55 protein-coding genes (1 of these 55 running past the window's edge) are annotated in these 55,403 nt (G+C 70.2%); 19 read left to right on the forward strand and 36 right to left on the reverse strand.

Going from position 1 to position 55,403, the window contains the following annotated elements; all coding sequences use genetic code 11:
* Positions 1-152: 152 nt before the first annotated feature.
* Positions 153-1,553: a replication initiator gene (locus AB0B45_RS45565; RefSeq protein WP_358144324.1), complete on the reverse strand. Its 1,401-nt coding sequence runs from the start codon at positions 1,551-1,553 to the stop codon at positions 153-155.
* 684 nt (positions 1,554-2,237) lie between these two features.
* A complete protein-coding gene (locus AB0B45_RS45570) occupies positions 2,238-3,758 on the reverse strand; it encodes a recombinase family protein (RefSeq protein ID WP_358144326.1) in 1,521 nt (506 codons plus the stop codon).
* 19 nt (positions 3,759-3,777) lie between these two features.
* On the opposite strand from AB0B45_RS45570, the gene AB0B45_RS45575 reads away from it, so the two are divergent.
* Complete coding sequence (locus tag AB0B45_RS45575; protein WP_358144329.1) at positions 3,778-4,200, forward strand: aldo/keto reductase; 423 nt, start codon at positions 3,778-3,780, stop codon at positions 4,198-4,200.
* A gap of 205 nt (positions 4,201-4,405) precedes the next feature.
* On the opposite strand, the gene AB0B45_RS45580 is transcribed toward AB0B45_RS45575, so the two are convergent.
* Positions 4,406-6,916 (reverse strand): M14 family zinc carboxypeptidase, encoded by a 2,511-nt coding sequence (locus tag AB0B45_RS45580; protein WP_358144331.1) that lies wholly within the window; start codon positions 6,914-6,916, stop codon positions 4,406-4,408.
* A gap of 125 nt (positions 6,917-7,041) precedes the next feature.
* Between AB0B45_RS45580 and polX the strand changes: the two genes are divergently transcribed.
* Entirely contained in the window at positions 7,042-8,724 is a 1,683-nt protein-coding gene (polX, locus tag AB0B45_RS45585; RefSeq protein ID WP_358144333.1) for a DNA polymerase/3'-5' exonuclease PolX, read from the forward strand.
* A gap of 166 nt (positions 8,725-8,890) precedes the next feature.
* Here the strand turns inward: polX and AB0B45_RS45590 are convergent, their stop codons facing one another.
* On the reverse strand, positions 8,891-9,661 hold the full coding sequence (locus AB0B45_RS45590; RefSeq protein WP_358144335.1) for an SDR family oxidoreductase: 771 nt from the start codon (positions 9,659-9,661) through the stop codon (positions 8,891-8,893).
* A 112-nt stretch (positions 9,662-9,773) separates the two neighbouring features.
* On the opposite strand from AB0B45_RS45590, the gene AB0B45_RS45595 reads away from it, so the two are divergent.
* Together AB0B45_RS45595 and AB0B45_RS45600 are read left to right on the forward strand one after the other, a co-directional pair.
* A complete protein-coding gene (locus tag AB0B45_RS45595; protein WP_358144337.1) occupies positions 9,774-10,829 on the forward strand; it encodes a sulfite oxidase in 1,056 nt (351 codons plus the stop codon).
* Between the two features lie 154 nt (positions 10,830-10,983).
* On the forward strand, positions 10,984-12,435 hold the full coding sequence (locus tag AB0B45_RS45600; RefSeq protein ID WP_358144339.1) for a wax ester/triacylglycerol synthase family O-acyltransferase: 1,452 nt from the start codon (positions 10,984-10,986) through the stop codon (positions 12,433-12,435).
* A gap of 101 nt (positions 12,436-12,536) precedes the next feature.
* On the opposite strand, the gene AB0B45_RS45605 is transcribed toward AB0B45_RS45600, so the two are convergent.
* Complete coding sequence (locus AB0B45_RS45605) at positions 12,537-13,130, reverse strand: TetR/AcrR family transcriptional regulator (RefSeq protein WP_358144341.1); 594 nt, start codon at positions 13,128-13,130, stop codon at positions 12,537-12,539.
* Between the two features lie 117 nt (positions 13,131-13,247).
* On the opposite strand from AB0B45_RS45605, the gene AB0B45_RS45610 reads away from it, so the two are divergent.
* Positions 13,248-13,811 carry a TetR/AcrR family transcriptional regulator gene (locus AB0B45_RS45610; RefSeq protein WP_358144343.1) on the forward strand — a complete coding sequence of 188 codons (564 nt, stop codon included), beginning with the start codon at positions 13,248-13,250 and terminating at the stop codon, positions 13,809-13,811.
* Positions 13,808-15,301, forward strand: coding sequence for an MFS transporter (locus tag AB0B45_RS45615; protein ID WP_358144345.1), 1,494 nt, complete (start codon positions 13,808-13,810; stop codon positions 15,299-15,301). The genes AB0B45_RS45610 and AB0B45_RS45615 overlap by 4 nt, the downstream gene beginning before the upstream one ends.
* Here the strand turns inward: AB0B45_RS45615 and AB0B45_RS45620 are convergent.
* Positions 15,285-16,256 carry an alpha/beta hydrolase family protein gene (locus AB0B45_RS45620; protein WP_358144347.1) on the reverse strand — a complete coding sequence of 324 codons (972 nt, stop codon included), beginning with the start codon at positions 16,254-16,256 and terminating at the stop codon, positions 15,285-15,287. The two genes, AB0B45_RS45615 and AB0B45_RS45620, sit on opposite strands and share 17 nt — an antisense overlap.
* A gap of 35 nt (positions 16,257-16,291) precedes the next feature.
* Here AB0B45_RS45620 and AB0B45_RS45625 point away from each other — a divergent pair, with 35 nt between their 5' ends.
* Positions 16,292-17,218, forward strand: coding sequence for an aldo/keto reductase (locus AB0B45_RS45625; protein ID WP_358144349.1), 927 nt, complete (start codon positions 16,292-16,294; stop codon positions 17,216-17,218).
* 123 nt (positions 17,219-17,341) lie between these two features.
* Here AB0B45_RS45625 and AB0B45_RS45630 read toward each other — a convergent pair whose 3' ends face one another.
* From AB0B45_RS45630 to AB0B45_RS45655, 6 genes are all read right to left on the reverse strand, one after another.
* On the reverse strand, positions 17,342-18,943 hold the full coding sequence (locus AB0B45_RS45630) for a cation acetate symporter (RefSeq protein ID WP_358144352.1): 1,602 nt from the start codon (positions 18,941-18,943) through the stop codon (positions 17,342-17,344).
* Positions 18,940-19,269, reverse strand: coding sequence for a DUF485 domain-containing protein (locus AB0B45_RS45635; protein ID WP_358144354.1), 330 nt, complete (start codon positions 19,267-19,269; stop codon positions 18,940-18,942). Before AB0B45_RS45635 ends, AB0B45_RS45630 begins: the two co-directional genes overlap by 4 nt.
* A gap of 177 nt (positions 19,270-19,446) precedes the next feature.
* Positions 19,447-20,268, reverse strand: a complete 822-nt coding sequence (locus AB0B45_RS45640; RefSeq protein WP_358144356.1) for a carbohydrate ABC transporter permease — start codon at positions 20,266-20,268, stop codon at positions 19,447-19,449.
* A complete protein-coding gene (locus tag AB0B45_RS45645; RefSeq protein ID WP_358144358.1) occupies positions 20,265-21,155 on the reverse strand; it encodes a sugar ABC transporter permease in 891 nt (296 codons plus the stop codon). The genes AB0B45_RS45640 and AB0B45_RS45645 overlap by 4 nt, the downstream gene beginning before the upstream one ends.
* Positions 21,152-22,408, reverse strand: a complete 1,257-nt coding sequence (locus tag AB0B45_RS45650; protein ID WP_358144360.1) for a sugar ABC transporter substrate-binding protein — start codon at positions 22,406-22,408, stop codon at positions 21,152-21,154. Before AB0B45_RS45650 ends, AB0B45_RS45645 begins: the two co-directional genes overlap by 4 nt.
* A 29-nt stretch (positions 22,409-22,437) precedes the next feature.
* A complete protein-coding gene (locus AB0B45_RS45655; RefSeq protein WP_358144362.1) occupies positions 22,438-23,601 on the reverse strand; it encodes a PLP-dependent aspartate aminotransferase family protein in 1,164 nt (387 codons plus the stop codon).
* 11 nt (positions 23,602-23,612) lie between these two features.
* Between AB0B45_RS45655 and AB0B45_RS45660 the strand changes: the two genes are divergently transcribed.
* Positions 23,613-24,632, forward strand: coding sequence for a LacI family DNA-binding transcriptional regulator (locus AB0B45_RS45660; RefSeq protein WP_358144363.1), 1,020 nt, complete (start codon positions 23,613-23,615; stop codon positions 24,630-24,632).
* On the opposite strand, the gene AB0B45_RS45665 is transcribed toward AB0B45_RS45660, so the two are convergent.
* From AB0B45_RS45665 to AB0B45_RS45730, 14 genes are all read right to left on the reverse strand, one after another.
* Positions 24,592-26,055 (reverse strand): cation acetate symporter, encoded by a 1,464-nt coding sequence (locus AB0B45_RS45665; RefSeq protein ID WP_358144463.1) that lies wholly within the window; start codon positions 26,053-26,055, stop codon positions 24,592-24,594. The two genes, AB0B45_RS45660 and AB0B45_RS45665, sit on opposite strands and share 41 nt — an antisense overlap.
* A gap of 61 nt (positions 26,056-26,116) precedes the next feature.
* Positions 26,117-26,479 carry a hypothetical protein gene (locus AB0B45_RS45670; protein ID WP_358144365.1) on the reverse strand — a complete coding sequence of 121 codons (363 nt, stop codon included), beginning with the start codon at positions 26,477-26,479 and terminating at the stop codon, positions 26,117-26,119.
* The gene (locus AB0B45_RS45675; protein WP_358144368.1) at positions 26,476-27,213 is read right to left on the reverse strand and encodes a LytTR family DNA-binding domain-containing protein; all 738 of its coding nucleotides are present in this window, start codon (positions 27,211-27,213) and stop codon (positions 26,476-26,478) included. The genes AB0B45_RS45670 and AB0B45_RS45675 overlap by 4 nt, the downstream gene beginning before the upstream one ends.
* Positions 27,214-27,387: 174 nt before the next feature.
* Entirely contained in the window at positions 27,388-28,566 is a 1,179-nt protein-coding gene (locus tag AB0B45_RS45680) for a histidine kinase (protein WP_358144370.1), read from the reverse strand.
* Positions 28,567-28,630: 64 nt separating this feature from the next.
* On the reverse strand, positions 28,631-29,032 hold the full coding sequence (locus tag AB0B45_RS45685; protein ID WP_358144372.1) for an HIT family protein: 402 nt from the start codon (positions 29,030-29,032) through the stop codon (positions 28,631-28,633).
* Positions 29,029-30,177: an acyl-CoA dehydrogenase family protein gene (locus AB0B45_RS45690; RefSeq protein ID WP_358144373.1), complete on the reverse strand. Its 1,149-nt coding sequence runs from the start codon at positions 30,175-30,177 to the stop codon at positions 29,029-29,031. The genes AB0B45_RS45685 and AB0B45_RS45690 overlap by 4 nt, the downstream gene beginning before the upstream one ends.
* Positions 30,177-30,689 carry a MaoC family dehydratase gene (locus AB0B45_RS45695; RefSeq protein ID WP_358144375.1) on the reverse strand — a complete coding sequence of 171 codons (513 nt, stop codon included), beginning with the start codon at positions 30,687-30,689 and terminating at the stop codon, positions 30,177-30,179. The genes AB0B45_RS45690 and AB0B45_RS45695 overlap by 1 nt, the downstream gene beginning before the upstream one ends.
* Before the next feature lie 15 nt (positions 30,690-30,704).
* Entirely contained in the window at positions 30,705-31,418 is a 714-nt protein-coding gene (locus tag AB0B45_RS45700) for a DUF1838 family protein (RefSeq protein WP_358144377.1), read from the reverse strand.
* Between the two features lie 10 nt (positions 31,419-31,428).
* Positions 31,429-31,761 (reverse strand): hypothetical protein, encoded by a 333-nt coding sequence (locus AB0B45_RS45705; RefSeq protein ID WP_358144379.1) that lies wholly within the window; start codon positions 31,759-31,761, stop codon positions 31,429-31,431.
* Positions 31,758-32,651 carry a YihY/virulence factor BrkB family protein gene (locus tag AB0B45_RS45710; RefSeq protein ID WP_358144381.1) on the reverse strand — a complete coding sequence of 298 codons (894 nt, stop codon included), beginning with the start codon at positions 32,649-32,651 and terminating at the stop codon, positions 31,758-31,760. The genes AB0B45_RS45705 and AB0B45_RS45710 overlap by 4 nt, the downstream gene beginning before the upstream one ends.
* A 4-nt stretch (positions 32,652-32,655) precedes the next feature.
* Positions 32,656-33,249 (reverse strand): YtxH domain-containing protein, encoded by a 594-nt coding sequence (locus tag AB0B45_RS45715; RefSeq protein ID WP_358144384.1) that lies wholly within the window; start codon positions 33,247-33,249, stop codon positions 32,656-32,658.
* Positions 33,246-33,464 carry a phage holin family protein gene (locus AB0B45_RS45720; protein WP_358144386.1) on the reverse strand — a complete coding sequence of 73 codons (219 nt, stop codon included), beginning with the start codon at positions 33,462-33,464 and terminating at the stop codon, positions 33,246-33,248. The genes AB0B45_RS45715 and AB0B45_RS45720 overlap by 4 nt, the downstream gene beginning before the upstream one ends.
* 36 nt (positions 33,465-33,500) lie before the next feature.
* Positions 33,501-33,647 carry a hypothetical protein gene (locus AB0B45_RS45725; RefSeq protein ID WP_358144388.1) on the reverse strand — a complete coding sequence of 49 codons (147 nt, stop codon included), beginning with the start codon at positions 33,645-33,647 and terminating at the stop codon, positions 33,501-33,503.
* On the reverse strand, positions 33,644-34,393 hold the full coding sequence (locus tag AB0B45_RS45730; RefSeq protein ID WP_358144389.1) for a methyltransferase domain-containing protein: 750 nt from the start codon (positions 34,391-34,393) through the stop codon (positions 33,644-33,646). Before AB0B45_RS45730 ends, AB0B45_RS45725 begins: the two co-directional genes overlap by 4 nt.
* Positions 34,394-34,503: 110 nt before the next feature.
* On the opposite strand from AB0B45_RS45730, the gene AB0B45_RS45735 reads away from it, so the two are divergent.
* From AB0B45_RS45735 to AB0B45_RS45755, 5 genes are read left to right on the forward strand one after another with little or no spacing between them, the layout of a single operon-like run.
* Positions 34,504-35,229 (forward strand): sugar phosphate nucleotidyltransferase, encoded by a 726-nt coding sequence (locus tag AB0B45_RS45735; protein WP_358144391.1) that lies wholly within the window; start codon positions 34,504-34,506, stop codon positions 35,227-35,229.
* Positions 35,226-36,086, forward strand: coding sequence for an NAD(P)-dependent oxidoreductase (locus AB0B45_RS45740; RefSeq protein ID WP_358144393.1), 861 nt, complete (start codon positions 35,226-35,228; stop codon positions 36,084-36,086). The genes AB0B45_RS45735 and AB0B45_RS45740 overlap by 4 nt, the downstream gene beginning before the upstream one ends.
* Entirely contained in the window at positions 36,083-36,979 is an 897-nt protein-coding gene (locus AB0B45_RS45745) for an endo alpha-1,4 polygalactosaminidase (protein ID WP_358144394.1), read from the forward strand. Before AB0B45_RS45740 ends, AB0B45_RS45745 begins: the two co-directional genes overlap by 4 nt.
* A gap of 2 nt (positions 36,980-36,981) precedes the next feature.
* Positions 36,982-38,229, forward strand: a complete 1,248-nt coding sequence (locus tag AB0B45_RS45750) for a nucleotide sugar dehydrogenase (RefSeq protein ID WP_358144397.1) — start codon at positions 36,982-36,984, stop codon at positions 38,227-38,229.
* Positions 38,226-39,167 (forward strand): NAD-dependent epimerase/dehydratase family protein, encoded by a 942-nt coding sequence (locus tag AB0B45_RS45755; RefSeq protein ID WP_358144399.1) that lies wholly within the window; start codon positions 38,226-38,228, stop codon positions 39,165-39,167. Before AB0B45_RS45750 ends, AB0B45_RS45755 begins: the two co-directional genes overlap by 4 nt.
* Positions 39,168-39,209: 42 nt before the next feature.
* On the opposite strand, the gene AB0B45_RS45760 is transcribed toward AB0B45_RS45755, so the two are convergent.
* From AB0B45_RS45760 to AB0B45_RS45800, 9 genes are all read right to left on the reverse strand, one after another.
* On the reverse strand, positions 39,210-40,148 hold the full coding sequence (locus AB0B45_RS45760) for a YegS/Rv2252/BmrU family lipid kinase (RefSeq protein WP_358144401.1): 939 nt from the start codon (positions 40,146-40,148) through the stop codon (positions 39,210-39,212).
* 48 nt (positions 40,149-40,196) lie between these two features.
* The gene (locus AB0B45_RS45765) at positions 40,197-42,881 is read right to left on the reverse strand and encodes an immune inhibitor A domain-containing protein (RefSeq protein WP_358144402.1); all 2,685 of its coding nucleotides are present in this window, start codon (positions 42,879-42,881) and stop codon (positions 40,197-40,199) included.
* Between the two features lie 111 nt (positions 42,882-42,992).
* The gene (frdD, locus tag AB0B45_RS45770) at positions 42,993-43,334 is read right to left on the reverse strand and encodes a fumarate reductase subunit FrdD (protein ID WP_358144404.1); all 342 of its coding nucleotides are present in this window, start codon (positions 43,332-43,334) and stop codon (positions 42,993-42,995) included.
* Entirely contained in the window at positions 43,331-43,711 is a 381-nt protein-coding gene (locus AB0B45_RS45775; RefSeq protein ID WP_358144405.1) for a hypothetical protein, read from the reverse strand. The genes frdD and AB0B45_RS45775 overlap by 4 nt, the downstream gene beginning before the upstream one ends.
* Positions 43,708-44,490, reverse strand: a complete 783-nt coding sequence (sdhB, locus tag AB0B45_RS45780; protein WP_358144407.1) for a succinate dehydrogenase iron-sulfur subunit — start codon at positions 44,488-44,490, stop codon at positions 43,708-43,710. The genes AB0B45_RS45775 and sdhB overlap by 4 nt, the downstream gene beginning before the upstream one ends.
* A 39-nt stretch (positions 44,491-44,529) precedes the next feature.
* Positions 44,530-46,263, reverse strand: a complete 1,734-nt coding sequence (gene frdA / locus AB0B45_RS45785) for a fumarate reductase (quinol) flavoprotein subunit (protein ID WP_358144408.1) — start codon at positions 46,261-46,263, stop codon at positions 44,530-44,532.
* A gap of 3 nt (positions 46,264-46,266) precedes the next feature.
* Entirely contained in the window at positions 46,267-46,500 is a 234-nt protein-coding gene (locus AB0B45_RS45790) for a hypothetical protein (RefSeq protein ID WP_358144410.1), read from the reverse strand.
* A gap of 91 nt (positions 46,501-46,591) precedes the next feature.
* Complete coding sequence (gene ctaD / locus AB0B45_RS45795) at positions 46,592-48,328, reverse strand: cytochrome c oxidase subunit I (RefSeq protein WP_358144465.1); 1,737 nt, start codon at positions 48,326-48,328, stop codon at positions 46,592-46,594.
* Between the two features lie 214 nt (positions 48,329-48,542).
* Entirely contained in the window at positions 48,543-50,243 is a 1,701-nt protein-coding gene (locus tag AB0B45_RS45800; RefSeq protein WP_358144412.1) for an IlvD/Edd family dehydratase, read from the reverse strand.
* Positions 50,244-50,286: 43 nt separating this feature from the next.
* On the opposite strand from AB0B45_RS45800, the gene AB0B45_RS45805 reads away from it, so the two are divergent.
* The 4 genes from AB0B45_RS45805 to AB0B45_RS45820 are packed head-to-tail and all read left to right on the forward strand — an operon-like array spanning position 50,287 to position 53,756.
* Positions 50,287-51,066, forward strand: coding sequence for an IclR family transcriptional regulator (locus tag AB0B45_RS45805; protein WP_358144414.1), 780 nt, complete (start codon positions 50,287-50,289; stop codon positions 51,064-51,066).
* Entirely contained in the window at positions 51,063-51,896 is an 834-nt protein-coding gene (locus AB0B45_RS45810; RefSeq protein ID WP_358144416.1) for an SMP-30/gluconolactonase/LRE family protein, read from the forward strand. The genes AB0B45_RS45805 and AB0B45_RS45810 overlap by 4 nt, the downstream gene beginning before the upstream one ends.
* 28 nt (positions 51,897-51,924) lie before the next feature.
* Positions 51,925-52,770: a fumarylacetoacetate hydrolase family protein gene (locus tag AB0B45_RS45815; protein ID WP_358144418.1), complete on the forward strand. Its 846-nt coding sequence runs from the start codon at positions 51,925-51,927 to the stop codon at positions 52,768-52,770.
* On the forward strand, positions 52,767-53,756 hold the full coding sequence (locus AB0B45_RS45820) for an alcohol dehydrogenase catalytic domain-containing protein (protein WP_358144420.1): 990 nt from the start codon (positions 52,767-52,769) through the stop codon (positions 53,754-53,756). The genes AB0B45_RS45815 and AB0B45_RS45820 overlap by 4 nt, the downstream gene beginning before the upstream one ends.
* On the opposite strand, the gene AB0B45_RS45825 is transcribed toward AB0B45_RS45820, so the two are convergent.
* Positions 53,734-54,522 carry a lysophospholipase gene (locus AB0B45_RS45825; protein ID WP_358144422.1) on the reverse strand — a complete coding sequence of 263 codons (789 nt, stop codon included), beginning with the start codon at positions 54,520-54,522 and terminating at the stop codon, positions 53,734-53,736. The two genes, AB0B45_RS45820 and AB0B45_RS45825, sit on opposite strands and share 23 nt — an antisense overlap.
* Positions 54,523-54,556: 34 nt before the next feature.
* Between AB0B45_RS45825 and AB0B45_RS45830 the strand changes: the two genes are divergently transcribed.
* The gene (locus AB0B45_RS45830; RefSeq protein ID WP_358144424.1) at positions 54,557-55,132 is read left to right on the forward strand and encodes a TetR/AcrR family transcriptional regulator; all 576 of its coding nucleotides are present in this window, start codon (positions 54,557-54,559) and stop codon (positions 55,130-55,132) included.
* An 81-nt stretch (positions 55,133-55,213) separates the two neighbouring features.
* Positions 55,214-55,403, forward strand: the start of a protein-coding gene (locus tag AB0B45_RS45835; RefSeq protein ID WP_358144426.1) for an MFS transporter. Its footprint extends 1,211 nt past the window's final position; the window shows 190 of its 1,401 coding nt (coding positions 1-190); the start codon lies at positions 55,214-55,216; its stop codon lies off the right edge, out of view.

The raw sequence follows: 55,403 nt of genomic DNA on the forward strand, positions 1-55,403 counted from the left end.
AGCTACCTCGCCGGCCTCCATCTGCGCGCCTCAATGATCTGGGTCAAGCACCTCACCCGGACCACCACTTGATCACGACTCGATACGCGCCCTAGCGCTAGCACCCATCTTGGGCTCAGTCGTGCGGTCATGTGCTGCCCGTGCGGGGCCGATCAGGCCACGTGCTTGTCTCGATCGCGTGCGGTGCGACGCGCTGTGGCGATGCGTTGGCGGGCGAGTTCGGCCCAGAAGGGCTCTCCGTTGCGGAGGCCGCTCCCGGCATAGCGCCACTCGGCGACCGTGAGGGTCTTGTCTGGGTCGGGGTCGGGGAGGCCGAGGAGGATGCGGGCTTGCTCGGCGCGATAGTCCGCTCGTACCTGCCGGAGGTCTCCGAGGGTGATCGAGTAGTGGCGTGACTTGGTGGAGAAGTGGCCCCGATAGCCGAGCATGTGGGACCACTGCCGAAGCAGCAGCTCTCGGTACGGAGGAAGGTCGGCCAGGCTGAAACACGTGTAGATCATGCGACGGGCATGCTCGGACACCTTCAGCCGCGCGATCTCCCACGGCTGCCGGATCGGGCGGTCGACGGTTCCGGCCGACTCGGCACCCTTGGTGGCGTACTTGGCCACGTACGCTGCCACCCGCTGATCGCTCACGCCGTCCAGGTCGGGCGAGACGTACACCGGTCGGACGTCGAGCTGATCACCCCAGCGAACGGTCAGCGACGGTCCGTCCGTCACTCGGACGGCACTCTGTTGAGCGGCCTGGCGTAACGCCCGGTCGAGCAGCTCGACCGAGACCCCGTCCGGTGGACGGTCGGTTGGTCCGTCCGGTCCGTCGAGCCGGATCACCGCGTGGAAGTGGACCAGGCCGCGTGCTTGGTATTCGGCGACCTTGGCGTACGACAGCCGGACCGTCCGGCGCAGTGCGGCGCGGGTGACGCCGAGCAGGCGAGCCAGGACGGACGGCATGGTCTTGGTGAACTCTCGCCACAGCGCGCCCGCGTGCGCGTTCCACAGCACGGCCCCGATGTAGTCGTAGCAGTCCACACACAGCGGTTGTCCGACCTGTGGATCATCGCGGTCATGCTTCCGCCCGCACCCCTCGGGCCGTCCGTGTGGGCAGACGGGATGGTCACGGCGGGGACGGCATGGCCGCGTCTTGCCTGCTTGCTCGCGGTGGGCGTGGACCGCGCCGAAGGACGGGGCGGTGAAGGTGGCGAACACGCGCGGATGCCCGCTGACCTCCTCGGGGACGCCCTTGCCGCCGCGCAGTCCGGAGATGATCAGGTGGTAGGTGTCGTCCTTGTAGACCGCCGAGCAGGCTGGACACCGGGACGCACGTCGGTTGCCGCACGCCGTGAGCAGGAACCCGGTCGGCTCGTCCGCGGTGCGATACACGTCCAGGACCTCGCCCGTCCGGCTGTCCAGGGTGAGCCTTTCGCCGTGTAGCCGGACGGGCTGAGCGCATCCGCCGGTGGCGTACACCATGCGTTGCCAGCGGGCGAAGTCCGGCATGGCCGCGCGCTCCATCGCGGCCACCATGTCGGCGGAGAAGGTAGGGGACACGGTCACGCGGCCTCCTTGCCTGATGTGTCGTCGGGCAGGGAGGCGGGGGCGACGCAGACGCCGAGGACCGTGGCGATGCGCTGCCATTTCTCCTCCGACCAGCGAGGAGATCGAGCGGCTTGTTGCCTGCCCCACTCCTGGGCAGACAGGGGGGTTTCAGGGTTCAGGTGGCCTCCTTCCCTCGTGGGTGGAGCCACCGCCGCACCTGACGTCCACGACGGAGCGCACGCCGTCAGGGCAGCCTGAAGACAGCTGTTGGCGGGTGGAGCGCAGCAGCGAGAAAGATCAGTGATGGAGTGCGGCGAGAGTGTGAATGGCGCGCTCTGTGTGGACACCTACCGCCGGGCCGGGGCCCTCCGACGGATCATCGGTGGTCGAGAAGTGATGGTGTGCCCGGGCTCGTGTATGCGCCTGAGGTGATTCGCCGAGATACTCGCTGTGTCGTGCCGTGGGTGGGTCGGTAGCTTCTTGCGTAGATCGGTTGTACCACTACGAGGACGTGTTCACTCGGACCGAAGTTCCCGCCTCAGCGGACGCAAGGACGTCCCTCGGCGTCCGGCTGCATACGGCTGCGTCCCGTGGCGTCCGGCTGCCTACGGCTGCATAGGTGTGAAAGCAAGGAGGCTGTCACCCTGAGGTAAGGATGACAGCCTCGCAGGCGAGCGGAAGACGTCTTGGACGTCCTACCGATCAGCCCTCTTTCCAGATGGGATCAAGCCGATCTGGATCGAAGACCTTGTTGCCCTTGCCAGCCGGGTAAACGATCACTGCGTGAAGCGCCTCACGGATGTAAGCGCGCTTCCGCGAAACGGGGAGTCCGCCTTCCGCTTCGGGCAGGTACCAACGCCGCCGGATCTCGGCTACGTCTGTGTTGGCGCGCACCTGCCGGATCTCAGCGGAAGCGGTGATGCTGGCCTCTTCCGCTCGAAGCCGTGCTTTCTCCTTCTCCAAGCCCGGGATGAGGTTGAAGAACAGCTCGTTGCCGATGTTCTTGGCGTTCCACTGACGAGTCAGCTCGTCTATCCGCTCCTGCACATCCTTCAGATCCGCCTCACCGCTCCATTGGGTCTGCTGGGCTGCAGCGCTGAACGACCTCTCTTCCAGCTTCGCCAGCACGGCTTCCGATATGTACTCATCGACCTTGTCGCCGCGTCGAGACACCCCGCCGCAACCACCCTCCGACTTGCTCGGGCAGCAGTACGTGTGATGTCCCGCGTTCTTCTGGCGGTTGGACCGGAGCGGGGTGTTGCAGAGCCTTCCGTCCGGAAGCGTGGCACCGCAGCGCAGGATGCCCGCCAGCAGATAGGTGGGGTCTCGGTAGTCCGCCGCGTGCGGTTTCACGATCTTCATGTCTCGTCCGACGAAGTACCCCTTGCGGCTGTCGAACACGGCCCGGATCGCGGTCCACTCGTCGATGGTGATGATCGGCGTCCACTGACCTCGGATCGGCTCGCCGTCCGGGTCGCGCACGAGTTCACCGCCGATCTCGCGTAGCCCGCAGATGCGGGGGTTGCAGAGCGCCACCTTCAGGGAGTTCACGGACCACTGGTTGCCGAGCGAGGTCTTGACGCCCTTCTCCTGCCATTCCCGCACGATGGAGTGAACGGAACGGCCGCCGAGGAAGTCCCTGGCCGCCTGGCTCAGCAGAGCGGCTTCCTTCTCCTCCAGGGCGAGGCGATCCGGCTTCCAGCCGAAGGGGCGAGGCCCGCCCGCTGGTGTTCCCTTCTCGGCGCGGGACCGGTGCGAGCGCCGCATCCTGCGCTGCATCTTGCGGACCTCCATCTTGGAGATGACCGCGCCGAAGAGGCCCATGCTCTCCACGTCCTCGCTGTACAGGTCCTGGCGGCCCTGAGCGTCGGCGAACACCCTCCCGTCCTGGTAGGTGATCGCTTCGACGAAGCGCTCGTAGTCGCCGGGGCGGCGGGCGAGCCGGTCCGCCGCGACGATGACCACGCCCTGAACGAGCGTGCCGTTCAGCAGTTTGCCCGCCCGCAGCGCGCGTAGCATCGCCTCGAAGTCGTCCCGGACGATGTCCGCTTTCGCTGCCGACCGGTCGTTGTCGGTGAACTCGTACACGACAGTCCAGCCGTACTTGGCGGCCGTCCGCCGGTTGACCTTGTGCTGATCCTGCACTCCGTGCTCGTCGCGCCGGACGTCGGCCGAGATACGGGCGTAGGAGACGACAGGAATGGGGGATGCTGTCGGCGTCATGGTCAACATCTAGCATGAAGTGCACGACTACAACCTCCTCTACAGAGAGGAGGAGCGGGAGATGCTGCCGCTCTGCGCCGACCAGGGCGTCGGGGTGATCCCGTGGAGCCCGCTGGCGCGCGGCACGCTGGCCCGCGCGGGCTCGGCCTCCTCCGACACCGCGCGCAGCGGCTCGGACGGCAGGATCGACTACCTGTACGACCCGGACAACGACCGGCTCGTCCTGGAGCGGGTGGCCGAGGTGGCCCGCGACCGTGAGCTGCCTGCCGCGCAGGTGGCGCTGGCGTGGCTGCTGCGGCAGCCGGGGGTGACTGCCCCGATCGTCGGCGCGACCAAGGACCGGCACGTGGACGACGCGGTGGCGGCGGTGTCCGTGGACCTCAGCGAGAAGGAGCTCGCCTTCCTCGCCGAGCCGTACCGCCCGCGCGAGGTGCGTTTCTGACCGTCGGGTGTACGGCACGCCGGGCAGGGGCCACCCTGGTCCGCCGGTGACCGCCCGTCCATCACGCGTGCTCCAGCGGGACTGCGGCGGGCCGCCGTCACGTCGCACGCGCCGGACGGATGCGGGAGCCGGGCCGTCAGGGGGGTACGGCCCGGCTCGCGCGGTGGCGGCGGCGTGGGCGAGGGGGGACGCCCACGCAGCCCGTCTACGGGGTCAGGACCTTCGCCGAGGAGGCGGTCCAGAACAGCGCCCTGGCCACCTGCGGGAACAGTCCCTTGGGGTGGTTGCGGAACATCGGCTCGGTGCCGAAGAGCACCACGGCCGCGCCGCGCTCGTCCCTGCCGCTGACCACGGCCGCCTGGCCCCTGGCGGCCTCGGGACCGCCGGTGCCGTCGGGGTTGGCCCGCCAGTGGCCCGAGACCAGCGGCCCTTCGGTGGCGTAGGACTGCTCCACCTTCACCTCGGGACCGAGCGCGGTGAACCAGCGCGGCGAGTACACGAACGAGTGCGCTGGCGAGGCCGTGCCGACGGGGCCGGTGGTGGACGACACCCTGACCACGCCGTTGGCGTCGCCGCGGCCCGCCACCGCGGTGGCGGTCAGCAGCCCGGCCGCGGCGTTGAAGCTCGCGCCGGTGCCGCCGCGGGTGACGACGCCGCCCTTGGCCATGAACGCCTCGATCGCCGTCTTGGCCGTGGGGTTGAGCGCCCCGAACGACAGCCCGCTGGAGACGAACAGGACGTCGGTGCCGCTCCAGTCGAAGCCCGCGTTCAGCACGGCGGTCGAGACGGGGGTGACGGCGAAGCCCAGCTCGCGCAGCGTGAACAGCTCGTCGGCGGAGACAGCCGCGGCGATCCGCACGCCGGCCAGCGGGGTGCCCGAGGTCTGCCCGGCCCTGGTGAACGGCACGCCGTACCGGTCGGCGACGGTGCCGGCGGCCGCGCGCGCCGAGGCGGGCACGATGGCGGCGCCGTCGGCGGCCAGTGTGACGGCCACGCCCTGGCCGAGCAGGTCGTTGAGCGCCCGCACCGCCTTGGCGTCGTCCAGTTTGAGCGCGAGAGGCCCGCCGCCGTGCGGGACCGAGCCGGTGGGCGAGGCGGCCTTGACCGGCACGGCCGCCACGTGGAATCGGCGGTCGGTGACCGGATCGGCCGTCGCGCCCCACAGCAGGCCGTGGCTCCATCCGGAGATGTCGTACATCGCGTCGACCCGCTGGCTGATGTCGGCCCCGGGCTCCAGCATGACGTTGGCCATGCCGCGCTTGGGCTGGCGCATGTCGACCACGTAGGTGCCCGCGGGGTAGGTCCTGCCGCCGGCGCGGAACGGCAGGACCGCCTTGCCGACCTTCACGTCGTTGGCGATGAGGTGGTCGACCAGGCGGGCGGCCGAGGGGCCCGCGGCCGGGATGGCGTAGGCGCGAGGGTAGGTGGTGTTGTAGACGTCCTCGGGGCCGAAGCCCGGCACGATGCCGAGCGGCACCTGCTTGGACGGCTCGCCCGCCGCTCCGCGCCTGAACATCTCGGCCTGGTCGCCGACCAGCCTCTCCCTGTTGTTCTGGACGAAGGTGTAGGTGGCCCTGATCGCGGCCGAGGCGATGTCGACGTTGATGCGGCTGCGGCGTTGCAGCTCGGCCACGGGCTGCGTGGTGTAGTCGCTGCCGTTGACCCGCATCGGGAACTCGATGGTGTGCGAGGCGACCGCGCCGTGGAAGGGGGCGTACTGCGGGGTGAAGATCGGCGGCCAGTCGTCCCAGCCCTCGGCGGAGTCGCGGAAGGGGATCTGCGGCGGGAACGTGCCGTCCTTCTCGGGGGTGTAGCCCAGCGCGAGGATGGCCTTCTCGATGCCGAGCGCGTTCGCGTAGGCGTTCCTGATGAACAGGTCGTACTCGTAGTTGGCGCCGTGCGGCGGGGTGGTCGGCTCGACCAGGGTGCCGTTGACGTAGCCGTGCAGGTCGATCATGACCACCGGCTGGTTGTCGATCATGATCTGGCGCATCGCCCGCGTCTCAGGTTGGGAGGCGGTGACGAAGTCGCGGTTGAGGTCGAAGCCGTTGCCGTTGGGCCGCTGGCCGAGCACGCGGCCGTCGGGGTTGGCGGTGATGTTGAAGTACAGGCGGGTGTGCGCGAGCAGGTCCTTGATCTGGGGCGAGGTGCTGGTGGCCAGCTCCTCGATGACGCGCAGGTTGGCGTCGGTCCCCTCCCACTCGTTGCCGTGGATGTTGCCGTTGACGAAGACCGGCGCCTTGTAGTGCCTGGCCTGGACGGCACGACCGCTCTCGATCTGCTGACGCAGCTGCTCCTGCCTGCGCGTCTCCGCGGCGCTCTCCGGGGCGGTGACCGTCACCAGGTACATGTCGCGTCCGCCCGCCGAACGGCCTACGACCTCGGCGCTGACCCTGTCGCCGACGGCCTGGAGCTGGTTGAGCTTGGCGGCGATGGCGTGGTGCGGGATGAGACCGAGCTTGATGGAGGCGTCCGCGGGGTTCTCCGGCGGGATGGGGAGCGTGGTCGTGCGCGGGTAGCCGCGGCCGTGGTCGGAATGCCACGACAGCTCGGCCTCGCGCAGGGTCTTGGCCGTGGACTCCGCCAGTCCGGCGGCCTCCTCGTTGCGGTCGGCGCCGTTGCCGAAGTCCCTGACGGGAGGCACGGGGTCGGCGGTGGCCGTACCGGGGGGAAGGAGCAGAACGGACAGCAGAGGGATCAGAACACGTAAGCGCACGGAGTTCCTCCAGAAGGTTCAGTTCCGTTAGTACTGATCGCACCTGACCTGACACAAGGGGCGACATTCAATTCAGGCCGATCCGTGATCTGGAAGTGTCAGAGCGTTCCCCTACGCTGGGCCCCATGGCACGGGCTAACGACGAGGCGGCAGCCGCCCTTCAGGAATATTCGGAGCTGTTCGCGCTCACCGGCGGCGACGCCTTCAGGGTGCGCAGCTACCAGAAGGCGGCCAAGGCGATCGCCGGGTTCCCCGAGGACATCTCGCAGGTCGACGTGCGCAAGGTGCCCGGGGTGGGCGAGGCGATCGCGCTGAAGATGGAGGAGTTCCTGCAGCGCGGTAGCTTCAGACAGCTCGACGCGCTGCGCGGCAGGGTGCCCGACGGCGTGCGGCGGCTGACCAGGGTGCCGACGCTCGGGCCGAAGACGGCGATCATGCTGTTCGAGGAGTTCGGCATCGACTCGCCCGCCGCGCTCGCCGAGGCGATCGGCGCGGGACGGCTCGACGGCGTCAAGGGGCTGGGCCCCAAGACGCTCGCCAACCTGGTGAAGGGCGTCGAGCAGCTGGAGCAGGCGGGCAGGCGGGTCCACATCGGGGTGGCGATGTCGCTGGCCGAGACCGTCATGGCGTCCCTGAGCGCCGAGCGGCTCGCGTACGCGGGGTCGCTGCGGCGGATGAAGGACACGATCGGCGACATCGACATCCTGGCCGTGGCGCCTGAATCGATCATGGAGGAGTTCAGGGCGCAGCCGTACGTCGCCGAGGTGATCGCGGCCGGGGAGAAGAAGACCTCGGTGCGCACGACCAGCGGCATCCAGATCGACCTGCGCAGGGTGCCCGCCGAGGCGTGGGGGGCCGCGCAGATCTACTTCACCGGCTCCAAGGAGCACAACGTCACCATCCGCGAGATGGCGGTGAAGAAGGGCTGGAAGCTGTCGGAGTACGGCCTGTTCGAGGGCGAGCGGCTGATCGCCTCGCAGACCGAGGAGGAGATCTACGCCGCGCTCGGCATGCAGTGGGTGCCGCCGACCATGCGCGAGGACGGCGGCGAGGTGCGCGCGGCGCTGCGCGGCGAGCTGCCCGTTCTGGTCACCCTCGACGATCTCAAGGGTGACCTGCACACCCACACCAACCTCACCGACGGCATCGCCTCCCTGGAGGAGATGGTCGCGGCGGGCCACGCGCTCGGCTACGCCTACTACGCGGTCACCGACCACGCGCCCGACCTGGCCATGCAGCGGATGACGCTCGACAAGGCCATCGAGCAGCGCGGCGCCCTGCGGGAGCTGCAGCGCGACTACCCCGGCATGCGGCTGCTGCACGGCACCGAGCTCAACATCGCCCCGGACGGCTCGGTCGACTGGCCGGGCGAGGTGCTGAGGGAGTTCGACGTGTGCGTGGCCTCGGTTCACTCCCACTTCACCCAGAGCCGCGATGAGATGACCAGGCGCTTCATCGCCGCCTGCGAGAACCCCTACGTCGACATCATCGGCCACCCCACCACCCGCAAGATCGGCAAGCGGCAGCCCGTCGACGCCGACTGGGAGGCGGTCTTCCGCGTCGCGGCCCGCACCGGCACGGCGATGGAGATCGACTCCTTCCCCGACCGCTCCGATCTGCCCTCCGACCTGGTACGGCTGGCCAAGCACCACGGGGTGAAGTTCTCCGTCGACAGCGACTCCCACGCCATCCCCCACCTGCGCAACCAGCGCTTCGGTGTCGGCATCGCACAGCGGGCGTGGCTGACGCCGGACGACGTGATCAACACCTGGCCGATCGACAGACTGCTGGCGTTCCTCGGCCGCTAGGCTCCTCCCTTCGCCGCGATCGGCGAGGTGGTGGCGGGTCGCGGGGGGCGGAGGCTCGGCGCGCCCGCCCGGCGACCACCACGTGCCGTTGGAGGCGCATCGCGAGCCGCGGTGGAGCGCGGGGTTCAGCCAGGCGGGTGCGGTGTGGCGGGGATCTTGGTGGCGATCAGGTGACGGGCGGGTGCGCCTCGGGGTCGACGGCGAGGATCGACCGGCCGCCGTCGACGGGCACGGTGGCGCCGGTGATGAAGGCCGCCTCCTCCGACAGCAGATGCGCCACGGCCGCCGCCACCTCGTCGGGCCTGCCCACCCTGCCGACCGGATGCACCTGGGCCATCTGCGCCTCGACCCGCGCCGCCTCGTCCTGGTCGAGATCGGCGAGCAGGCGCTCGTATCGTTCGGTGGTGATCGAGCCGAGGGCGACGGCGTTGACCCTGATGCCGCGCGTGCCGTACTCGACGGCCAGGGCTCTGGTCAGCCCCTCCACCGCCGCCTTGGCCGTGACGTACGGCAGGCAGCCGGGCACCGCTCGCTGCGCCTGGTGCGAGGAGACGTTGACGATCGCGCCCCTGGTGCCGCTCGACAGGAAGCGTCTGATCGCCACCGCGCAGCCCACGACGACGGGGTCGAGGTTGGCGGCGATGAGCCGCAGCACCTCTCTCGTGCCGGTGTCGTGGAGGGAGGCGTCCCTGAAGACGGCCGCGTTGTTCACCCACCCGGTGAGCGTGCCGGCCTTCTCCGCGAGGTCGGCGGCGCGCTCGACGACCGCCTCGTCGCCCGCGTCACCGGTCACGGCGTGCACGCCGGCCGCCTCGGCCCACGCCAGGGCCTCGGGGTCCATCTCCATGGCGACCACCTCGGCGCCGTCCTGGCGCAGGCGGCGCACGATCGCCCGCCCGACGCCCCTGCCGCCTCCTGTCACGACATATGCCTTCATGCGAGCACTCCTTCCCCGTGATCACCCTCATTCCCGCACTCGAACCCGCGCGACACGAAGGTGCCTTCACCGCCAGGATTAGAGAGTTAATCGGTAGGGAATTAGGAGATTCATGAGGCTAGCCACCGACACCATCGTCAAACCCCTGCCGGCCCACCTGTTCACCCTCCATGAGGGCAGCGCGGAGATGCGCTGGGAGGCGATGGCGGGCCAGGGCTACCACACCCCCACCGACCGCTTCTTCGTCCGCAACCACACCTCCACCCCTCGCATCGACCGCGCCGCCTGGCGGCTGCGCCTGCACGGCAGGGGACTGCGCCGCCACCTCGAGATCGGCTACGACCAGCTGCGCGCCATGCCGTACCGGATCAGGGACGTCGCGCTGGAGTGCGCGGGCAACGGCCGCCGCTTCTACGGCACGCAGCAGCGCGAGGCGACCCCCGGCATGCAGTGGGGCCTCGGCGCGGTCGGCGTCGCGCGGTGGAAGGGAGTGCCGCTCGGGCACCTGCTGGAACTGGCGGGCCTGCGAGCCGACGCGGTGGACGTGCTGGCCACGGGCCTCGACGAGCCGTTCGTGCACGAGGGCGAGAACCTCGGCCGCGTTCGCCGCCCGCTCCCCGTGGAAAAGGCGCTGGACGACGTGCTGGTCGCCTATGAGATGAACGGCGCGCCCCTTCCCTCCGACCACGGTTTCCCCGCCCGTCTCATCGTCCCCGGCTGGGCCGGAATCGCCTCCGTCAAATGGCTGGGCGATCTCGAAGTATCGACCCGCGAGTCGTTCACGCCATGGAACACTCTCTTTTACCCCGGTGTGACCACCATGACGGTGAAAAGCGCGTTCGAGCTGCCCTGGCCCGCCATCGTGAAAGCCGGTGTGCGGCAGACGCTGTACGGCAGGTCGTGGTCGGGCACGGGCCGGATCCACCACGTCGAGGTGAGCGCCGACAACGGCCTGACCTGGCATCTCGCCGAGAAGCGCGGCCACCTGCGCGACGCCTGGCTGCCGTGGTGGATCGCGTGGACACCGCGCGAGGAGGGGCCGCACGTCCTGCTCGCCAGGGCCGTCGACGACACCGGCGCGAGCCAGCCCATGCGCAGGGCGCGCCATCCCTTCGGGTACCACTTCGACGCCGTCGTGAGGCACCCTATTTTGGTTACCAGCGGATAGGGAATTGTCACTTCGGCGACCTGAGCTGGGAGGTCATAAAGCTCTCCACAATCACTGGTTCGCGCCCCCGAATTCATCTGAAAGACTCTCGCAGAAACGTTCCCGAAATCCTGGCGAGTCACGATGAGCGCATCCTGAAGAAGGAGGAGGCCTGATGACGCAGCTGACCGCGCTCGACGCGCAGTTCCTGAGTGCCGAGTCCGCGACGACCGCCGCGCACGTGGCGGGGGTGGCGATTCTCGACCCGAGCTGCGCTCCATCGGGTGCGATCACGCGCGCGGGTCTCGCGGCCCTGCTGCTGGAGCGGCGGCACCTGTCACCGGCGCTGAGCCTTCGGGTGGCGGGCGTGCCGTTCGGGCTGGACCGTCCCTACTGGGCGCCCGACCCCGAGTTCTCGATCGACAACCACCTGTTCGAGGTGGAGCTGCCCGCGCCGGGAGGCGAGGCGGAGCTGGCCGAGACCGTCGCCGCGCTCCACGCCCGCCATCTCGACCGTGATCATCCGCTGTGGGAGATGCATCTGATCACCGGGCTGGCCGATGGCAGGGTAGCCGTCTACACCAAGGTCCACCACGCGGCCATCGACGGGGTGTCGGGCGCGGAGACGCTGGCCACGCTGCTCGACCTGTCCCCCGAGCCGCGCTCGGTCGAGCCGCCGTCGTGTCCGCCGCCGCAGGCGCCGCACGTGTTCGACATGCTGGCGGGCGCCGCCGTACGAGCGGCTTCGCATCCGGCGCAGGCGGTCCTCTCGCTGGCCAGGGCCGCGGGCGACCTCGACGCGATCCCGATCGTCTCCGCATTGCCTGGTTCGCGGCTGATCGCCAAGGCCGCCCGGTTCGTCACCCGCGACGCCAGGCCGCGCCCCGACCTGCCGTCGCTGTCCGCGCCGCGCACGCCGCTGAACGGTCCCATCAGCGCCGAGCGGCGCTTCGCCTACGGTTCGGTGCCGCTGAAGGACGTCAAGCACGTCGCCAAGAGCTTCGGCCTGAGCGTCAACGACGTCGTGATGGCCGTGTGCTCCTCGGCGTTGCGCGCGTGGCTGGACGAGCATGACGCGCTGCCCGACCAGCCGCTGATCGCCGCCGTCCCGGTGGCCGTGCGTACGGCGAGCGCGCGCGACTGCGCGGGCAACCAGATCTCCGCCATGATCACGCCGATGCCGACCCACGTCGCCGGCGCGCGCGAGCGCCTGATCGCGACGGGCGAGACCATGCGCACGGCCAAGCGCAGGTTCGCGATGTCGCCGGCGAGCTGGGTGAACGAGCTGTGCGCGATGCTGCCCGCGCCGATCTCGGCGTTGACGCCCGCGGTGTTCAAGCTCGCCTCCATGGCCTTCCCGCCGATCAACCTGATCATCAGCAACGTGCCTGGGCCGCAGTTCCCGCTGTACCTGTGCGGCGGGCGGGTGCTGTCGTACTACCCGGTGTCGGTGCTGACGGACGTGAGCGGCGGGCTCAACATCACCTGCTTCTCCTACGACGGGGCGCTCGACTTCGGCATCGTCTCCTGTCCCACCCGCGTGGACGACGAGTGGCGGCTGATGCACCACCTGCACGCCGCGATGGACGAGCTCACCGCCCTCACCCGCGACCTCGCCCCCGTCTGACCCTCTGGAGGGACGTCTGACCCTCTGGAGGGACGTCTGACCCTCTGGAGGGACGTCTGACCCTCTGGAGGGACGGGCGCGCCGCGCGCCCCCATGGGGCGTCAGACGAGGGAGTGGGCGATGAGGTCGGCGACGGCGTCAGGGTCGATCTGGTGGCCGGTCAACTGGCAGAGGTTCTCCTGATACAGCAGCACCGCAGCGAACGTCGCCGCCGCCACCTCCAGCCTGGCCTTGTCCCCTCTGGCCCCGGGAAGCGCCAACTCCAGTGCGAACCGCGCCCGCCCGATCAGCTCCCCGTTCAACCTGCCGAGCCGCTCGCGCACCGACCCGTGGGTGTCGGCCTCCCTGAACAGGATGCGCCGCATCGCCGGTGAGGCCCGCAGCGGTAGCCGCCGCGCGAGCCTGGACAGCGTGCCCGCGGGATCGCCGGGGACCGCGTCGACCTCCTTCGCCTCCTCCACCAGCGTCCGCTCGTCCACCAGCGCCACCAGGACGTCGATCTTGCGCGGGAAGTAGTGGAACAGCAGGCCCTTCGGCACCTGCGCCAGTTTGGCGATCAACGAGGTCGGCGTGGCCGCGTAGCCTCCCCCGGCGAACAGCTCCTCCGCCGCGTCCAGGATCCGCGTCCGCGAGTCGCTTGCCTCGACGACCTGCTGGGAGTGTGCCGCGCCAGGCGGCAAGGAGGTCTCGTGCACAGCCCGAACGATAGCCAAGGCCCTTCCGCCTGGTACCTGCCGTCAAGGGGAGATCACCGTACATGAAATGATCATGTACCATTTGAGACATTAATGTCGCAAAAGAGACGGAGACGCATGATGGCGGTGACGGCGGACCAGATCGTCACGGCGGCGATCCACCACCTCAACGAGCATCCCACCGCCTCCATGGCCGAACTGGCCGAGGCGGCAGGGGTCAGCAGAGCGACCCTGCACCGCCACTTCTCCAGCCGCGACGACCTCCTCGCCGCTCTGGGAAGGCGCGCGCTGGAGCGCTGGCAGCAGGCGCAGGACGCCGTCGGCCTCACCGCCGCCGCCCAGGAGAGCGACGGGGACCGGTTGAGGGACACGCTGCGCGAGCTGCTCACCGCTCTGGTCGAGGTGGCCGACGAGCACGGCTTCGCGCTGACCGACCACGCCATGGGCGTCAACCCCGATCTGCTGCACCGCTCCGACGAGCTGGAAGAGCGGGAGATCGCGCTGTTCGCCGCCGCCCAGCGGGCCGGGGTGCTGCGCGCCGACCTTCCGGTCCGCTGGATCAGCAACACCTGGTACGGCCTGCTCGTCGCCGTGCGCGAGAGCCTGCGCAGGGGCGACGTGGCCAGGAGAGACGTGGCGGGGCTGCTCGTCGACACCTTCTTCGAAGGAACGGGTTCATGACCACCGAACGGCGCTGGGCGGCGCTGGCCGTACTGTCGGCGAGCCTGTTGCTCGTCGTCATGGACATGACGATCCTCAACGTGGCGCTGCCCGCCATCTCCGAAGACCTGCGCCCGGGCGCGATCGAGCTGCTGTGGATGGTGGACGCCTACTCCCTGGCCGTGTCCGGGCTGCTGGTCACGGTCAGCGCTCTGGGTGACCGGTGGGGCCGCAAGAGGATGCTGATCAGCGGGTTCGCGCTGTTCGGCGTGGCGTCGGTCGCGGTGGTGTGGGTCGAGGGCTCCGCCGCCCTGATCGCGGTCAGGGCGCTGCTCGGCGTCGGCGGCGCGATGATCATGCCGTCGACGCTGTCCATGATCCGCAACCTGTTCACCGACCCGAAGGAGCGGGCCACCGCGCTGGGCATCTGGTCGGCGATGGCCGCACTGGGTGGCGCGCTCGGCCCGATCCTCGGCGGGCTGCTGCTGGAGGTGTTCAGCTGGCAGGCCGCGTTCCTGGTCAACGTGCCCGTGATGGCCCTGGCGATCGTGGCGGGGCTGATCCTGCTGCCCGAGTCGCGCAATCCGAACCCGGGTCGCTGGGACGCGCTCGGCACGCTCCTGTCCATCGCCGGAATGGTCGCTCTCGTCTACGGCATCAAGCACTTCGGCGCGTTCGACGGGTGGATCGCCCTCACGGTCGCCGCCGTGGCGCTGGCGTGGTTCGTGCGACGCTGCCTGACCAGGAAGGATCCGCTACTGGAGATCAGGCTGTTCCGCAGTTCGTCCTTCGGCGCGGGCACGGTGGCCGCGCTGACCACCTCGATCGCGATGGCGGCGATGATGTTGCTGCTGGCGCAGTGGATGCAACTCGTCATGGGCTACTCGCCGCTGGAGACCGGCGTGCGGATGCTGCCGACCGCGGTCGGCGCGTTCGTGCTGTCGCCGCTGGCGCCCGCGCTGGCGGCCAGGGTCGGCGCCAGGACCGTGCTGGCGGGCGGCCTGCTGGTGGCGGGGGCAGGGTTCCTCGTGCTGTTCGTCGCGCCGAGCCCGCTGGGCTACGGCCCTGTCGCGCTGTCGCTGCTGCTGGTGGGCGCGGGCATGGGGTCGCTGGCGATCGCCTCAGCGGTGATCATGGCAGGCGCGCCGCCCGAGAAGGCCGGCAGCGCGGCCGCGATCGAGGAGACCAGCTACGAGCTGGGCGGCGCGCTGGGTGTCGCCGTGCTCGGGAGCGTCGCCGCGGCCGTCTACCGGGCCCATCTCACCGTGCCCGACGGCTTCCCCTCGCAGGCCGTACAGGAGTCACTGGGCGGCGCGCTGCGCGTCGCCCGTGAAGCGGGGGCCGCGGGAGCGGCGCTGGCGCGGCAGGCGCAGGCGGCCTTCACCGACTCGCTCGCGGTGACGGGGGCGGCGGGAGCTGCGCTGATGCTGCTGGCGGGGCTCGCGGTGTGGTGGCTCACGCCGCGCGCGCTCGACCTGACCGAGCATCGGGAGCTCACCGAGCACCGATAGCGCGCATGAGCATGGGGTAGGCGCGGTGCAGCTCCCGCTGCCAGTGGGCGTGATCGTGCCTGCCCCGGTAGAAGTGCGTCTGCACGGCGATGCCGAGCTCCTCGAGCCTGGCGGCGAACGCTCTGCCCGCCTTGCCCGCCAGGTGCTCGGCCGGATCCTCCCAGAACTCGGCCGTGCCCGAGGCCACGTACAGGCGCACGCCCTTGAGCTTCTCGGCCTGGTCGTAGGGGTTGTGCGCGCGCCAGATGTCGCGCTGGGCTTCGGGGTCGCCCCAGATCCGCTTCCAGTCGGTGCCGAAGCAGCCGACCGTGGTCCCCGCCATGACCGCCTGCGGCACGCCCTGCTCCAGGATGTCGACGGCGCCGCTGAAGGAGGCCGCCGCCTGGAAGCGGCCCTCGGCGGCGTAGAGCATGGCGCCCTGCCCGCCCATCGAGTAGCCGGCGATGGCGCGCTGCCTGCCCGCGCGGTAGCGGGACTCCAGCAGCGGCAGCAGCTCCTTCAGGTGGTAGGTGGCCCAGCGGGGGGCGCCGCCCTCGCCGCCGTTCCACCAGTCGGAGTAGCTGCCGCACTTGCCGCCGTCGGGCATGACCACGATGACGCCGGTGTCCCTGGTCAGCCGGTCGACGTCGGTCCTGGCGGTCCACGAGGTGTAGCTGTCGAGTCCGCCGTGCAACAGCCACAGCACGGGCCAGGTGCGGTCGGCGTCGCGGGACCAGCCCTTGGGCAGCAGCAGCCTGACCCTGGTGGTGGCCTCCAGCGCGGGCGACTCGATCGTCAGCTCCATGCGGCGCTCGTCGAGCCGCTGCTCGGTGACCTTGCCGATCGCACCGGGGGTCTCCCGTACGGCGGGCGCCGGCCGGCCGCCGGGATCCGGGCTCCTGCTGACGAGGACGGCGACCGCGACGGCGACGCCCAGGACGAGCAGGCCGCCCAGCACCATGACCCGGCCCGACATCCGGCCTCCTTATGAGACCCGCGCATAATAGCCGGATGCGAACGATCAGCACCACGGCCCTGTCCGTGTTCTCTCTTTGCCTGGGCACCAACACCTTCGGCTGGACCGCCGACCGCGAGGCCTCCTTCGCGATCCTCGACGCTTACGTGGAGGCGGGCGGGAACTTCATCGACACCGCCGACGTGTACCCGAGCTGGGCGACGGGCGAGCCCACCTCGGAGATCATCATCGGGGAGTGGATGGCCGAGCGCGGCAACCGCGACTCGATCGTCCTGGCCACCAAGGTCGGCATGCTGGCCGGTTTCCAGGGCCTGTCGCCCGCCACGATCCGCGGCGCGGTGGAGAACTCGCTTCGCCGCCTGCGCACCGACCGTATCGACCTGTACTGGGCGCACGTCGACGACCGCGACACCCCTCTCGCCGACACGCTCGCGGCCTTCGACGCGCTGGTGCGCGAGGGCAAGGTCCGCTACCTGGGGGCCTCCAACCACGAGGCGCCGCGGCTGGCCGAGGCGCTGCGCGTCGCCGACGAGGAGGGCCTGGCCCGCTACGTGGCGCTGCAGCAGCACTACAACCTCGTGGAGCGCGGCTACGAGGGCGACCTGCGCGACGTCGTGGCCCGCGAGGGGCTGTCGAGCACGCCGTGGGCGGGGCTGGCGCGCGGCTTCCTGACCGGCAAGTACGCGCCCGGCGTGGTCGTCGACAGCCCGCGCGCCGGCAAGGCGTCGGAGTACCTGACGACCGAGCGAGGGCCGCGCGTCCTCAAGGCTCTGGCCACGGTGGCCTCCGGCAGGGGCGTCGAGCAGGCGACGGTGGCGCTGGCCTGGTTGATGGCGCAGCCGACCGTGGCCGCCCCGCTGGCCGGCGTGCGGGAGGCCGCTCAGCTCAAGCCGCTACTGGACGCGGTCGGCCTGCGGCTGAACGCCGAGGAGCTCGCCCTGCTCGACGAGGCCTCCCGCTGAATCCCCTCCCCTCAGCCGGCGTCTCCTGCCGCTGACTCCGGCGACGACGTCGGCGGGCTCGGCTTTCCCTGGGCAGAGGAAGGGCCCGGCTCCAGGGAGCCGGGCCCTTCGATCACGAGAGGGTCAGTGCTGGACTGCCTTCTCGGCGCCGACACCGGTGAGGGAGCGGACCTCGATCTCGGCGTACTTGCCTGCGTTGTACTCCTTGCTCAGCACGGTGCCGAGCCAGCCGAAGAAGAAGCCGAGCGGGATCGAGATGATGCCCGGGTTCGACAGCGGGAACCAGGCGAAGTTCGCGTCCTTGAACAGCGCGGTGGCCGAGCCCGACACCACCGGAGAGAAGATCACCAGGATGAGGGCGGACACCAGGCCGCCGTAGATGGCCGAGACGGCGCCGACCGTGTTGAACCTCCTCCAGAACAGGCTGTAGAGGATCGCGGGCAGGTTGCCCGAGGCGGCCACCGCGAAGGCGAGGGCGACCAGGAAGGCGACGTTCTGCCCCTGGGCCAGGATGCCGAGCCCGATGGCGATCGCGCCGATGACGAACGCCGACACCCTGGCGACCACGACCTCCTCGCGCTCGGTGGCGTTGCCGCGCTTGAACACGTGGGCGTACAGGTCGTGGGCGAAGCTGGAGGAGGAGGCGAGGGTCAGGCCCGCGACCACCGCCAGGATGGTGGCGAAGGCGACGGCGCCGATGAGCGCGAGCAGGATCGTGCCGCCGACGGGGCCGAAGATGTCCTGGCCGATCTTCTCGGCGAGCATCGGGGCGGCGGTGTTGCCCGCCTTGTCACCCGCCGCGATGGCCTTGCTGCCGACCAGGGCCGCGGCGCCGAAGCCGAGGACGAGGGTCAGCAGGTAGAAGGTGCCGATGATGCCGATGCCCCACAGGACGGACTTGCGGGCGTCCTTGGCGGTCGGGACGGTGTAGAAGCGGATGAGGATGTGCGGCAGGCCCGCGGTGCCGAGGACCAGCGCGAGGCCGAGGCTGATCAGGTCGATCTTGCCGGTCAGGCCCTGGGCGTCGGTGGCGTACTTGCCGCCCCCGTTCAGGAAGGCGTCGCCCTTGCCGCTCTGCGCGGCGGCGTCGCCGAGCAGCGCCGACAGGTTGAAGCCGAACTTGCCGAGCACGAGCAGCGTGACCAGGGCCGCGCCGCTCATCAGCAGGACGGCCTTGACGATCTGGACCCAGGTGGTGCCCTTCATGCCGCCGACGACCACATAGATGATCATGAGGATGCCGACACCGATGATCGTCCAGACCTTGCCCTCCGCAGAGTGGATGTCGAGCAGCAGGCCGACCAGCGCGCCCGCGCCCACCATCTGGGCCAACAGGTAGAAGATGCTCACCACGATCGTGGAGACGCCGGCCGCGGTGCGCACGGGGCGGGGGCTCATCCTGAAGGCCAGGACGTCGGCCATCGTGAACTTACCCGAGTTGCGCATGAGCTCGGCCACCAGCAGCAGCGCGACCAGCCACGCCACGAGGAAGCCGATCGAGTACAGGAATCCGTCGTAGCCGGACAGCGCGATGATGCCCGCGATGCCCAGGAACGAGGCGGCCGACATGTAGTCGCCGCCGATGGCCAGGCCGTTCTGGAATCCGCTGAAGGAGCGGCCGCCGGCGTAGTAGTCGGCGGCCGTCTTCGTCTGGCGGCTGGCCCAGAAGGTGATGCCGAGGGTGACCAGGACGAAGGCCAGGAACAGGATCGCGGACAGGTTCACTGGATCTTCTCCTCGACCTCGTGGCGCAGCTTGTCGGCGATGGGGTCGAGCTTCTTCTCGGCGTGCCTGGCGTAGGCCCACGCGATCCAGAAGGTGGAGACGAACTGCAGCAGACCGAAGACCAGCGCGACGTTGATGTTGCCAAAGAGCTTGATGCCCATGAAGTCACGCGCCCAGGCGGACAGCACCACGTACAGCAGGTACCACGCCAGGAACGCCACGGTCATGGGGAAGGTCCACGCCCTGAAGCGCCGCTTCAGCTCCTGGAACTCACTGCTGGCCTGTACCTGTTCGTAGACAGATGTGTCATGTTCTCTGGTAGTCACGGCTCAACGCCCTCCGGGGTGTGATGCGGATCACGCACAAGGTAGGAGGGCAAGGTACCGTCCGTGGAGGGGGGCAGTCCGTTCGTTCGGCGAGCCGCCCCGGCGTGGCGACCAGCTGATGAGGACTTGCGATGAAAGGTCTGATTTGCGGGTTGAACGGTCGAACACGTGTCCCTGTCAGCCCTTCACCGCACCCGCGGTGAGCCCTTCGACGATATAACGGCGGATCGCGGCGAAGAGCACCAACGTCGGGATCACCGACACCACGGTGGCCGCCGCCATGGACCCCCAGTCGATGTCGTACTGGGTGATGAAGGAGTTCATGGCGACCGGGACGGTCTTGGCGTCCTCGCTGTCGATGAACGTGATCGCCAGGAACAACTCGTTCCACACCTGGACGAAGGCGAAGATGAAGGTGGCCGCGATGCCGGGCAGCATGACCGGGATGATCACCCGGACCATCGCCTGCAGCCTGGACGCGCCGTCCACCTGTGCCGCCTCCTCCAGCGCCGCGGGCACCCGCTCGTGGAACCCGCGCATGATGATCGTGCAGAACGGCACCAGCATGGCGATGTACACGACCATGAGCCCGGGCAGCCGGTTGAGCAGCTCCATGTCGGACATCAGGAGATACAGCGGGCCCAGGGCGATGAACAGCGGGATCATCTGCGTGACGAGGAAGGCCAGCATGAGCGCTCCCCTGCCGGGGAAGTCGAAGCGGGCCAGCACGTAACCGCCGAGCACCCCGATCACGGTGACCACCGCCGCCGACACCAGAGCGACGACCATGCTGTTGAGCAGGTAGCGACCGAAGTCGGCGAAGGAGAACAGCTCGGCGTAGTGCTCGAAGGTGAGCTCCTCGGGCCAGTAGCGCAGCGGCATGGAGAAGATCTCGCTCTTGGGCTTGAGCGAGGTGATGACGACCCAGTACAGCGGGAAGATCGTGATCAGGAGCCAGACTCCCAGCACGACCACCTTGGCCGTTCGCCGCACGATCATCGGGACCTCTCGAAGCGGGTGGCGTTGAGGTAGAAGACGCTGAAGGCCAGCAGGAGGCCGAGGACGAGGAAGCCGACCGCGCCGGCCCTGCCGTAGTCGCCGCCCATCACCTGCTGGATCAGGAAGGTCGTCACGATGTCCGTCGAGCCCGCGGGACCGCCCCCGGTCATCGAGTAGATGAGGTCGGGGAAGTTCAGGATCCAGATCACCCGCAGCAGCACGATCAGCGCCAGCGTCGGGCGGATGTGCGGCAGCGTCACGTGCCAGAACTGCCGCAGCCTGGAAGCGCCGTCCACGGCGGCCGCCTCGTACAGCTCGCGCGGCACCGACTGCAGCGCCGCCATGATCATGATCGCGAAGAACGTCACGCCGTACCAGACGTTGGCCACGATCACCGACGTCATGGCCCAGCCGGGCGAGGACAGGAACCCGATGCGGGTGTCGATGATCCCGGTGCGCAGCAGCAGATCGTTGATCACGCCGAACTGACCGTTGAACATCCACCGCCACAGCAGCCCGATCAGGAACCCCGACATCGCCCAGGGGAAGAACACCCACGCCTGGTAGAGCCCCCTGCCGCGGAAGTGGCGGCGCAGCAGCAGGGCGAGGCCGAACCCGAGGAAGAACTGGAAGAACAGCGAGACGACGACCCAGGTGCCGGTGTTGCGCAGCGCCGTCCAGAACCTGTCCTCCGCCAGCACCGCCCTGAAGTTGTCCAGCCCCACGAACGGCGTGGAGGTCAGGTCGAACAGGTTGTAGCGCTGGAAGGCGATGACGCTGCCGCGCACCATCGGGTAGTAGGTGAAGAGCGCGACGAAGACGACTCCGGGCAGAAGGCAGAGCGCGATGAGCCCCGCCTTCCGCGTGGTGAAGGCGGGACGGCTCACGAAGCCTGACCTGCCCAGAACGCGTCCCAGCCCTTCAGCACCTCGGCCGCGCTCTTCTTTCCGGTCAGCAGCGCCTGCACGTCACGGTCGGAGTCGACCAGGAACTGGCTCCAGCCGGGCGAGTCGACGGGCCTGATCGTGATGACCTGCTTGGGGTCCTGCTGCGCCTCCAGGTAGGCCTTCCACGCGCCCTGCGAGAACTGCGGGTCCTTCTGCGCGGAGGCCGAGATCGGGATCAGCGAGTTGCCCTTGGCGAAGGCGATGCTCTGCTTGGACTCCGACAGGAACTGCACCAGCTTGACCGCCTCGGCCTCGTGGGCGCTGAAGGAGGTGACGCCCCATCCGGCGTAGCCGACGGGCTGGAAGGCGTAGCCGGTGGGACCCTTGGGGATCGGCGCGGTCGACCAGGCCTTGACCCCGCTCTCCTCCACCGTCTTGATCACCTCGGGGTCCTGGATCAGCATCCCGGTGACGCCCGAGGTGAAGCCCTGCACCATCTCCGGGTAGCCCCAGGAGACCGAGTCGGGCGGCGACGCCTCCTTGAAGATCTTCACGAAGAGGTCCATGGCCTGGGCCGCCTCGGGCGTGGAGAAGATGGTCTTCTTGTCCTTGAGGTAGAAGGACTTCTCAGGGTCCAGCGCCTCGCCGTTGTAGGCGCTGATCATCTGGACAGCGTAGTCGGCGCCGCCCTTGCCGCCCCTGAAGGAGTAGCCGTACCGCTCGGCGGTGGTCATCTTCTTGCCCTCCTGGTACAGCTCCTCCCAGGTGGTGGGCGGCTTGGCCATGCCCCAGTCGGTCCTGTAAAACAGCGCCCGCTGGTAGAAGCCGTAGGGGATGAGGTATGGCTTGCCGCCCACCTCCACGGCCTTCTTCTTGGCCAGTTCGGTCAGGTCGTTCCAGCCCGCCCACTGCGTGGTGGGCAGTTCGGCCAGCCAGCCGTTGTTGGAGAAGGACTTGACCGTGTGGTCGCGCACTTCCAGCACGTCCAAGTCCTTCTTCGTCTGCAGGATCTGGGTGATCTTCTGGTCCGCACTGTCCAAGGGCGGCGAGATGAGCTCCACCTCCACACCTGGGTTGGCCTTCTCGAACTCGGCGAGCAGGCCCTTGATCAGCTTGGTCCTTTCGGGGCTGGTCAGACTCTCGATCATGCGGAGACTGACCGTGCCGCCGCCATCGGACGACGAGCCCGAGCCGCAGGCTGCGATCGTCAGGGTGGTGGCGGCCAGGGCCGCGAGGAGGGGAGTTGTTCTCATGGGTGCCTCCTGGGTGACAGCGCTGTCACTCAAGCTAGGGGCATAACCCCCTCCAGCGCTAGAGCCAGATCCTCGACGAGTGCGTCGGCGGGTTCGAGGCCCACCGAGAGGCGCACGAGCCCGACAGGGATGCCCATGGTGGCGCGCACCGACTCCTCGATGGTCAGCGCGGGCGCCGCGACCAGGCTCTCGAACCCGCCCCACGACACCGCGATCCTGAAGACCCCGAGCCGGTCCAGGAAGCCCGCCACGACCTGCCGGTCATCGCTGTCGAGCTCGATGCCGAAGACGCTGGAGAAGCCGGCCATCTGCCGCGACGCCAGCTCGTGGTCGGGATGGGAGGGCAGCCCAGGATGGTGGACGGCCCGCACCGCCTCGTGCTTGTCGAGGAAGGAGGCCACGGCCAGTCCGCGCTCCTGGTGGGCGGCCATCCGCACGGGGAGTGTGCGCAACCCCTTGATCACCTTGGCGGCGTCGTGCGGCGACATCGCCGCGCCGTACAGCTGGTACTCCGTCAGCGCGATCGGCCTGATCAGCTCGGTGGAGCCGGCCACCACCCCGCCGACCAGGTCGCTGTGCCCTCCCACGTACTTCGACAGCGAGTGGATCACCAGATCGACGCCCATGGTGAGCGGCTTCTGGAACAGCGGCGTCGACCAGGTGTTGTCCATGACGGAGACGAGCCCGTGGCCCGAGGCCCACGCCGCCACCTCCGCGATGTCCACCAGCCGGTAGCTCATATAGGACGGCGACTCGAAGTAGAGTACTCGCGTGTTCGATCTGATAGCGCTGTCAAGACCAGCGAGGTCGCCGACGTGTGTGTGCGTGACACCGAACTTCTCCAGGTAGCGCAGGAACTGCGTGGTCGGCCCGTAGATGGCGCCGAGCACCAGCACGTGGTCGCCTGCCGACACCAGCGACGAGATGGTCGCCGAGATCGCGCCCATCCCCGAGCCGAAGCACTTGGCCCGGTCGGCTCGTTCCAGCGCGGCCAGCTTGCGCTGCGCCACGTCGACGGTGGGGTTGGTGCCGCGCCAGTAGACGTAGCGCTCGTCCTCGTCCTTGATCGCCTCAGCGAGGTCGCCTGCCGTCTCGAAGGTGAACAGGGAGTTCTCGAAGATCGGCGGATTGACCGCGCCCAGCGCCCACGGTTCGTCCTCGCCCAGCCTGCCGCAGATCCAGTCATCGTTCATGGGGGGACACTATGACAGCGCGCAAGCAGCCCACCATGGCGGATGTGGCCAGGCACGCGGGGGTGAGCCTGAAGACGGTCTCCAGAGTGGTCAACCAGGAGCCGCACGTCAGCGCATCGCTCCAGCTCAGGGTGCAGGAGGCGATCAACGCGCTCGGCTTCCGGCGCAACGAGGCGGCCAGCCGCCTGGCCAGGGGCGCCGCGATGCTCACGATCGGCCTGGTGATGGAGAACATCTCCAACCAGTTCTACTCCCACCTGGCCGCGGCGGTGGAGAGCGCGGCGGCCGAGCACGAGGCGCTGGTGGTCTTCGGCTCCTACGAGGAACGGCCCGAGCGCGAGCGGATGCTGGTGGAGTCGATGTTCGCGCGCGGCGTCGACTCGCTCATCCTGGTGCCCTCGGCCGACGGGCACGCCTGGCTCGGCGAGCTGCTCGCGGGCGGGCTGCGCGCCGTGTTCGTCGACCGGCTGCCTTCCGGCGTGCCCGACTCCAGCGCGGTGCTGCTCGACGACTTCAAGGGCGGGCGCCTGGCCACCGAGCACCTCATGGCGCGCGGGCACCGGCGGATCGCGCTCATCTCCGACGACGAGGCGCTCAGCTCGGTGCACGACAGGGCGCGCGGCTACCGCGAGGCGCTCGGCGAGGTGGACGAGGCGCTGGTGACGCGCGGGGTGTTCGACCCGTGGCGGGCGGCGCGCGAGGTGGACCGGCTGCTGGCGCTGCCCGACCCGCCCACGGCCTTCTTCGCCACCAACAACAGGGCGGCGATCGGCATCCTGCAGGCGCTGAGGGAACGGCGGGACAAGCCCGCCTTCGTGGGGTTCGACGACTTCGCGCTGGCCGAGGTCTTCGATCCGGGGGTGACGGTGGTGCGCTACGACACGGCGCTGCTCGGCCGTACCGCCGTGGACCTGCTGCTGGACGGCGGGCCGCCGCGGCGCGTCAGAGTGCCGGTCGAGCTGGTGGTGCGCGGCTCGGGCGAGCTGCCCGTCACGACGAACGGGGACGCCAGTCGCCGCGGTCCAGGTTGAGCGACTCGGGGGTGTGCAGTCGCACCATGGTCCTGGCCACCCCCGCCGGCACCCGGTGCGGGGTGAGGAACGACATGACGATCATCACGACGAACGCGATCGGCACCGTCCAGGCCGCGGGCTGGGCCAGCAGCGCGCCGATGAGCCCGTCGTAGGGGCCGCCGGTGATCTGCGCCATCACCGCCGCGCACGCCAGGCCGCCGCCCACCAGCAGCCCGGCCAGCGCGCCCGTCGACGACAGCCTGCGCCACCAGATGCCCAGTACCAGCAGCGGGCAGAAGGAGGAGGCCGCCACGGCGAACGCCAGCCCGACCACGTCGGCGACCGGCAGCGCCCTGGCCCAGACCGCCAGGCCCAGCGGCACCGCCACGGCCATCAGCGTCGCCAGGCGGAAGGCGCGCACCGCCCCGCCGCCGAGCAGGTCCTGCGCGATCACGCCCGCCACCGACACCGTCAGCCCCGAGGAGGTCGACAGGAACGCCGCGAACGCGCCCGCGGTCACCAGCGCGGTCAGCACGTCGCCGAGCGTGCCGCCGATCACCCGCCCTGGCAGCGTCAGCACCACCGCGTCCGTGCCGACCAGGTCGGGCGCGTAGATCCGGCCCAGCCATCCGTAGATCGCCGGCAGCAGGTAGAAGGCGCCCAGCAGCGACAGCACCACCAGCGTCGTACGGCGGGCCGCCCGCCCGTCCGGGTTGGTGTAGAAGCGCACCAGCACGTGCGGCAACCCCATCGTGCCGAGGAACGTCGCCAGGATCAACGAGTAGGTGGAGTAGAGCCCGTACTCCTTCGTGCTGGCCAGCGGCAGCCGCCAGTGGGCCAGGTCGTGCTCCGGCAAGCCGGGCGAACCGCCGGAACGCCACGCCATCAGCAGGAACACCAGCGGAAGCGCGAGGGCGGTCAGCTTGAGCCAGTACTGGAAGGCCTGGACGAAGGTGATCGACCGCATCCCGCCCGACAGCACGTTCACCGCCACGACCACCGCCACCAGCAGCCCGCCCACCCAGCCGGGCGCCCCGGTGATCGCGCGCAGTACGATGCCCGCGCTCTGGAACTGCGGCATCAGGTAGAGCCAGCCGATGAGCACGACCAGCACGCTGGCGATCCTGCGCACGGCCATCGACTCCAGCCTGGACTCGGCGAAGTCAGGCAGCGTGTAGGCGCCCGAGCGGCGCAACGGCGCGGAGACCAGCACGAGCAGCACGAGGTAGCCGCCGGTCCAGCCCACGGGCAGCCACAGCATGTCGGCGCCGTGGGCGAGGATGAGGCCGGCGATGCCGAGGAAGGAGGCGGCCGACAGGTACTCGCCGCCGATGGCCGAGGCGTTCCACAGCGGGGTGACGGTCCTGGAGGCGACGTAGAAGTCGGAGGTGGTGCGCGAGAGCCGCAGCCCGAACGCCCCGATCAGGATCGCCGCGACCATCACCAGGCCGACGGCCGCGAGACTCACGCGAGCCCCGGCGGTGCGTGGTCCCCTGGCTCGTTCACTGTCGCTCGACCAGGTCTTCGAAGTGGCGCTCGTTGCGTTCGGCCTGCCGTACGTAGAGCCACGCCCCCGCGACGAACAGCGGGTAGATCAGCCCGGCCAGCACCGCCCACGGCAGCGGCACGCCCGCCATGTCGGCCGAGCGGAGCTCGGGCACCAGCAGGAACACCAGCGGCAGGCCGAGCACCACGCAGGCCAGCACCGTGCAGACGAACAGGGCCAGCCTGAACTGGGTGCGCAGCAGCGACCGCATGTAGACCTCGCCCAGGCGCGTCTGCTCGTCGATCTCCCTGCTGGCCGGGTAGCGGGGACGGCGCGCGGCGGCCGTGCGCGGGCTGGTGACGGTGACGCGGCCCTTCATCGCTTCGCCCTCCGCAGCAGAAGGTCACGCAGCTCGCGCGTGTGCCGGCGGCTGACCGGGATCTCGGTGTCGCCCACCCTGACCGTGCACCGGCCCGAGTCGATGTGCAACTCCTCGATGTGCCTGACCGCGACCAGATGGCTGCGGTGCACGCGGACGAAGCCGGAGGAGGCCCACCGCTCCTCCAACGTGGCCAGCGGGATGCGCACCAGGTGGCTGCCGGTGGCGGTGTGCAGGCGCGCGTAGTCGCCCTGCGCCTCCACGTAGATGACGTCGGCGGTGGAGACGAAGCGGGTCACTCCGCCCAGCTCGACGGGAATCGTGTCGGACTCCGCGCTCTCGACCGGCACGTCGGCGGAGACGCACACCCGCCTGATCGCCTCGGCCAGCCGTTCGGGACGCACCGGCTTGAGCAGGTAGTCCTCGGCCTTGATCTCGAAGGCGTCGACCGCGTGCTCCTCGTAGGCGGTCACGAAGACGACCCGCGGCGGGTTGGCGAACTGCGACAGCAGCCTGCCCAGCACCACCCCGTCCAGCCCGCGCATCCTGATGTCGAGGAAGACCGCGTCGATCGGCCTGCCCCCGGCGATGCCCCTGTCGAGCAGCCGCAGCGCCGCCGCCCCGTCGCGGGCCGTGGCCACCTCGCCGATCCTGGGATCGGCTCGCAGCAGGTACGACAGGTCCTCGAGCGCGGGAAGCTCATCGTCCACCGCCAGCACCCGCAGCCCGTTCACGGTTCTCCCTTCAACCATTTGAGAGTGATGAAACAGACATCAGGCGTCAAGCCTGTCACGACGCGATCACAGGCTCGCGAAATCGTCGTGTGGTCTCATCGTGCGCGCGCGGATCCGGGTCGATCGGTCTCCTGCGATGACGGCGCGGCCGACGAGGTGGTCGTGCGCAGCCGCTCAGCGGGCCGAGACCCCTGGGTGGTACTTCGGGACCCTGATGTTGACCTTGGTGCCGGCGCCCTGGGCCGTCTCGACGACGATGCCGTACTCGTCGCCGTAGACCTGGCGCAGCCGCTCGTCGACGTTGGCCAGGCCGACGCCGCTCTCGGCCGAGACGTCTCCGGCGAGGATGCGGCGCAGGCGCTCGGGGTCCATGCCGAGGCCGTCGTCCTCGACGCTGATGCGGCATTCGGCGCCCGCGTCCTCAGCGATGATCGTGATGCGGCCGATGCCGTTCTTGGATTCGAGGCCGTGCCGTACGGCGTTCTCGACGAGGGGTTGCAGGCACAGGAACGGCACGGCGACCGGGAGCACCTCGGGCGCGATGCGCAGCGTGACGCGCAGATGGTCGCCGAAGCGGGCGCGCTCGAGGATGAGGTAGCGGTCGATGGAGTGCAGTTCCTCGGCCAGGGTGGTGAAGTCGCCGTGCCTGCGGAAGCTGTAGCGGGTGAAGTCGGCGAACTCCAGCAGCAGCTCGCGGGCGCGTTCGGGGTCGGTGCGGACGAAGCTGGCGATCGTGGTGAGGGAGTTGTAGATGAAGTGCGGGGAGATCTGCGCGCGCAGGGCGCGCACCTCCGCCTCCATCAGCAGGGTGCGGCTGCGGTCGAGCTCGGCGAGCTCGAGCTGCGAGTCGACCCAGCGGGCGACCTCCTGGGCGGCGCGGACCAGTCCCGCGGAGGTGTGCTCGCCGTAGGCGGCCAGCGAGCCGACCACCCTGTCGTCGGTGGTGAGCGGCACCACCACCGCGTGCCTGATCGGGCATTCGAGCAGCTCGCAGTCGAGGTTGAGGACCTGGGTGCGGCCGTCCTTGAGCGTCTCGGCCGCGTGGGCGAACGCCTCGGCCGCGTGGTGCTCGCCCGCGCCGTCGTAGACCAGCAGCCGCTCGCCGTCGGTGATGGCGATCGCCGGCGAGCCGAGCAGCTCGCGCAGGTGCTTGGACGCCTTCTGCGCGCCCTCCTCCGACAGGCCCGCGCGCAGCGGCGGCGCCGCCAGCGAGGCGGTGTGGAGGGTCTCGAACGTGGCCCGCTCGGCGGGCCCGGACCCGAGCTCGCGCCGCCCGCGCAGCACCCGCCACAGCACGAGGGCGGGACCGCCCACGAGCAGGGCCAGGAGCAGGATGACGACCACGGGTTCCACGGCCGGAGCCTATCCCTCTCCCGCCGATGTCAACGATCTCGAGCGCCCGCGCGAGACGATCGGCTCAGGCGGCTCGCCTGATCGCGGCGGCGTAGGACTCGGCCTCCTCGTCGGAGGCGTACTTGACGCGCGGCCAGAAGAAGCCGCGCAGCCCGTCCTTCCTGTTGCGCGGCACGATGTGGACGTGCAGGTGCGGGACGCTCTGGCTGACGCGGTTGTTCATCGCCACGAACGTGCCCGCCGCCTCCAGGCCCTTCTCGACCGCGCCCGCCAGGTGCTGGACGCGCTCGAAGAAGGGCCCCACGTCGGGCAGGTCCGTCAGCGTCTCCACGTGCTCGCGCGGCACCACCAGCAGGTGCCCCTTGAAGACGGGCCTGGCGTCGAGGAAGGCGAGCGCCACCTCGTCGGAGGAGACGACGAAGGCGGCCCGCTCCCCCGCGACGATCTCGCAGAACAGACAGCTCACCAGCCGACCCTAACCGTTCCCTTCAGCAGCTCCCTGGCGATCACGATGCGCTGCACGTCGTTGGTGCCCTCGCCGATCGCCATCAGCGGCGCGTCGCGGTAGAGGCGTTCGAGGACGAACTCCTGCGAGTAGCCGTACCCGCCGTGCACGCGCATCGCCTCCATCGTCACCCGCAGCGCCACCTCGGACGCGAAGTACTTGGCCATGGCGGCCTCGGCCTTGGCCGACCTCGAGGCCGCCCAGTACGTCATCAGCCTGGCCGCCTGGATGTCGGTGGCCATGTCGGCGAGCTTGAGCTGGATGGCCTGGAAGTCGCCGATCGGCCTGCCGAACGCCTCGCGCTGCCCCGCGTAGGCGAGCGCGGCGTCGAAGGCGCACTGCGCGACGCCGACGGCGCGGGCGGCGATGTTCACCCTGCCGAGCTCCAGCGCCGACAGCGCCTGCTGCATGCCGCGCCCCTCGAGGCCGCCGAGCAGCCGGTCCTTGTGCACGCGCACGTCCTGCAGGGTGATCTCGCAGGTCTCCGTGCCCTTGTAGCCGAGCTTGGGCAGGTCGCGGCTGACGGTGTAGCCGGGCGTGTCCGCCTCGACCAGCAGCATCGACATGCCCTTGTGGGCGGGCGTCTCCACCGAGGTCTTCACCAGGACGGGCATCGGGTCGGCGAAGCGGGCGTTGGTGATCCACGTCTTCGTGCCGTTGATCACGTAGTGGTCGCCGTCGCGGACCGCGCGGGTCGTGATCCCCTGCAGGTCGGTGCCCGCTCCCGGCTCGGTCAACGCGATCCCGGTACGGCGGGCGCCGCTGGCCAGGCCGGGCAGGTAGCGGTCCTTCTGCTCGGGCGTACCGTACTGGTCGATCATCCACGCGGACAGCGAGTGGGAGCCGAGCACGCCCGCCACGCCCATCCAGCCGCGCGCGATCTCCTCGAAGACCAGCGCGTAGGAGACGCGGTCGAGTTCGAGCCCTCCGTAGCGGGCGGGGATCGTCATGCCGAACAGGCCGAGCTCCTTGAACCGCTCGACGATCTCCGCCGGGTAGCGTCCCGAACGCTCCCATTCGGCGGCGACGGGCACGATCTCCTTGTCGACGAACTCTCTCAGGGTGGCGCGGAACAGCCGCTGGTCCTCGTCGAGGTCGAAGTCCATCACATGGGTCCGTTCTTGGCGGTCGGGAAGTAGCCCTTGTCGTGCGGCGCGTCCCGCTTGTAGACCATGACGGTCCGCCGCCATGACATGACCTCGTCGCCGTCCTGGTTGAGGCCGCGGGTGGCGCAGGTGACGATGCCCGCGTACGGGCGCGACTTCGACTCGCGCCGGTCCAGCACTCGCGACTCGGCGTAGAGCGTGTCGCCGATGAACACGGGGTGGGTGAGCCTGATCTCCTCCCACCCGAGGTTCATCATCGCGGTCTGGCTGACGTCGATCACCGACAGGCCGAGCACGATCGCCACCGACAGGCCGGAGTTCACGATGATCCTGCCGGCCGGGGCGCTCGCGGCGAAGTGCGCGTTGAAGTGGTTCTGGTTGGTGTTCATCGTCAGCAGCGTGAACCAGGTGTTGTCGGCCTCGCTGATCGTCCGGCCGAGCGGATGCTGGTAGACGTCGCCGACGACGAAGTCCTCGTAGTACCGGCCCAGGCCGGGTTGGTGCACCGTCACCTGGGCAGGCTACGATTAGAACTTTCTTCGGTCAACGAACGTCGTCCAGCTCGTCTGGTTGGGCGCGCTCCACTCGGTCGGCGCGCTCATCGGCCCGAAGAACGCCTCCAGGTTGCCTGGCACCTCACCGACCTTGGCGCCCCTGCAGTGGTAGACCAGCGCGCCTGGCCGCTGCGCCATCTCCATCCACGGCAGCCACGGCGAGACCCTGCACCACGACAGCGTGTTCGGCACCGAGGGGGCCTCGCCGTCCAGGTCGGCCGCGGGCGCGAAGAACTGGAACAGCTCCATCGCCCTGTAGGTGTCGCTGAAGGAGTTGTCGGGGTAGTCGGCCACCTTCAGCGGCGACGGGTAGGCCAGCAGGATGTCGGTGTTGAACACCACCGTGCCGCCCAGCCTCGTGGTCGGCACGGTGAAGCCGCGCAGCCGCTGGTTGACCGGGTCGTTGTAGACGTGCTGGACGTCGACGGAGTGTCCGGTGAACGGGTTGTCCCAGGTGTCGAGGGGGTCGCGCGAGGCGGGGTCGAGGTAGGCGGCGGCCTCCCTGGTCAGCAGCTCCCAGCCGCCGTCACTCTCCACCGCCCGTGCCACGTTGACGCCCTCGAAGCCGAACAGGTGGCGGGGCCCGTCGTCGAGGAGGTAGGCGTAGACGTCGCCGGTCCACCAGGTCACCGTCTCCGCCCCGTCGGCGCTGGCCCGCACCCGCATGAAGTCTCGGAGATCGCTCATGCGCGGCACCCTACTGCACCGTGATCGCGAAGATCGCCTCTCCCTGACCGGTGATCTCCACACGTGTGCTGCCCGGGTGCTTGGCGTTGAAGACGAAGTAGGAACGGCCGTCGGCGTGCTCCTCGCTGATGAAGGAGGCCACCTTGGCGTCGGGCACCCGCTTCAGCTGCCAGTCGCCCTCCGACAGGGAGACCGAGAAGCGCTGCCCCTTGGTCACCTGGACCGCGGTGGTCGCCCCTGGCCCGCCCTCGACGACCTTGCCGAGATCGCTGACCGCGCGACCGCCCCCGCACCCGGCCAGAGCGAGGGCCAGGATCGCGGCCACCACCGTACGACGCATCATTGCGGCAGCGTATCGGGCGTGGGGGGATCTCTCGGCACCGCATAGGGCTCGGCGTTCACGGGGTGTCCCTCCGCCATGCTCTTGCCCCTGATCAGCTCGGCGTCGAACTCCGCGCCGAAGAGCAGGGCCATGTTCGACAGCCACAGCCAGATGAGGAACACCACGACCGCGGCGAGCGTGCCGTAGGTCTTGTTGTAGGAGCCGAAGTTGGCGACGTACAGGGCGAAACCCCCGGACACGACCACCCACAGCACGACCGCGAGCACGCCCCCTGGGGTGATCCAGCGCAGGCCGGGCTGGCGCACGTTCGGCGCCGCCCAGTACAGGACCATGATCAGGCCGGCGGCGATGAGCGCCAGCACCGGCCACTTGGCCACGTCCCAGACGGTGACCAGCGCGTCGTTGAGGCTGAGCCGGTCGCCCGCCACCTCGGCCACCCTGCCGGTCAGCGTCACCGCGACCGCCCCCGCCGCCAGCAGCACCATGACCAGCAGCGTCAGCCCGAGGCGCAGCGGCGTCAGCTTCCAGAAGGGGCGGCCCTCCTCGATGTCGTAGATCGCGTTGGCCGCGCGGACGAAGGCCGCGATGTACCCGGAGGCCGACCAGAGCGCGACCAGCAGGCCGACGATCGCCAGCAAGCCCGCGCCCGTGCTGCGCACGCCCGCGAGCCCCTGGACCAGCAGGTCGCGCACCTCCGCGGGAGCGAGGACAGCGATGCCGCCGATGACCGCGGCCGCGTCGTCACGGCCGACCAGTCCCAGTAACGACACCAGGACGATGAGCGCGGGGAAGATCGACAGAACCCCGTAGTAGGTGAGGGCGGCCGCCCAGTCCTGCACGCCGTCGTGCCTGAACTCGGCGAACGCCCGCCTGAGCGCGCTCCTCCACATGCCGCTACTTCTTGCCGCGCTGCATCATCCTGCGGGCGATGAGCACCGCCAGGGCGCCGGCGGCCGCGAGCAGCAGCTTGGGCCTGCGCCTCACCTCCGCGCCTACCTTGTCGGCGGCGTCCTTGACCTGGTCGGGCACCTTGTCGGTGACGGCGGTCACCTTGTCCTTGGCCACACCCGCCACCTCGCTCGCCCTGCCCTTGACGCCGGTCTTGTTCGCCATGGCCTCGACGGTGCCGCCCATGTCCTTACGGGTCTCTTTCGTGTCCTTGCTCATGTCTCTCTCAACCCCGCCTGCCGGTTTGTCCGTGTTCTCGGGACGGGTGGCCCCCGTCGTTCCGGTGTCCTGCTCGTCGCGCTCGTGCCTCGCGCGCGCGGCCGCCTCGGCCTCGGCCTTCTCATCGGGGATGGGGCGCTCGGGCACGAACTCCTCGTGCGGCCTGCGCGCCTCCTCCGCGGCCTCCGCGTTCTCCGCCGCGCCTGGCCTGGTCGGCGGGACGTTGATGGATTCGTGGTCGGTGGGCGTGCCCACCGTGGCCCGGCGAGCGCCCACGTCGCCCGCGTGTGACTCGCTGAAGCCCGGGTCGGTCTCCGTCATCGTCGTGCCCTCTCTTCCACCACGTCGATGTCGCTCTTGCCGCTCTCGAGCGCCGCGTCGAGAATCGGCGACGTCGCCCGATTGACCTGGTTTCTACCGATCAGACCAAGAACGGCGGCAAGCCGAAGCAAAGCTCCGGCCACGATTGCGGCCGCGCCCGACCGCCCGCCGTTCTCGGCAGGCTCAAGCCACGCCGGGCGCGTCTCGCTCCGCATGGGGATGACGACTACCCGCCCCACGGAGGGGAAACCTCAGCGCTTGGCGGCCTTCAGCAGCGCGCCGAGAACACCGAGCACCGGGGACTTCGGCACCTCGCACCAGGGCGCGGGAGGCGCCGGACGCTCGCACCACGGCTGGGGCGGTCGCGGCGTCTCGCACCATGAGCCGGGACGTTTCATGCTTCCTGTCTACCACCGATGAGGTGTGTCAGCGCGGCCACTCCTCTGTAGGGGTCGGTACGGCCCGCGATCTCCTCGCACTCGATGAGCGCGTCGAGGTCGTCGGGCGGAGAGGCGGCCCCCGGGCCGGGGTCGGTGTCGGTGTCGGTGAAGACCCGCACGCCGTACCAGTGGGCGACCACCAGGCCGCGCGCGGCGAGGGCCGCGGTGAGGTCGGCGCGGCGGTCGGCCCTGGCGCGCACGCCCAGCCTGTTGGTGTAGCCGTCGGCGGTGAACGCCTCGCGGGTGGCGCGCCAGTCGCCCGCCAGGCCGGGACGCATGGCGAGCGCGTCGCCGTTACGCACCAGCAGCGACAGGAATCCGCCCGGCCTGACCAGCCGGGCCAGGTCGGTGAGCAGCGGCGCGGGGTCGTCGAAGTACATCAGCACGCCGTGGCAGAGCACCACGTCGAACGACTCGGGCTCGAACAGCGACGGCAGCTCGGCGAGATCGGCGTGGACGGCCCTGATCCGACCCTCCGGCAGCAGGTCGAGCAGCTCGCGCGAGGCGTCGACGCCGGTGACGTCGTGGCCGCGCTCGGCCAGGCGCAGCGCCTGCGTGCCCTGGCCGCAGCCCGCGTCGAGCACGGCGGCGCGGGCGCCCGGCAGGTGCCGGTCGAGCTGCCTGGTCACCAGTTCCTGGCGCACGACGTTGCGCAGCCCGACGAGATTGTCGCGCCAGCCGTCCTCGGCGCCCTTGAACCCCATGTGCACCGACTCTAGCCCCGGCGGGAGAAACCGCTGAGGAACCGAAGTGAAACTCGGCGCCTCGACACTCGGAGCATCGCACGCCGGTCCCACCGCTGAAGGGGATGTTCATGCATGTCGTCATATTGGCGGGCGGCAAGGGGGTGCGGCTCAGGCCGTACACCTCGGCGCTGCCCAAGCCGCTCGTGCCGATCGGCGAGGAGTACGCGATCCTCGACATCATCCTGCGTCAGCTCGCCGCGCAGGGGTTCACCAGCGTCACGCTGGCCGTCGGCCACCTGTCGCCGCTGATCAGGGCGTTCGTCGGGGACGGCGCCAGGTGGGACCTCGCCGTCGACTACACCGAGGAGGTCACCCCCCTGTCGACGATCGGGCCGCTGTTCTCGATCAGGGACCGGCTGCCCGAGCACTTCCTGGTCATGAACGGCGACGTCCTGACCACGCTGAACTACGCCGACCTGCTGCACCGCCACAGCGTCTCCGCCGCGCCGCTGACGGTGGCCACGGCCCCGCGCGTCGTCAAGATCGACTTCGGGGTGCTGGAGGCCGCGGGCGGGCACATCACGGGCTTCAGGGAGAAGCCGCTGCTCAGCTACCTGGTCAGCATGGGCGTCTACGCCCTGTCGCGCCACTGCATCGAGGGCTATCCCGAGGGGATGTCGTTCGGCTTCGACGAGCTGGTGCTCGACCTGCTGGCGCATCGGCGGCCTCCCGCGGTCTTCGAGTTCGACGGCTACTGGCTCGACATCGGCCGGCCGGACGACTACGACGAGGCGAACGCCCGCTTCGAGGAGATCAGGCCGCTGCTGCTGCCGGAGCGGGAGCGGGCGCTGTGAGGGTGCTGCTGCTGGGCGCCTCGGGGTTCCTCGGCCGCCAGGTGCGCGTCCTGCTGGAGCGCGACCCCAGGGTCAGGGAGGTGGTCTGCGCGGGGCGGGCGCGGCTCGACCTGCTCACCGCCGACGTGCCGGCCGTCACGGAGCTGCTCTCCTCCGTACGGCCCGACGCCGTGATCAGCTGCATGGGGCGGATGACGGGCGGGCCCGACGAGCTGCTGCGCGGCAACGCCGGTGTGGTGGCGATGCTCGTGGAGGCGATGGGCGCGGTCGTGCCCTCGGCCAGGCTGGTACGGCTCGGCTCGGCGGCCGAGTACGGGCCCACGCCGTACGGGCGCTCGGTGGGCGAGGACGACGAGACCAGGCCGGTCACCGCCTACGGGGTGAGCCACCTGGCGGCGACGGGTCTGATCACCTCCGCGGCGGTGGACGGCGTGTCGTTGCGCGTCTTCAACCCGGTCGGGCCCGGCCTCTCGCAGACGAACGTGCTGGGGCGGGCCGCCGGTCTGCTGCGCGAGGCGAGGGATGACATCACGCTCGGGCCGCTGGACGCGCTGCGCGACTTCGTGGACGTGCGTGACGTCGCCAGGGCCGTGGTGGCCGCCGCGTTCGCGGACCTCCGCGGGGAGCGGGTGTTCAACGTGGGGTCGGGGCGGGCGGTGAGCGTCCGCGAGGCCGTGGGGCTGCTGGCGCGCGCGATGGGCTTCACCGGCGGGATCCACGAGGTCGCGGCGGGGTCCGACAGGTCGGGGGCGGCGCCGTGGAGTCAGGCCGGCATCACGCGCGCGGAGAAGGTGCTCGGCTGGCGTCCCGTCCACGGCCTGGCCGAGTCGGTCGGGGCCATGGCGGAGGAGGGGTGAGGCGGCTCGCCGCGACCTTCTCCCTGCTGCTGGCGACGACGACCGCCTGCGCGCCCGCCTCGGGCGTCCCGGTGCTGCTGGGTGTCACCTCGTTCACCTACGCGCTGACCGGTTACCCCGGCGGCCGGTTGGACACGGTCGCCGCGGCCCCGCACGAGCTGGCCATCGTCGACCTCTCGCGCGACGCCACCGTTCCCGGCTACTTCACCGCCGCCGAGATCGCCGCGGTGCGGGAGAGCGGGAAGAGGGTGCTGGCCTACTTCGAGATCGGCTCGCTGGAGGAGTTCAGGTCGGAGTATCCGAGCCTGCCCGCGGGGCTGAGGCTGAACGTGTGGCCGGACTGGCCCGACGAGCATTTCGTCAAATATTGGGATCCGTGGTGGTGGGACCGGGTCATCAGGCCGAGGGTCGACCAGGCGATGAAGGCCGGGTTCGACGGGGTCTACCTCGACACGCCCCTGGCGTACGAGGAGATCGACCTGGCCCGCGTGCCCGGCGAGACCCGCCACAGCCTCGGCAGGAAGATGGCCGACCTGATCGTCCGGATCAGCGCCTACGCCAAGGCGGCCGAGCACGGCTTCCTGATCGTGCCGCAGAACTCGCCCGAGCTGCGGCACCACAGCGGCTACACCGCCGCCATCGACGGCATCGGCATGGAGGAGCTGTTCTTCAGGGCCACCGACCAGGCGTGCGCGGCCGGCTGGTGCGCGGACAACCTCGCCGAGGCCGCCGCGCTGCGTGCCAAGGGCAAGGCGGTGCTGGCCACCGACTACGCCACCACCCCCGCGAACCGCCGTACGGCCTGCGAGGCGTATCGCAGGCACGGGTTCGCGGGAAACGTCACCACGGTCGACCTGGACCTGGTGAGTGCCCCCTGCGAAGGAAAGGAGTGACGATGCCGAAGACCGTCGGCGTTGTCGGCATGGGATACGTGGGCCTGACGCTCACCGCGGCGCTGGCCCGCGAGGGTTTCGCCGTCCACGGCGTGGACGCGAACCCCGCCGTCGTCGAGGCCCTGTCCCACGGCCGCATCCACGTGTTCGAGCCGGGCGTGCAGGAGGTCTTCGCCGAGCATCTCGGCGCCCGCGTCCGCATCGGCTCGGCGCTGCCCGACGAGCCCCTGGACGCGGTGATCCTGTGCGTCTCCACGCCCGTCGACCTCGGCACGGGCACGCCGCGCCTGGACAACCTGGCCGCCGCCGCGGAGGCGTGCGGGGAGCAGCGCCTCGTGGTCGTGCGCTCCACGGTCCCGATCGGCACGAGCCGCGCCGTCGTGCTCCCCCGGCTTCGCGCGGGCACCCATCTGGTGATGGCGCCCGAGCGGACCATCCAGGGTCAGGCTCTGCGCGAGCTGGTCGAGCTGCCCCAGGTGATCGGCGGGCTCGACCAGGCCGGCCTCGACGCGGGCATCGAGCTGTTCGAGGAGCTGGCCGACCGGATCGTGCCCGTCTCCAGCCTCGAAGCGGCCGAGATGGTCAAACTCGCCAACAACTGCCACACCGACCTGATCTACGCCTACGGCAACGAGCTCGCCCTCGTCGCCGAGCAGCACCGGCTCGACCCGCTGGAGGTCATCCGCGCGGCCAACCTCGACTACCCCCGCCCCGACCTGGCCAAGCCCGGCTACGTGGGCGGCGGCTGCCTCACCAAGGATCCCTACCTCATGCAGGCGAGCGCCACGACCTCCCTGGTCGGCCACGCCCGCGCGCTCAACGAGCGCCTGCCCTCCCACGTCGCCGAGCGGCTGGTCGCCATGATCGAGGAGACCTTCGGCGAGACGGAAGGACTCACCCTGTCGGTGCTCGGGTGGGCCTACAAGGGCTGGCCCGCCACCGACGACATGCGCGGCACCCCCATCGAGGACATGATGCCGATCTTCACGAGGGCCGGGCTGACCGTCCTCGGCCACGATCCGCTGGTCGCCGACGAGGTCATCACCAGGTACGGCGGGCGGCCCGTCAGCCTCGACAAGGCCTTCGCCGAGGCCGACGCCATGCTGATCGTCAACGACCACCCCGACTACAGGGGCATGGAGATCGGCGACACCCCGCTCAGGGTGCTGTTCGACTCCTGGCGCATCCTCGACGCCGACCGGCTCACCGACCGCGGCATCCGCTACGCGGGGATCGGATACATGCGATGAGAACGCTTCTGCTCGGCGGCGCCGGCTTCATCGGGCTCCACCTCGCCAGGCGCCTGCTGGCCGACGGCCACGCCGTCACTGTCGTCGACGACTTCTCCAGGGGCAGGCGCGATCGGGACCTGGAGGCGATGCCGCTGGACGTCCGCCACGCCGACCTCACCGACCCGGGCTCCTACCAGGCGCTGGAGCACGGCTGGGACCAGATCTACATGCTGGCCGCCGTCGTCGGCGTCCGCAACGTCGAGCGGGACCCGTCGCGGGTGCTGCGCGTCAACACCCTGGCGCTGATGCACCTGCTGGACTGGATCGAGCGGGACGAGCCGCTGTTCTTCGCCTCCACCAGCGAGGCGTACGCGGGCGGCGTCACCGCCGGGCTCGTCCCCCTGCCCACGTCCGAGAGCGTCCCGCTGGTGATCGAGGACGTGGCGTCGCCGCGCTTCTCCTACGCGATCAGCAAGCTGCACGGCGAGGCGGCCGTCCTGCACGGCGCGCACGCGGTCGTGGGCCGCTTCCACAACGTGTACGGGCCCAGGATGGGCGCCGACCACGTGATCCCTGAGCTCTCGCTGCGCGCCATGCGCGGCGAGGACCCTTTCACGCTGTACGGCGGCGAGCAGAGCCGCGCCTTCTGCCACGTCGACGACGCGGTCGAGGCGATGGTGCGGCTGATGGCGACGCCCGAGGCGTTCGGGCGGATCGTGCACATCGGCGACGACACCGAGGAGACGAACATCGCCGACCTGGCGAAGCTCGTCCTGCGCGTCGCGGGGAAGGACCCGGTCATCGACCGGGTACCCGCTCCCGCCGGCTCGGTCGCCCGCCGCTGCCCCGACATCTCCCTGCTGCGGCGGCTGACGGGATTCGAGCCCCGGATCCCCCTGGAGGAGGGCGTCCGGCGCACCTTCGACTGGTACCGGCAGGGGTCTCCACGCGGCTGAGACCGCGGACCTCGATCACACGGCAGGGTGGAGCGGACGTCCTCAGCTGTCGTGGAAGTCCGAGGGCACCATCACCCGCACCCCGTTGGGCACGACGCGGAGCCTGATCGGGGTGCGCAGCCGTACCTCGCCGTCGACGTCGGCCGCCATCGGCGGGTCGGTCTCCAGCAGCATCTCGCGGCCCATCACGAACGGCCCGCCCGCGAGGCTGCGCCACCTGCCCGTGGTGGCGCGGGCCAGGGTCTCGCCGAGCAGCCGCAGCTTCTTGCCCGAGCCGAGCTGGTAGGCCACGAGCATGCCGTTGTCGATGCTGATGTCGCGGGCGACCTGCCAGCCGCCGTGGAAGCGGCCGTTGGCGATGTTGAGCTGGTCGGTGAGCAGCTCGTGGCGCTTGCCGTCGACGGTGAGGACGGCGCGGAAGGGCTTGTGCCCCGGAATGATCGTCAGGGCGGTCAGCGGGTAGGCGGGGCGGCCGAGGATGCGCTTGAGCCACGGCTTGACCGTGTTCGCGACCTCGACGGACACGCCGAAGCTGGCCAGGTTGGCGAACGGCCTGTCCTCGGCCATGCCCAGGTCGATGTCGGCGACCTTGCCGGTGTCGAAGACGCGGATCGCGCCGGCCAGGTCGAGGGGCAGGCCGAGGCTGCGGGCGAAGTTGTTGGTGGTGCCGAGTGGCAGCACGCCGAGTGCCACGTCGAGGTGGGCGACGTGGCGGACCGCCGACGAGAGCGTGCCGTCGCCGCCGCCGACGACGAGCAGGTCCGGCTTGGTCTCCAGCGCCTTGTCCAGGTGGGCGCGCAGCCGCTTGGGGTTGACGACGGAGTACTCCGCCAGGGGCTCGAAGCCCAGAGCGTGGATCTGGTCCAGCACCTCGAAGTAGTGGCGGCGGCCACGGCGGGAGCGCGTGTTGATCACCACGGCGATCCTGCGGTCCCTGCGGATGGCCTCGGTGTGCTCGGCCTTGCTGCGGAGCTCGGTCATGGATGCAATGGTACGGCCGCCGGAACCCTGGCCCCGGCGGCCGGATGATCACTTCTTGGACGGGGTGACCCGGACGATCGCTCCCAGGTTGCCGGGAAGGGGGGTGACGAGGGCGAATCGCACGCCTAATGCCCGGTCGCCGGGGTCACCCGTGCCGAGGATGTGGCCGCCGGCGACTTCGGTGCCGTACAGCTCGGTGGCGGGGCGGCCGTCTGCTCTGACGACCCTGGTCGAGTAGGGGCCCTTGGCGGGGATGACGGTGGAGGCGTCGAAGTCGCGGTAGTCGAGCGAGCCGTCGACCAGGTCGAGGCCCGGATACCAGGTCCTGGCGTCGGTGAAGGCGGGCACGCCCTTCAGCGCGGGGTAGTCGGCGCAGTGTTCGGTGAAAGGCTCGCCCTCGACGCACTCCCTGAACGGGTAGGTCCTGGCCGGGGAGAAGGCGGCGTTGGAGGACTGGACGCGGCCGTCGAGGTTCTTGCGCGCCCTCGGGTCCGCCTGGGCCGCCTTCCCCGTACGGCGCAGCGGCTCGTAGTGCGAGTCGACGAGGAGCAGGCCGCCCTTCACACCGAGGCTCGGCCCCTCGAACAGGGTCGGCGCGAGCACGTTGTTGGTGTAGGTGGAGTCGCGCAGCCAGACCAGCAGGCCGGGCGCGTTGTACTTGACCCGCTCGACCTTCCACGCGCCGTCGCGCAGGTAGCTGGTGTCGTAGGCGTGGGCCAGTCCCCGGTCGAAGCCGTCGAGATTGCGCCACTCGGCCAGGTAGAAGCGGGAGATCTCGCGGGAGCCGGTGCTGATCGTCCAGCCCTGGCCGCTGGTGTTGGTGAACGTGCCGCCGGTCGTGACCCATCCGCCCGCGCCCTGCTCCGCCCCGTCGCTCCAGACGGTGGCCGAGCCGCTGGTGAGCGTGAGGTCGTCGGCGAACCAGCCGCGCGCGGTGGTGGCCGCGTCGGTGTTGTAGGCGAGGCGCAGCCTGATCGTTTCGCCGGCGAACGGGGTGAGGTCGACGTAGTCGTGCCGCCACCCGTTGGTCGTACCGGTGAGGCCGCGTCTCTTGCCGCCGTAGCCGTGCAGGGCCCGGTTGGGGTCGGTGTAGTCGTCAGGCGTGCTGACCTCGCCGCCGGAGGCGGTGAACACCTTCTGCTGGGCCCAGCTCGCGCCGCCGTCGGTGGAGATCTCGACGAAGCCGTAGTCGTAGTCGGCCTCGATGTCGTAGTGGTTCCACATCCACAACCTCGGCTCGGCCGCCGCCGGCACCGCGAGCTCCCTGGTGAGCCTGACGTCGGCCCACTCCTGGTCCATGCCCGACCACCACATCCGACCGCCGCCGTGCGGGTCGAGCATCCTCAGCGGCGCGCTGGGCAGGTTGACCCGCACGCCGTCCGCGGTCAGCCGCGGCGTGCGCGAGGACTGCCCGATGGTGACCAGGCGGCTCCTGCCGCCAGGATCGAGGATCTCGGGGTCGGCCCAGCCGAGCACCCACTTGGCCCAGAGGCCCATGTGGGACGGCATCGACTGGTAGAGCGGGCCCGCGTGCGAGCCGCCGGCCATCAGGTCCCAGAAGTCGACGGCCGAGCTCGCCGTGCCGGTGGTGTCGTAGAGGTCGGGCAGGCCGAGGTCGTGGCCGTACTCGTGGGCGAAGACGCCGACGCTCGCGTCCTCCGGCTGCACGATGTAGTTGGAGACCTTGAGGTCGGTGCCGGGGACGGGGTGGCCGCCCGCGACCGCGCCGGAGTGCGCCCACAGCGCGTAGGCGCCCTGGGCGCCGCCGTCCGCCGACTTGTCCTTGCCCGCGTGGACGAGCACGAGGTGGTCGATCACGCCGTCGGGCTCGTCGAAGTCGCCGTCGCGGTCGGCGTCGCCGAGGTCCTCGACGTCGTAGTCGGACCATCTGAAGCGAGGCTGGGCGGCGGCGAGCGCGTTCACGGCGTCGATGGGCAGCTGCGCGTGGCCGCGCGGGTTGCCTGGGTGTCCCGACATGTCCTGGTACGGCTTGCCGCACGCGGCCGCGCCGTACCAGGCCTCGGAGTGCGGCACCGTGATCCAGCCCGCGGCCGAGCCCGAGACGGAGTAGGCGCCCTTGGACATCTCCTCGTACATGTTCCGCATCGTCAGCCCCGACAGGTCGACGCCGCGCGCGGTGACGCCCTGCTTGGAGTAGAGGAGCCTGTTGTAGTGGGCAGGGCTGAAGTCGGGCACCCAGAAGCTGAAGTCGTCCCTGTGGGGAAGGGTGGCGGGGTTCGGGATGCGGTTGTGGCGGGGGCCGTTCGCCGTCGTGCCCGGCGGCTCCTTGACGCAGTCGTCCGGCGCGCTCCTCGGGCCGCTGAGCCGCTCGAATCCGGAGAAGTCGTCGTCGGCGCGGTCGTTGAACTCGACCAGGATCGTCAGCAGCCTGGCGGTCTTGGTGGCGCGGGACTTCTTGAACAGGAGGTCGGCCGGGTTGCGGCCGGTCCTGACGGCCTGTCTCTCCCTGGCGGCCAGGACCCGGGCGGTGACGGGGTTGCCGCTGCTGAACTTCCCGTCGTGCTCGCGGGCGGGGATCCTGGCGCGGGTGTTCCCGCCGGGGGCGGGCGGGTCCTGGGGTGTGAAGCCCTCGGCGGGCTGGACGTAGTTGATGTAGGAGTCGGCCGCGGCGGGCTCGTAGCGGGCGGGGCTGTCCGCATCACCCGGCGGCAGGCCGACGGCCAGTAACGCGAGCGCGGGCAGCGCCGATAAGAGGCGCTTCGTGCTGTGCACTACATTCCCTCTCTTCCCGGGATCTACCGGGCGAATGGCCACAGAGGTTCTGCAGTGCGGACGTTAAGCACATCGTTTGAGATCGTTCCGAATGTCGCGGAAAGCGGTATGTCAGAACAGCAGGAGGACGGCGACGACCACGCCCGCGACGGCGGCGCCGTAGCAGAGGATCGCGATGATCGGGTCGAACCTGGCGACGCCGAGGATCTCCTCGCTGGTGAACCTGATCCGGTGGGCGGCGTGGAACAGGCACAGCAGGACGACCACGACCAGCGCCAGCCGTACCGGCAGAGGGTCGAGCAGGGCGGCGAACTCGGACTGCGTCGGCCAGTCGAGCACGCCCAGGGGCATGAGCACTCCGAACAGCAGCACCAGCACCGGCAGCAGCAGCGCGGCGACCACCCCGCCGCCGCTGAACAGCAGCCACAGGTACGGCTCCGGCGTGCGCCTCATCGCAGCACCGCCCAGGCCAGGACGGCCGAGACCACCAGCCACGCCGTGTGGTTGCCGCCCTGGATCATGAAGGCGGGCACCCGCCAGCCGTCCAGCCTGACGACCGTCGCCTTGGGCGCCAGGTTGAGGAAGGTGACCGCGTGGAAGGCGGTGGCGGCCAGCGCGAGCACGTTGAGCACGATCATCCACGGCCGCGCGGCGAGGGCGGTGAACTCCTGGAGCGTGCCGCCGGTCACGGCCGCGATCAGCAGCAGCAGGTAGGCGATCGTCCAGGCGACGAAGACGCTGGTCAGCTCCCTGGCCACGAAGACCGCGTAGGCCCGCGAGCGCAGGAACCACAGCCTGTCGCGGGGCGGCCGGTAGGCCCCGGCGGTCATCTCCTGCTCCACGGCAGGACCGACCGCATGGCGGCGGTGACCTTGTAGCGCTGGATCGCCTCCGCGGGGTCGACGTGCTTGGGGCAGGCGCTGGTGCACTCGCCCACGAACGTGCAGCCCCACACCCCCTCGTCGGTGTTGAGCAGGTCGAGCCGGTCGCCCTGGTCGCGCGAGTCGAGGTTGTAGCGCTGGGCGAGCGCGATCGCGGCCGGGCCGAGGAAGTCGGGGTTGAGCACGTAGACCGGGCAGGCCGAGTAGCACAGCATGCAGTTGATGCACATCGAGTACTGCTTGTAGGCCTCGAGCTGCTCGGGCGTCTGGGCGTACTCCGCCGTCAGCGGCAGTTCCTCGCCCTCCCTGATCAGCCACGGCCGCACGTGGGAGAGCTTGGCGAGGAAGTCGTCGATCTCCACCACGAGGTCGCGGATGACGGGGAAGCCCTTGAGCGGCTCGATCCTGACCGGCCCTTCGCCGAACTCGGACAGGAAGGTGCCGCAGGTGAGCCTGGGCTTGCCGTTGACGTTCATGCCGCAGGACCCGCACACGCCCATCCGGCACGACCACCGGAACGACAACGTGCCGTCGAGCTGGTCCTTGACGTAGTTGAGGCCGTCGAGGATCGCCCAGTCCTCGCTCATCGGCACGTCGAAGGACTCGAACGCCGGCTCGGTGTCCTGCTCGGGGCGGTAGCGGCTGATCTCCAGCCTGATCGTCTCCGTGCCGTGCCCGTCGGCCGCCGCCTTCCTCCGCGCCGCCCGCTCGCTCTCCTTGGTGCTCATCGGCCTCCCATCCGCATCGCCGCTTCCACCTCGCGCGTCTCAGTCACGGCCGTACACCCTCTCGCCCGGGGGCCACCGGGTGAGGGTGACGGGCAGCAGTCCGACCGAGGGAACGCCGGACGGGGCGCGGTGGACCAGCGAATGGGCCAGGAACCGCGCGTCGTCACGGGCGGGGAAGTCGAGCCGCTGGTGCGCGCCCCTGGACTCGGTCCTGTTGAGCGCGCACGCCACGACGGTCTCGGCGACGTCCAGCATCGCGTGCAGCTCGATCAGCGAGATCAGCTCGGTGTTGAACGTCGCGCTGTGGTCGTCCACCCGGGCGTCCGCCGCGCGCTCCCGCAGCGACGCCAGCGTCTCCACGGCCTTGGCGAGCGGGTCGCCCGTGCGGTAGATGCCCGCCGCGCCCTCCAGCGTGTGCTGCATCTCCTCGCGCAGGTCGGCGATCCTCGGCCCGGTGCCACCGCCGTCGAGCACGCGCCGCAGCCGCCGCCGCTCGTCCTCCCCCTGGCTGTGCACGGCACGCGCCTCCCCGCCCGGATGCGCCGTGGCGAACCTGGCCGCCGCCGCGCCCGCCCTCGCCCCGAAGACGAGGATCTCGGGCAGCGAGTTGGAGCCCAGCCTGTTGGCCCCGTTGATGCTCACGCACGCCGTCTCACCCGCGGCGTACAGTCCCGCGATCGGGGTCGCGCCGTCGAGGTCGGTGTGGACCCCGCCCATCATGTAGTGCACGACGGGCCTGACGGGGATCAGGTCCGTGGCCGGGTCGAGGTTCTGGTAGCTGCGGCACAGTTCCCTGACGAACGGGATCCGCGCGTCGATCTTCGTCTCGCCGAGGTGGCGCAGGTCGAGGTAGACGACGGGACCGTAGGGGGTCTCGACCGTGCGGCCCTTGTTCTGCTCGGCGACGAAGGCCTGCGACAGGCGGTCGCGGGGGCCGAGCTCCATGCTGCGCAGCTTGGGCGTCTCGGTGGGCCGGCCCAGGTCGTAGTCCTGCAGGTAGCGGTAGCCGTCCTTGTTGATGAGCCAGCCGCCCTCCGCGCGCGCCGCCTCGGTGATGAGGATGCCGGTGAACGGCAGGCCCGTCGGGTGGTACTGGACGAACTCCATGTCTTTCAGCGGCGCGCCCGCCCGGTAGGCCAGGGACATGCCGTCGCCCGTCTTGATCGCCGCGTTGGTGGTGAAGGGAAAGACGCGCCCGCAGCCGCCGGTGGCGAGGATGACGGTCTTCGCCGCGATGGCCTCGACCCTGCCCGTCCTGATCTCGATGGCGACGACGCCGTGGACGCGCCCGTCGTCGACGATGAGCTGGGTGACGTACCACTCGTCGTACCTGACGATCTCCTGATACTTCAGCGTGGTCTGGAAGAGGGTGTGAAGCAGGTGGAAGCCGGTCTTGTCGGCGGCGTACCAGGTGCGCATGCGCTTCATGCCGCCGAACGGCCTGACCGCCACCCGCCCGTCGCTCTCCCTGCTCCACGGGCAGCCCCAGTGCTCCAGGCGGATCAGCTCGCTCGGCGCTTCGGCGACGAAGGCCTCCACCGCGTCCTGGTCGCACAGCCAGTCGCCGCCCGAGATCGTGTCGTAGGCGTGCTCGTCGAGGGTGTCGCCGATCCCGATGACCGCCGCCGCGCCGCCCTCGGCCGAGACCGTGTGGCTGCGCATGGGGTAGACCTTCGACACGACCGCCACCGTCAACGAGGGGTCGGTCTCCGCGACCGCGATCGCCGCCCGCAGGCCGGCCCCGCCACCCCCGACAATGAGCACGTCGATCATGTCTCAGCTCCCGTGGTCGGGCTGGTCCTGGTCTCTGATGCGCTTGCCGTCATGGCGCACCGCGCTCAGGTGGATGCTGCCGTCGTGGTACTCGTGACGGATCCTGCGGCATCCACAGTCGAAGTACTGGTCCTTGATCAGCAGGCCGTAGCCGTCGTCGTCGACCAGTCGTTCACCGCCGGACGTCCTGCCGCATGGTGCGGTCTCCGGACTGAAGGGAGTGCGTGTGCCTGTCATCGCCGATCTCCCTAGATTGGCGAAACGTCGCTTTCCACGTAAGCACCGGGCCGGGGTTTCGGAAAGCCCCGATCTGGTACGGCGTGGCACCTCATGTCTGGGCGCCGGTCCCGCCTTCCCGCGGCGCCCCGCGGTCCTCCTCTGCGTGGATCTGGTCTGCGTGGGTCTGGTCCGCCTGGATCTGTGCGGGCTCCGGCTCGTCGATCTGGCGGGCCTGCGCGGCGACGCGCGGGTAGTGCAGGTCGAAGGCCGGCCGCTCGGAGCGGATCTGCGGGATGAACACGAAGTTGTGCCGGGGCGGAGGACAGGAGGTCGCCCATTCGAGCGAACCGCCGAAGCCCCACGGATCGTCGACCGTCACCTTGGGCGCCTTGCGCGCGGTCCTCCAGACGTTGTAGAGGAACGGCAGCGTGGACAGCCCGAGCAGGAACGCGCCCACCGACGAGATGAGGTTCAGGGTGGTGAAGCCGTCGGCGGGGCTGTAGTCGGCGTACCGCCGGGGGAAGCCCAGCATGCCCAGCCAGTGCTGGATCAGGAACGTGGTGTGGAAGCCGACGAACAGCAACCAGAAGTGCACCTTGCCGAGCCGGTCGTTGAGCATCCGCCCGGTCATCTTCGGCCACCAGAAGTAGAACCCCGAGAACATCGCGAACACGACCGTGCCGAACACCACGTAGTGGAAGTGCGCGACGACGAAGTAGGTGTCGCTGATGTGGAAGTCCAGCGGCGGCGAGGCCAGGATGACCCCGGTGAGCCCGCCCAGCAGGAACGTGACGAGGAAGCCGACCGCGAACAGCATGGGCGTCTCGAAGCTCAGATGGCCCTTCCACATGGTGCCGATCCAGTTGAAGAACTTCACGCCCGTGGGCACGGCGATGAGGAAGGTCATGAACGAGAAGAACGGCAGCAGCACCTGGCCCGTCGGGAACATGTGGTGCGCCCACACGGTCATCGACAGGCCCGCGATGGCGATCGTCGCCCCGACCAGGCCGATGTAGCCGAAGATGGGCTTGCGGCTGAAGACCGGAAGGACCTCGGTGACGATGCCGAAGAACGGCAGCGCGATGATGTAGACCTCGGGATGGCCGAAGAACCAGAACAGGTGCTGCCACAGCAGCGCCCCGCCCGTCGCCGGATCGTAGACATGGGTGCCGAGCTTGCGGTCGGCCTCCAGCGCGAGCAGCGCGGCGGCCAGCACGGGGAAGGCCATCAGCACGAGCATGCTGGTCAGCAGCGTGTTCCAGGTGAAGATCGGCATCCTGAACATCGTCATACCGGGGGCGCGCATGCCGATGATCGTGCTGATGAAGTTGACCGAGCCGAGGATGGTGCCGAGTCCCGACAGCACCAGGCCCATGATCCACAGGTCGCCGCCGACGCTCGGTGAGTACGTCGCCGTGGCCAGCGGCGTGTAGGCGAACCAGCCGAAGTCGGCCGCGCCGCCGGGGGTGACGAATCCGGCGACCGCGATGATGCCGCCGAACAGGAACAGCCAGTACGCCACGGCGTTCAGCCGGGGGAAGGCGACGTCGGGTGCGCCGATCTGGAGCGGCATGATGACGTTGGCGAACCCGGCGAACAGCGGGGTCGCGAAGAGCAGCAGCATGATCGCGCCGTGCATGGTGAACAGGGAGTTGTACTGCTGCTGGGTCACGAACTCCATGCCGGGCTGGGCCAGCTCGGCCCGAATGATCATGGCCATGACGCCCGCGATGAGGAAGAAGACGAACGAGGTGATCAGGTACAGGTACCCGATGACCTTGTGGTCGGTCGTCGACAGCCACGCGGCGATGACGGTGCCCGTGCGGCGGCGTCTGACCTGCTGCATCGAGGTCTCGCGAACGGTCGTCACGGCTGCTCCCCTCCACGCGGAGTGTTGCCCCGATCACTCCATTTGACGACACCGCCCGCCGTACCGGAAGCCGTCCGCGCGGATTTCTCTCAGGCCCCTGCCATCGCTGCCTCCGAAACCCCGCCGAGAAACCCTTGCCCGCACGCCGAAAGCCGCGGCCGGTGCCACGGGCGCGGACCCGAAAAAGATCTCAGTGGGACTCCCTGCCGACCTCGTGGCCGCTCGACCCCACCAGGAAGTCGAGGTCGGCCCCCTGGTCGGCCTGCAGGACGTGGTCGATGTACAACCGCTGCCACCCCCTCGTGGGCGTCGCGAACCCGGTGGTCACCGGCTCACGGAGCGCCAGCTCCCGCTGCGGGATGTCGATGTCGAGCCGCCTGGAGGGCACGTCCAGCTCGATCGGATCGCCCGTCCGCACCAGTGACAGCGGCCCGCCGACAGCCGCCTCCGGCGCGGTGTGCAGGACGACGGTGCCGTAGGCGGTGCCGCTCATCCTGGCGTCGCTGATGCGCACCATGTCGCGGACCCCCTTGGCCAGCAGCTTGGCGGGCAGCGGCAGGTTGCCGACCTCGGGCATGCCCGGATAGCCGCGCGGACCGCACCCGCGCAGGATCAGCACGCTGGTCTCGTCGACGTCGAGGCCGGGCGAGTCGAGCCGGTCGCGCAGGTCCTCGACGCTGTCGAAGACGACCGCCCTTCCCCTGTGCCTGAGCAGCTCGGGCGAGGCCGCGGCGGGCTTGATGACCGCGCCGCGCGGCGCCAGGTTGCCGCGCAGGACGGCGATGCCCGCGTCCTCCAGCAGCGGCGACGACCGGCGCCTGATGACCGTCTCGTCCCAGATCTCCGCCTCGTCCAGGTAGGAGGTGAGCGGCCGTCCCGTGACGGTCACCGCCGAAGGGTCGAGCAGGTCGCTCACCTCCTTGAGCACGGCGAGCAGCCCTCCCGCCCTGAACAGGTCGTCCATCAGGTGGCGTCCGGCGGGCTGCAGGTCGGCCAGGAGCGGCACACCGGCACCGATCCGGTCGAAGTCGTCCAGGGTGAGGTCGACGCCGAGCCGTCCCGCGATGGCCAGCAGGTGCACGACCGCGTTGGTCGAGCCGCCGATCGCGGCCAGGGCGACGATCGCGTTGCGGAACGAGGCGCGGGTGAGCACCCGGCCCGGCGTCCTGTCCTCGGCGACCATGGCGACCGCGAGGCGGCCCGTCTCGTGAGCCCGTTCGAGGAGCCTGCTGTCGGCCGCGGGCGTGCCTGCCGTACCGGGAACGGTCATGCCGAGCGCCTCGGCCACGCACGCCATCGTGGAGGCGGTGCCCATCGTGTTGCAGTGGCCCTTGCTGCGGATCATCGCCGCCTCGGAGCGCAGGAACGCCTCCCTGGACAGGGTGCCGGCCCGCACCTCCTCGCTGAGCCGCCACACGTCGGTCCCGCAGCCGAGGGGAACGCCGCGGAAGTGCCCGGTCAGCATCGGCCCGCCGGGCACGACGACGGCGGGCAGGCCGACGGAGGCGGCGGCCATCAGCAGCGAGGGGATGGTCTTGTCGCAGCCGCCGAGCAGGACCACGCCGTCAATGGGGTTGGCGCGCAGCATCTCCTCGATGGCCATGGCGGCCAGGTTGCGCCACAGCATCGCGGTCGGCCTGACGTTCGTCTCGCCGAGCGACATGACAGGAAGGTTCAGCGGGACGCCGCCGGCCTCCCACACGCCCTGCTTGACGCTGGTGGCGACCTCGTCGAGGTGGATGTTGCACGGGGTGAGATCGGAGGCGGTGTTGGCGATCGCGATGTGCGGCTTGCCGCCCTCGAAGGCCTCGCGGGGCAGGCCGCGGCGCATCCAGGCGCGGTGGATGTAGGCGTTTCTGTCGGTTCCCTCGTACCAGTGCGAGCTACGCATATGCTTCTTCCATTAACCGGAACACTGATCTAACATTCGGAACGTGATCGACCCTAACCCCGAAACTCCACGAGGAGAAGACCGGCTCGTCGGCGCCGACCGGGTGCTCGTGGTGCTGCGGGTGCTGGCCGAACGGCCCGAGGGCATCGGTCTCGAGGAGATGGCCAAGGCCGTCGACAGCCCCAAGCCGACCGTGCACAGAGCCCTGGCCGCGCTGCGCCGCGCCGGGTTCGCCGTGCAGGACGGCAGGGGCCGCTACCTGCTGGGCGACGAGTTCCTCCGGCTCGCCTTCACCCACCACGAGGCCAGGCCCGACCACGTCAGGATCCGCCCCGCGCTGGAACGGCTGGCCGGCAGGTTCGGCGAGACCGCGCACTACGCGGTGCTCGACGGGCGCGAGGTGGTCTACCGGGCGAAGGTCGACCCGCCCTCGGGCCCCGTGCGGCTCACCTCCACGGTCGGCGGTCGCAACCCCGCCCACAGCACCGGCGTCGGCAAGCTGCTGCTGGCGTGGGCGCTGCCCGACGACGCGGCGGTGGCGGCGTGGGCGCGGGAGGTCGCGCTGGAGCGCCGCACCCCGCGGACCAAGGTCACCGTCGAGGAGCTGTGCGCGGAGCTGGCGGCGGTGCGCGAGCGGGGCTGCGCCGTCGACGACCAGGAGAACGAGGTGGGCGTCAACTGCGTGGCCGTCCCCGTCTTCCTCACCTCCGCCACCACGCCGAGCGGCGCGGTCAGCGTGAGCGCGCTGGCCTACAGGACGTCCCTGCCCTCCCTCGTGGAGGCGCTGCCCGAGATCCACGCCATCGTGAAGGAGCTGCGATGATCGCCGACTCGCTGTCCACCGAGACCTACGAGCTGGCCGAGGGCCCGCTGTGGGATCCCGTGGCCGAGCGGCTGCTCTGGGTCGACATCCCGACCGGCCGCGTCATGGAGGGCGCGCTGCGGGAGGGCGACCTGCGGGTGGTCAGGACGCACACCCTGCCGGGCACCGTGGGCGCGGTGGCGCCCGCCGCCGACGGTTCCCTCCTGGTCGCGGCGCAGCACGGCTTCGCGACGATCGGCGAGCGGACCACCGTGGGGCCGAGGGTGCTGCCCAAAGGGACCGCCAGCAGGTTCAACGACGGCAGGTGCGATCCGGCGGGGCGCTTCCTCGCGGGCAGCACCGCCAAGGACGAACGGCAGGGTCAGGAGCGGCTCTACCGGCTGGAGCTGGACGGCACGGTGAGCGTGCTGGCCGACGGGCTGACCATCTCCAACGGGCTCGGCTGGTCGCCCGACGGGCGGACGCTGTACCACGTCGACAGCATTCCAGGGGTGGTGTGGGCGCAGCCGTACGATGTGGAGACCGGACGGGTCGGGCCGCGCGCGGTGATCCTCCAGGTGAGCGACGGGCTGCCCGACGGGATGGCGGTGGACGTCGAGGGGAACCTCTGGATCGCGATCTGGGGCGCCGGCGAGGTGCGCCGCCACACGCCCGACGGCCGGCTGCTCGACAGCGTGAAGGTCGCCTCGCCGAAGACCTCCAGCGCGGCCTTCGTCGGCTCCGCGCTGGTCATCACGACGGCGGGCGGCGGGCTGTTCGCGGCCGACGTCGGCGTCACCGGCCTGCCCGCCACCCCGTGGAAAGGCCCCACCGACCTCGACAATCTCTGAGAGCACCACTGATCGGGAGTTCCATCAGATGTACCTCATGCGCATCGGCCCCGCCGGCGCCGAGAAGCCGGCCGTTCGCGTGGGCGACGGCTACGTCGACGTCTCCGACCTCACGCCCGACTTCGACGCCGCCTTCTTCGCCAGAGGAGGCGCCGCCGTCCTGCGCGAGGCCGTGCGGGACAGCTCGGTCACCCCGTTCACCGACGAGCGGATCGGCCCGCCCATCGCCCGCCCGCACCAGATCCTGTGCATCGGCCTCAACTACAGCGACCACGCCGCCGAGACGGGACAGGCCGTGCCCGACGAGCCGATCGTCTTCAACAAGGCGCCGAACACGCTGGTGGGGCCGCACGACGAGGTCCGCATCCCGCGCCGCTCCACCAAGACCGACTGGGAGGTCGAGCTCGGCATCGTCGTCGGGCGGCGCTGCCAGTACCTGGAGGACGACGAGGCCGGCCGCCAGGCCATCGCCGGATACGTGGTGGTCAACGACGTCAGCGAGCGCGAGTTCCAGATCGAGCGCGGCGGGCAGTGGGTGAAGGGCAAGTCGGCCGAGACGTTCAACCCGTGCGGCCCCTACCTCGTCACGCCCGACGAGATCCCCGACGTGGCGGCGCTGGACCTGTGGCTCGACGTGAACGGCACGCGCAGGCAGAAGGGCTCGACGGCGACGATGCTGTTCGGTCCCGCGTTCCTGGTCCGCTACCTGAGCCAGTTCATGGTGCTGGAGCCCGGCGACCTGATCAACACCGGCACGCCTCCGGGCGTCGGCATGGGCCACAACCCGCCGATCTTCCTCAAGCCTGGCGACGTGATGGAGCTGGGCATCGAACGGCTCGGCGTGCAGCGCCAGCGGGTGGTCGCGGCGCCATGAGGGCCTTCGCGTTGCTCGGCCCGCGCGAGGCGGTCGTGGAGGAGGTCGAGCCGCCCGTGGCGGGTCCCGGCCAGGTCGTGGTGGACGTCGAGCGGGTCGGTCTTTGCGGCACCGACCTGGAGTTCTACACCGGCGAGATGGCCTACCTGAAGCAGGGCCACGCCGGCTATCCGATCAGGCTCGGCCACGAGTGGTGCGGCAGGGTCGCCTCGGCCGGCGAGGGGGTCGACACCGCATGGCTGGGCCGGCGCGTCGCCGGCGACACGATGCTCGGCTGCGGCCGCTGCGCCAGGTGCATGGGCGGGCGCCACCACGTGTGCGAGGACCGCTTCGAGGTCGGCATCAGGGGCGGCTGGCCCGGCGCGCTGGCCGAGCAGCTGCTGATGCCCGCCACCGCGCTGCTCGCCCTGCCCGACGAGGTGGGCCCCACGGCGGGCGCGCTCGTCGAGCCCGGCGGCAACGCGTTGCGCGCGGCCAGGGCGACGGGGGCGCGGGCGGGCATGAGGGTGCTGGTCTGGGGGCCAGGCACGATCGGGCGGCTGGCCGCCGCTTTCGCCAGGGCGGCGGGCGCGGAGGTCCACCTGGTCGGCCTGGAGGCCGGGGAGGGCGTGTGGAGCGCCGAGGAGCTGCCGGGCCTGCCGTACGACGCGATCATCGACGCGACGAACGCGGCGGCGGTGCCGCAGGCGGCGCTCGACCTGGTCGAGCCGGGCGGCAGGGTGGTCTACATCGGCCTGGCCGCCACGCCGAGCACCATCGACACCCGGCGGCTCGTGCTGAAGGACGTGACGGCGGTCGGCGTCCTCGGCGGTTCGCAGGGGTTGCGCGCGGCCGTCGAGCACTACAGCTCGGGCGCGGTGGACCCCGAACCGCTGGTGGCCGCGACGGTCCCGCTGGAGCAGGCGGGCGAGGTGCTCGCGGGGTGGCGGCCACCGGACGCGGGGCCGGGGCCGAAGATCCACATCAACCCAGCGCTCGGTCGATGAACGCGGTGACCTCGGCCAGCGCCTCCTCCTTGTTGGTCTCGTTGAACACCTCGTGGCGGGCGCCCGGATAGATCACCTCGGTGAGGTCGTCGCCCCTGACGGCCTCGATGCCCCTCCTGCTGCCCGCGAGGGGCACGAGCGGGTCCTCCTCGCCGTGGATCCACAGCGTCGGCAGCGGGCCGAGGCTCCCCGCCTTGGCGATCGTCTCCATGGTGGTGGCGAACGCGGCGATCGTGGGGCGCCTGAAGGGGCCGTGCCAGACGAGGGGGTCCTCGGCGTAGGCGGCGCCCACCGACAGGTCCCGGGAGAGCGTGGCGGGGTCGATGGGGATGTCGGGCATCTCGTCCAGCGACAGCAGGACGTCGATCGCCTCCCACGTGCCGATGACCGGGCCGGACAGGACGAGCGCGGCGAGGGCGTCGCCGTACCGCTGGGCGTAGCGGGTGGCGATCAGGCCGCCCATGGAGTGGCCGATCACGACCACGGGCACCCCCGGATGGTCGGCCATGGCGCGCTCGGTGACGGCGTGCACGTCGGTGACGACGTCCTCGAAGTCCTCGATCAGCACGCGCTCGCCCTCGGACCTGCCGTGTCCCCTGTGGTCGGGGCCGTAGACGGCCGCTCCGTGCGCCACGAGTGCGGCGGCCACGTGCTCGTAGCGGCCGATGTGCTCGCCGTACCCGTGGACGAGGACGGCCAGGTAGCGGGGGTGCTCGCCAGGCCAGACCCTGGCCACGATGCCGTTGAGCGTGAGTTCGGTGGACATTCAGGGAGCGTACGCCGGGGCCTACAGTTTGACCATGGGGAAGTCGACGCAGCCGCGCAGGGCGGACGCCGAGCGCAACATCGCCGCGATCCTGGCCACGGCCGCGCGCCTGCTGGGCGCCGACCCAGGCGTCAGCGTGGCCGAGATCGCCAAGGAGGCGGGCGTCGGCAGGGTCACGCTCTACGGCCACTTCCCCTCCAGGGAGTCGCTGCTCGACGCCGTCCTGCGCGATGCCGTCGACCACGCCGAGCTGGCGCTGTCCGGCCTCGACCTCGAAGGGGTGCCCGCCACGCAGGCCATGGACACGCTGATCGGCTCCTCGTGGGAGATCCTCGACCGGCACAGCCGCCTGTTCGTCGCCGCCGACAGGGCGCTGCCGACCGAGCGCATCCGCGAACGGCACGGCAAGCCCCTGGCCAGGGTCGAGCAGCTGATCGCGCGCGGCATGGACGAGGGCGCCTTCCGTACCGACCTGCCGCTGTCGTGGCTGGTCAGCACGTTCTTCGGGCTGCTGCACAACGCGGCGGGCGAGATCGAGGCGGGCCGCCTTCAGCGTGCGGAGGCGGCCGAGGTGCTGACCAGGACGCTCCGCTCGGTCCTCGCCGCCTGAAAGCTCTGGACATACCCACCCTCCGTATGCTTGCCTCATAACTCGAACACTACTGTACGAGTTAGCGAGAGGGGTTCGCCCATGCTGCTGGTCCTGCTCTGCCTGGCCCAGTTCATGTTGATCATCGACATCACCGTCGTACAGGTCGCGCTGCCGTCCATCGGCGTCGACCTTGGCCTCGACCGCGAGGCGCTGACCTGGGTCGTCACGACCTACACGCTGTGCTTCGGCGGCCTGATGGTGCTCGGCGGCAGGCTCGCCGACGCCTTCG

The sequence above is a fragment of the Nonomuraea sp. NPDC049152 genome, assembly GCF_040648355.1.
Classification (GTDB): domain Bacteria; phylum Actinomycetota; class Actinomycetes; order Streptosporangiales; family Streptosporangiaceae; genus Nonomuraea.

What these genes read in the sequence shown, in the direction of transcription:
- AB0B45_RS45570 (WP_358144326.1), bottom strand. Translation starts at nt 3,758, where the DNA reads ATGACGCCGACAGCATCCCCCATTCCTGTCGTCTCCTACGCCCGTATC.
- polX (WP_358144333.1), top strand. Translation starts at nt 7,042, where the DNA reads ATGGCACGGGCTAACGACGAGGCGGCAGCCGCCCTTCAGGAATATTCG.
- AB0B45_RS45590 (WP_358144335.1), bottom strand. Translation starts at nt 9,661, where the DNA reads ATGAAGGCATATGTCGTGACAGGAGGCGGCAGGGGCGTCGGGCGGGCG.
- AB0B45_RS45595 (WP_358144337.1), top strand. Translation starts at nt 9,774, where the DNA reads ATGAGGCTAGCCACCGACACCATCGTCAAACCCCTGCCGGCCCACCTG.
- AB0B45_RS45600 (WP_358144339.1), top strand. Translation starts at nt 10,984, where the DNA reads ATGACGCAGCTGACCGCGCTCGACGCGCAGTTCCTGAGTGCCGAGTCC.
- AB0B45_RS45610 (WP_358144343.1), top strand. Translation starts at nt 13,248, where the DNA reads ATGATGGCGGTGACGGCGGACCAGATCGTCACGGCGGCGATCCACCAC.
- AB0B45_RS45615 (WP_358144345.1), top strand. Translation starts at nt 13,808, where the DNA reads ATGACCACCGAACGGCGCTGGGCGGCGCTGGCCGTACTGTCGGCGAGC.
- AB0B45_RS45620 (WP_358144347.1), bottom strand. Translation starts at nt 16,256, where the DNA reads ATGTCGGGCCGGGTCATGGTGCTGGGCGGCCTGCTCGTCCTGGGCGTC.
- AB0B45_RS45625 (WP_358144349.1), top strand. Translation starts at nt 16,292, where the DNA reads ATGCGAACGATCAGCACCACGGCCCTGTCCGTGTTCTCTCTTTGCCTG.
- AB0B45_RS45640 (WP_358144356.1), bottom strand. Translation starts at nt 20,268, where the DNA reads ATGATCGTGCGGCGAACGGCCAAGGTGGTCGTGCTGGGAGTCTGGCTC.
- AB0B45_RS45650 (WP_358144360.1), bottom strand. Translation starts at nt 22,408, where the DNA reads ATGAGAACAACTCCCCTCCTCGCGGCCCTGGCCGCCACCACCCTGACG.
- AB0B45_RS45655 (WP_358144362.1), bottom strand. Translation starts at nt 23,601, where the DNA reads ATGAACGATGACTGGATCTGCGGCAGGCTGGGCGAGGACGAACCGTGG.
- AB0B45_RS45660 (WP_358144363.1), top strand. Translation starts at nt 23,613, where the DNA reads ATGACAGCGCGCAAGCAGCCCACCATGGCGGATGTGGCCAGGCACGCG.
- AB0B45_RS45665 (WP_358144463.1), bottom strand. Translation starts at nt 26,055, where the DNA reads ATGGTCGCGGCGATCCTGATCGGGGCGTTCGGGCTGCGGCTCTCGCGC.
- AB0B45_RS45670 (WP_358144365.1), bottom strand. Translation starts at nt 26,479, where the DNA reads ATGAAGGGCCGCGTCACCGTCACCAGCCCGCGCACGGCCGCCGCGCGC.
- AB0B45_RS45690 (WP_358144373.1), bottom strand. Translation starts at nt 30,177, where the DNA reads ATGGACTTCGACCTCGACGAGGACCAGCGGCTGTTCCGCGCCACCCTG.
- AB0B45_RS45700 (WP_358144377.1), bottom strand. Translation starts at nt 31,418, where the DNA reads ATGAGCGATCTCCGAGACTTCATGCGGGTGCGGGCCAGCGCCGACGGG.
- AB0B45_RS45705 (WP_358144379.1), bottom strand. Translation starts at nt 31,761, where the DNA reads ATGATGCGTCGTACGGTGGTGGCCGCGATCCTGGCCCTCGCTCTGGCC.
- AB0B45_RS45710 (WP_358144381.1), bottom strand. Translation starts at nt 32,651, where the DNA reads ATGTGGAGGAGCGCGCTCAGGCGGGCGTTCGCCGAGTTCAGGCACGAC.
- AB0B45_RS45715 (WP_358144384.1), bottom strand. Translation starts at nt 33,249, where the DNA reads ATGACGGAGACCGACCCGGGCTTCAGCGAGTCACACGCGGGCGACGTG.
- AB0B45_RS45720 (WP_358144386.1), bottom strand. Translation starts at nt 33,464, where the DNA reads ATGCGGAGCGAGACGCGCCCGGCGTGGCTTGAGCCTGCCGAGAACGGC.
- AB0B45_RS45725 (WP_358144388.1), bottom strand. Translation starts at nt 33,647, where the DNA reads ATGAAACGTCCCGGCTCATGGTGCGAGACGCCGCGACCGCCCCAGCCG.
- AB0B45_RS45730 (WP_358144389.1), bottom strand. Translation starts at nt 34,393, where the DNA reads ATGGGGTTCAAGGGCGCCGAGGACGGCTGGCGCGACAATCTCGTCGGG.
- AB0B45_RS45735 (WP_358144391.1), top strand. Translation starts at nt 34,504, where the DNA reads ATGCATGTCGTCATATTGGCGGGCGGCAAGGGGGTGCGGCTCAGGCCG.
- AB0B45_RS45750 (WP_358144397.1), top strand. Translation starts at nt 36,982, where the DNA reads ATGCCGAAGACCGTCGGCGTTGTCGGCATGGGATACGTGGGCCTGACG.
- AB0B45_RS45755 (WP_358144399.1), top strand. Translation starts at nt 38,226, where the DNA reads ATGAGAACGCTTCTGCTCGGCGGCGCCGGCTTCATCGGGCTCCACCTC.
- AB0B45_RS45760 (WP_358144401.1), bottom strand. Translation starts at nt 40,148, where the DNA reads ATGACCGAGCTCCGCAGCAAGGCCGAGCACACCGAGGCCATCCGCAGG.
- frdD (WP_358144404.1), bottom strand. Translation starts at nt 43,334, where the DNA reads ATGAGGCGCACGCCGGAGCCGTACCTGTGGCTGCTGTTCAGCGGCGGC.
- AB0B45_RS45775 (WP_358144405.1), bottom strand. Translation starts at nt 43,711, where the DNA reads ATGACCGCCGGGGCCTACCGGCCGCCCCGCGACAGGCTGTGGTTCCTG.
- sdhB (WP_358144407.1), bottom strand. Translation starts at nt 44,490, where the DNA reads ATGAGCACCAAGGAGAGCGAGCGGGCGGCGCGGAGGAAGGCGGCGGCC.
- frdA (WP_358144408.1), bottom strand. Translation starts at nt 46,263, where the DNA reads ATGATCGACGTGCTCATTGTCGGGGGTGGCGGGGCCGGCCTGCGGGCG.
- AB0B45_RS45790 (WP_358144410.1), bottom strand. Translation starts at nt 46,500, where the DNA reads ATGACAGGCACACGCACTCCCTTCAGTCCGGAGACCGCACCATGCGGC.
- ctaD (WP_358144465.1), bottom strand. Translation starts at nt 48,328, where the DNA reads ATGCAGCAGGTCAGACGCCGCCGCACGGGCACCGTCATCGCCGCGTGG.
- AB0B45_RS45800 (WP_358144412.1), bottom strand. Translation starts at nt 50,243, where the DNA reads ATGCGTAGCTCGCACTGGTACGAGGGAACCGACAGAAACGCCTACATC.
- AB0B45_RS45810 (WP_358144416.1), top strand. Translation starts at nt 51,063, where the DNA reads ATGATCGCCGACTCGCTGTCCACCGAGACCTACGAGCTGGCCGAGGGC.
- AB0B45_RS45815 (WP_358144418.1), top strand. Translation starts at nt 51,925, where the DNA reads ATGTACCTCATGCGCATCGGCCCCGCCGGCGCCGAGAAGCCGGCCGTT.
- AB0B45_RS45820 (WP_358144420.1), top strand. Translation starts at nt 52,767, where the DNA reads ATGAGGGCCTTCGCGTTGCTCGGCCCGCGCGAGGCGGTCGTGGAGGAG.
- AB0B45_RS45825 (WP_358144422.1), bottom strand. Translation starts at nt 54,522, where the DNA reads ATGTCCACCGAACTCACGCTCAACGGCATCGTGGCCAGGGTCTGGCCT.
- AB0B45_RS45830 (WP_358144424.1), top strand. Translation starts at nt 54,557, where the DNA reads ATGGGGAAGTCGACGCAGCCGCGCAGGGCGGACGCCGAGCGCAACATC.